The organism is Streptomyces sp. NPDC002125 (assembly GCF_053593715.1).
Genome location: NZ_JBSFDD010000040.1, coordinates 1 through 54,965, shown reverse-complemented (window position 1 = coordinate 54,965; position 54,965 = coordinate 1). Strand labels below are relative to the sequence as shown.

The following is a 54,965-nucleotide window of genomic DNA, read 5'->3' as shown; positions in this document are numbered from 1 at the left end:
CACCCACGGCACCACACCCGGCACCACCGGATCCGACACCACAGGCACCACAACCTCCGGCGCCTGCTCCACAATCACATGCGCGTTCGTACCACCCATACCGAACGACGAGACACCGGCCAGAAGTCGAGAACTCTCGTCGGGCCAGGGTTCCAGCGCATTCTGCACGCGCAGCTTGAGTGAATGCAGCGGAATGTCGGCAGGTGCTTCATTGAAATTCAGACTGGCAGGAATGCGCCTGTTCCTGATCGAGAGAACAGTTTTGATCAGACCGGCGATGCCTGCCGCACCTTCAAGGTGACCCAGATTTGTCTTTACCGACCCGACCCGGAGAGCATCGCGCTCCTCACGGCCCGCGCCCAACGCCGCGCCCAACGCGGTCGCCTCGACCCGGTCGCCCAGCCGAGTCCCAGTTCCGTGGAGTTCGACATACTGAACTTCGGCGGGGTTCACGCCGGCGCGACGGCACGCCAGTGAAATAACTTCTTCCTGCGCCTCGCGACTCGGGGCAGTGAGCCCCTCTCCCCCACCGTCATTGTTCACGGCACTGCCGCGAATTACACAGAGGACACGATCGCCGTCCGCGAGAGCCTGCGACAACTTTTTGAGCACGACGAGACCGCCGCCCTCGCCCCGCACATACCCGTTGGCTCGCGCGTCGAAGGTCCGACATTCCCCGTCGGGAGAGAGACCACCGAATTTCTCGGAGCGCGCGGAGCTCTCCGGGGCGAGCACCAGATTCACTCCGCCGGCCAGCGCCAGAGAGCACTCGCCTGCTCTCAGCGCCTGGGCTGCCTGATGCACAGCGACCAACGAGGACGACTGCCCAGTGTCCACGGTCAAGCTGGGTCCGCGCAGGCCCAGCACATACGAGACCCTGTTGGAGATGACGCTCCGAGCGAGCCCGGTCATGGCGTGCTGACCGAGCGCCGACGGTCCCCTGCGGTGGGCCAGCGCTGCGTAGTCGTCCCACATCGCGCCGACGAACACGCCCGCGGGATGGCCGTCCAGCCCAGAAGGGGAAATCCCTGAATTTTCCAGTGCTTCCCAGGCCAGTTCGAGCACGAGGCGCTGCTGCGGGTCCATGGCGGCAGCCTCGCGCGGTGAAATATTGAACAGGCCGGGGTCAAACTCGTCAACATCACTCAGGAAAGATCCCCTGAGACTTTTCCAACGTTGTCCAGAAGCATCGGCACGAGTCAATTCCGCATTCTCACGCCGTTCAGGCACGCTCGATACCGAGCTATCTCCATCACTGAGGAGCTGCCATAAGGTGGCGAGGTCGGACGCGCCCGAAAAACGACAGGACATTCCAATAATGGCGATGTAATCATCCTGCAAGTCAGGCTCGCTCGACAACACGCAGAAAACCCCCCGCTCGACACACAAACTAGACATTTGCGCCCATCACATCTTCTCCATCAGAAAAGATGTCGGCGTCGCAGCATCCGTCAAACAACCCCCTCGCAAGGTCCCGTCACTGTAACCCTGGCCCTCGACCCAACGTCAAGGTCTTTCTTGCCGCCCTGACACCCCGTCGGCCTTGCCGGAGTGACGCCCCTCACAGTGGGTCGGGAAGTTTCCTGTGGCATCCACTTCGAATGAGAGCGCCCGACTCCATCAGCCATGGATGCCCTACCAACTCCCCACAGTGCGTGCTACGTTACGAATGGATCAAGGAGATCCCCGGGGGCACGCGTGGCAATGTGTCACTGTCGACGTGCCGCCAAACCTTGAGTCGCCATATCGCCATCTGTCCAGCTGAAACGCGCAGATATACCCCACATGGGCACTCGTTGCGCGAGCGTGGACATATGGCCGGCAGGCCCTTGGCCTTCGACCCGCGTCCGCCGTCGCGGTCGACCGTGCATAACAGATCTGAACAGGCCAAACACCTGATGTGAACCAGCCAGCGGCGAATCGGCACGAACGATCCGTTCGGGGGACCAGCGCGCCCCCAGCCTTCAGCGTGGGCCGAGTCGGCCCAATCAGAGCGAGGGAGTGTGTGCGGCAACGTGAACCAGCCGACCGGCCATCAAGTGGCCATCGTGGGCGCGGGGGTGATGGGCTCCGGCATCGCCACCCTGATGCTGGGACACGGGATCCCCGTTGTCCTTGTCGACGTCGACGAGCCAACGCTCGACGAGGCTCGTGGCAGGATTCTTCAGCAGCTTCGGCACGCCCAGCTGATGGGAGCAGTGCCGGCGGATCGGGAGCCCGGACGACTGGTGACCACCGTCTCCCTGTCCCAGGTCGCAGGCTCCACGGCGGTCATCGAAGCGATCACCGAATCACCCGCAGCGAAAGCCAAGGTGATCGGTGAGGTGTCGGCAGCTGTCCGGCCCGGCACTCCGCTGATCTCCAACACCTCGGGTATCCCCATCGGCGAACTGGCCAACTGGGCCGCCCGACCTTCCGAGTTGCTCGGTACCCACTTCATGAACCCGTCGTACCTGATCAAGATGGTCGAGGTCAGCAAGGGCCCGCAGACGGGTGACGCGACGGTTGAAGCCGTGGTCGCCCTCCTGAGTGCCGTGTCACGCCGGGCGGTCCTCGTGCGGGACGCGCCGGGCTTCGTGACCAGCAGGCTGCTCCATCCCATGATCAACACGGCTGCGCTGATCGTCAGTCAAGGTACCGCAACGGTCGAAGCCGTCGACGAGTTGATGGAGGGGTGCCTGGGGCACCCGACCGGTCCGCTGCGCACCGCCGACCTGATCGGGCTCGACAATCTGGCCGACTCCCTGGCCGAGCTCTACGAACGTACGGGCGACGAGGCATGCAAACCCTGCGACCTGCTGCTGGACAAGGTTCGCCGGGGCGAACTCGGCCGCAAGACGGGCCATGGCTTCTATTCATACGGAAAGGCCACGACGTGACGATCAATCAGGCAGCCGATGCAGCCTCGGTAAGCGCCGACTCCATCAGGGAAGCGCTGCTCAGCTTCCTCGAGGCGAAGACCAAGACCTCGATATCCCCGACCCAGGACCTCTTCGGCTCCGGGCTGTTGTCCTCCATGTTCGCCATGGAACTGGTGGTCCATCTTGAGCAGAGCTACCAGATCGCCATCGTCGGAGCAGATCTCAGGCTGGACAACTTCCGTACGGTACAGAGCATGACGGACCTGGTGCTCCGACTCCGGGACGATTCATCGGCCGGCGATGCTTGAGCGCCTGGACGACGCATTCACCTTCATGGACGGACTCGTCGACGGTCAGGCCGGCAGATGGGATCTGGCGGGGCAGATTCCGGTCGAATTGCTGCGCACGGCGGGCGCTCGAGGGCTGCTCTGCGCCGAAGTGGCCGACTCACACGGAGGTCTCGGCCTCAGCAGCCGAGACAACGGCGAACTGACAGCGCATGTAGGCAGTCGATGCAGCTCCCTGCGGAGCGTGATGACCTCCCAGGGCATGGCGGCCTGGAGCATACAGCGGCTGGCGAACGCGGATCAGTCCGCCACCCTGCTACCGCAACTGGTCAATGGCCAACTGGCGGCGGTGGGTTTCAGCGAGTCGGTAGCCGGGTCTGACTTGTCCGGAATGTCAACCCAGATCAAACTGGACGGCGACTCCGTCGTTCTGGACGGCAGCAAAGTGTGGGTCACCGGTGCCCGCTACGCCGACCTGCTCGTCGTGTTCGGGCAGTGCGACGGTGGTGCGGCAGCTGTGGTGGTGCCCACCTCAGCTCCGGGAGTAAGCGTGGAGCCCGTCGCCGATCCGATGGGCTGCCGCGCGGCCGGGCATGCCAACATCAAGTTCGACTCGGTGCAGCTGCCGGCGTCGAGCATACTGGGAAGCCCGGGCTTGCCATTGCCGTTGCTGGTCACCACGGCCCTCGCATACGGACGGATCTCGGTGGCCTGGGGATGCGTCGGCATCCTGCGGGCGTGCCGCAATGCCGCGGCCCTTCACGCCAGGTCCCGGACGCAATTCGGCAAGCCCCTCAGCGAGCACCAGCTCGTGGGACGCCACCTTGCCGAGCTGTTCATTGCCGAGCAGGTAGCGACTCGATCTTGCGAGCACGCAAGTTCCTGCTGGGACGCCGGTTCTCCCGACATGGTCGTTGCCACCGTCCTCGCCAAACATGTCAGCGCCGGCCATGCCGCCACGGGAGCGGCTGCCGCGGTGCAGGTGATGGCTTCGGCGGCGGCACAGGATGGCCATGTGGTGGCTCGCGCGTACCGGGACGCCAAGTTGATGGAAATCATTGAAGGAACCAGCGAAATCTGCCAGTTGATTCTGGCGCAGCACGCAGTCGCAACGGCGGAATGACCAACTCCGGGGAGGGCCCGTGTCTGAAAGGCCGACCATGGTGAAGTGCCTGGTCTGGGATCTGGACAACACCCTCTGGCAGGGAACCCTGCTGGAGGGCGATGACGTGCGGGTGTCCGACGAGGTGCGGGAGTTGATCGCCACTCTCGACTCCCGTGGCATTCTGCAGGCGGTCGCCAGCAAGAACGACCATGACCTCGCCTGGGCGAAGCTGGAAGCAATGGGTCTCGCCGAGTTCTTCGTGGTGCCCAGGATCGGGTGGGGGCCCAAATCGGACTCCGTGCGCCTGATCGCCGAGCGGCTCAAGTTCGCTGAAGGCGCCATCGCGTTCATCGACGACCAGCCCGCCGAGAGGGCCGAGGTGGCCTTTCACCTGCCACTCGTCCGGTGTTACGCCACTGAGCAACTGCCTTCGTTGGCGGATCTGCCGGAGTTCAGTCCTGACCACATCACGATCGATTCCCGGCGCCGCCGCCAGATGTACCGGGCCGGCTTCCAGCGGGAAGCGGAGCAGGCTGCCTTCGAGGGACCGGACCAGGAGTTCCTCCGGTCGCTCGAGCTGACTCTGCGTATCGACCGGGCGACCGAGGAACAGCTGACCCGAGTCGAAGAACTCACACTGCGCACCAGTCAGATGAACGCGACCGGGGTCCACTACTCCGATGCGGCGCTGCGCGGCCTGCTGGCGGATCCCGGACATGAGGTCCTGGTGGCAACCATGGCCGACCGCTTCGGGCCGCATGGCGCCATCGGCGTGATGCTGTTGTCCACGCATCCGGGTGTATGGCATCTCAAACTGCTGGCCACGTCATGCCGAGTCGTCTCGTTCGGCGCGGGTGCGGCACTCCTCAACTGGCTGATCGACCAGGCCGCCCAGGCGGGTGCGCACCTGGCTGCCGATTTCCTGCCCACGGAACGCAACCGCATGATGGAGATCGCCTACAGGTTCGCCGGTTTCACCGAAGCATCCGAAGAGCCGTGCGGGTGCCTGGCCGCTCTGCCCGAGGTGAACACCGGGGATCTCCAGCGACTGCACCTGGTCTCCGGTGCGCGTGAGGAGCATCCCACCATCGAGATCAGCGCGCCGGACCTGGCCGGGTTCCACGGGGTGGCCGCGGGCGAACCGGCGCGCTGACTCTTCAGTCTGTCTTCTTTCGCACCAAGGTGATTCCGTCGGCCATCGGAAGGAGCGACACCTCGACCCGCTCGTCATTACGCAGGAAAAGGTTCAGTGCGCGGATAGCAATCGAATCTTCATCTTGGGCGGACGGGTCGATCACCCTTCCGAAGAACAGAGTGTTGTCAATCACGATGAGTCCGCCTGGGCGCACCAATTCGAGCGCCAACTCGTAGTAGCTTCGGTAATTCTTTTTGTCCGCGTCTATGAATGCGAAGTCAATGGTGCCTTTCGCGCCCGCGGCAGACAAGTCAGCCAGGATCTCGAGGGCATTGCCGATCCGGGCGTCGATGCGATCGTTGACGCCTGCCCGGGCCCAGAACTCGCGTCCAATATCAGGCCATTTAGAACTGATGTCGCAAGTGATCAGCTGTCCGTTCGACGGGAGAGCGCGTGCCATGCACAGCGTGCTGTAGCCGGTGAACGTCCCGACCTCCAGTACGGATCGGGCCCCGACCAGTTTAACGAGGAGAGCCAGGAATTGACCCTCCTCGGCCATTACCTGCATCGCCTGCCCCATGGGCAGTTCACTGGTGAGATCCCGGAGATCGCTCAAAATTTCATCATCACGCAACGAGACATCGCGCACGTATGACAGCAATTCTTCCGAGACTTCCAATTGATTTGCCATGCGCCCAAAATAATACCGGACCGTACGGCAGCGCAAGCCTGGAAAGAATGCCAGGAAATCGCCAGGTGGCGGCAAGACCAACGAGATCCCCGTCTTCCAGACCCCGCTGGAGCGTATGTCGGGATGGAGCGAGGCAGGCCGGACCTTTGGCGGGTCCGCAGCGACCGCCAGATCTAGACCATCGAGCAGTAGCCGAGATCGCGTCCCACCCAGCCGATGATGTGCGCGCCAACGGACGCTGCGGCTGTGAGGACGTTCCCCCGCTGACGCTCAGGGGACGACGTCGCCAGCTTCACGCGCGAGAGGCGTCGCACTCCGAGCAGGCATTTACCGCATCCGTCATAGGGACGTTCGGTCGCATGTGGGTTCGTACCGTGCAAGATTCTCTGCGTTCGCGCACGCATGGCACGGAGAATCGTCGGCACGGCCCCTGGGGGCGTTCTTGGTCAGCCCAGGAAGCTCAACCGAACCTGACGGTTGTCATTGGAAATGTTCGTATCCACCAGGCAGACCGACTGCCACGTCCCCAGCTCCAGTCGCCCCCCGATCACCGGCAACGTCGCATGCGGCGGTACCAGCGCGGGCAGTACGTGGTCGCGGCCGTGGCCCGGGGTGCCGTGGCGGTGGCGCCAGCGGTCGTCGGCGGGGAGCAGGGTCTGCAGGGCGGTGAGGAGGTCGTCGTCGCTGCCGGCGCCGGTCTCCAGGATCGCGATCCCGGCCGTCGCGTGGGGCACGAAGATGTTGAGCAGGCCGTCTCTGCCGTGGGCGGTGCGGGCGAGGAACTGCGCGCAGTCCTCCGTCAGATCCATGACCGTCTCGGTCCGTCCCGTGGTGACGTTCAGCAGGTGCGTGGCGAAGGATTCGGGCATGCGCCCATTGTGACGCGCGGCGGGGAAGTCGCGCTCCGGGAAGATCCCGGAGCGCCTCGGAGTTGGTAGAAACGTGAACAACTTCGGGACGCGCGAGCTGGACGTGGTCGTCATCGGCGCCGGGCAGGCGGGGCTGTCCGCCGCCTACCACCTGCGGCGCTCCGGCCTTGAGCCCGACCGGGACTTCGTCGTGCTGGATCACGCGCCCGGGCCCGGTGGCGCCTGGCAGTTCCGGTGGCCCTCGCTGACGTACGGCAAGGTGCACGGCATGCACTCCCTGCCCGGCATGGAGCTGACCGGAGCCGACGGGAGCAGGCCCTCGTCCGAGGTGATCGGCGCCTACTTCGAGGCGTACGAGCGCCGCTTCGACCTGCGGGTCCACCGGCCGGTGGAGGTTCAGGCCGTGCGAGACGCCGAAGGCGGGGGCGTGAGCGATGCCGCGCTCGCGGCCGGAAGCGATAGCGCGGTCGTGGCCGGAAGCAAAGGCGGAAGCGATACCGGACCCGAGGCCGGAAGCAGAGCCGGACGACTGCTCGTCGAGTCCTCCGAGGGTACGTACGCCACACGTGCGCTGATCAATGCCACCGGCACCTGGGACCGGCCGTTCTGGCCCCGCTACCCGGGCCAGGAGACCTTCCGGGGACGGCAACTGCACACCGCCGGCTATCCGGGACCCGCGGAGTTCGCCGGACTGAGAGTGGTCGTGGTCGGCGGCGGCGCTTCGGGCACCCAGCATCTGATGGAGATCGCCGAGGTGGCGGCCGCGACGTACTGGGTGACGCGTCGGCCTCCCGTGTTCCGGGAAGGGCCGTTCGGCGAGGACCAGGGGCGGGCCGCCGTGGCCCTGGTGGAGGAGCGCGTACGCCAGGGACTCCCGCCGCAGAGCGTCGTGAGCGTGACCGGGCTGCCGCTCAACGACGCCGTACGGCGCGCACGCGAGGAAGGGGTCCTCGACCGGCTCCCCATGTTCGAGCGGATCACGCCGGACGGGGTGGAGTGGGCCGACGGCCGGACCGTCGAGGCCGACGTGATCCTGTGGGCGACCGGCTTCCGTGCCGCCATCGATCATCTGGCACCGCTGAAGCTCCGCGAGCCGGGTGGCGGCATCCGCGTCGAGGACACCCGGGCCGTGCGGGACGAGCGTGTCCATCTCGTCGGATACGGCCCGTCCGCCAGCACGATCGGCGCCAACCGGGCCGGGCGGGCGGCCGTCCGTTCGGTCGGCCGGCTGCTCAGCAGGGTACCCGCCTGAACCGGCGGCCCCTCAACGGATCGGCGCAGCACCAGAACACACGAACACGGGATCGGGTGTTCGCTCGAACGCGTGGTCGTTCCAGGATTGGTTGCTCAACTCCCGTGCGAGGGCTGATGATTACTGAGCGCACACGGCGGGCTGCAGACCGCTACAGCGTATGTCCCACAGATGCACCACGTACGAGGAGAAACACAGATGAACTTCCTGACCAACCTGCTTGCCGGCGTCGTCCACTTCGTGGGTTGGCTCGTCTGACCGTCTCTGCACAAAGGCGCCGCCGCTCCCCGTCCCAGGGGGCGGCGGCGCTGCCGTGTGACCGGCTCCGTCAGGCTCCGGCGGCCGGTCCGGTGAACGGAGGCAGGGCCGCGAAACCCGGGTCCGCGGTGACCGCTTCCGCGAGCGCGTCGAGCGTCCGGCGCACCCGGGTGAGCGGATGGGCGGGGAACTCCGCGTCCCACTGGGCGTGGTCGGCCGTGTGGAAGGGAAGGCCGCCCTGCACGTCGGGGGCGTAGGGATGCGGCCGGAAGTACGAGTCGGGGCCGACCTTCGCCATGACGACGGCCTCTCGCATCCCCGTCATCCCACGCTCGGGGGACTGGATCTTGACCACCGTGCTGCATCCTCGGCGCGGCACCGTGAAGCTGCCGATGAACACCTGCCCGCTGGGCTGCTGGGGCAGTGGCAGCTTGAGTATCTGCCGCAGTGCGGGCAGTCCGCCCAGCCGCTTCACCGAGGCCTCGATCAGTCCGCCGCCGGCCTGCGCCGTCCAGTGGGTGAGGGCGCCTCGCAGAGTGGGGCCGTCGTCCAGACCTGCCGGAAGGTCGGGTGGCAGTGCGAAGTAGTGCAGCGAGAGGACATCGCCCTCGTCGTTCACCCAGGCGTCGCCGTGCTCGCCGCCGTCATGGTCCAGCGGCCGGTATCCGGGGAGTTCCACCCCGTGCAGTGCTCTCATGGGCCGCGATCATGCCGCATCGCGGGCCGGCCATCTGGGCGGGCCGGCCTTTCGGACGTCCATGCCCTCCCATGCAACGCCGTGGCCGGCGCCGTTCCGCTCATGTGGCCGTCGGGGTCAGATGACCGTCGCGGCGGATCAGGGCGGCATAGCGCCCGTCCATCGCGAGCAGTTCCTCGTGCGTACCTCGCTCGGCGATCCGGCCCTCGTCCAGAACGACGATCTGGTCCGCGTCCCGGACCGTGGAGAGCCGGTGCGCGATGGTGAGCGTGGTGCGGCCCTTCGACAGGTGGTCGATGGCCTGCTGCACCGCGTGTTCCGTACGGGTGTCGAGGGCGCTGGTCGCCTCGTCGAGGATCAGCACGGGCGGGTCGCGGAGAATCGTGCGGGCGATCGCGAGCCGTTGCTTCTCGCCACCGGAGAAGCGGTACCCCCGCTCCCCCACCAGTGTGTCGTAGCCGTCGGGGAGGGTGGCGATGTGGTCGTGGATCTGGGCGGTGCGCGCCGCGGCCTCGATCTCCTCGTCGGTGGCGTCCGGCTTGGCGAAGCGGAGGTTCTCGGCGACCGAGGCGTGGAAGAGGTAGGTCTCCTGAGAGACCACGCCGACGGCACGGGCGAGCGTGTCGAAGTCCAGGTCCCGCACATCGACCCCGTCGAGGGTGACGCGGCCACCGGTGACGTCGTACAGCCGCGGGACCAGATAGCTGAGGGTGGATTTGCCCGACCCGGTGGGGCCGACGACGGCCAGGCTGCTCCCGGCGGGCACGGTCACATCGATGCCGTTCAGCGTCGGGCCGCTCTTCTCGTCGTAGCCGAAGGTGACGTCCTCGAAGGCGATCTCACCCCGGACGCTCTCCAGCCGGACGGGCTTCTCGGGCTCGGTGATGTCCACCTCGAGGTCGAGATACTCGAAGATCCGCGCGAACAGGGCCAGGGAGGTCTGCATCTGCACCCCGGTGGACAGCAGGCTCACGGCCGGCCGGAACAGCCCCTGCTGGAGCGAGACGAAGGCGACCAGGGTGCCGACGGAGACGGCGGTGACGCCCGACTGGAGGGTGAGGCCCGCGGCCCAGTAGATGACGGCGGGCATCGCGGCCATCACGATGCCGATGGTCGACATCCGCCAGCGTCCGGCCATGTTCGAGCGCACTTCGAGGTCGACCAGACGCTCCGACTCCTCGGTGAACGCCTTGGTGAGGGAGTCCGAGCGCCCCATGGTCCGGCCGAGGAGAATGCCGCTGACCGACAGCGATTCGGTGACCGTGGCCGCCATCGCCGCCATCTGGCGCTGCCGCTGAGTGGTGATCTTCTTGCGCTCCCGGCCGACACGGCGGCTGATCCAGACGAAGACGGGCAGTAGGAGCAGCGAGACGACGGTGAGCCGCCAGTCCAGCGCGAGCATGGCGACCACGGTGGCGACGACCGAGGTGAAATTGGAGACCAGGGAGGTGGCCGTGGAGGTCACCGTCGCCTGCATCCCACCGATGTCGTTGGCGATGCGGGACTGGACCTCGCCCGTGCGGGTCCGGGTGAAGAAGGCGAGCGGCATCCGCTGGAGCTGGGTGTAGACGGCGGTGCGCAGGTCGTGCATGACGCGCTGGCCGACCGTCGTGGAGATCAACGTCTGCAGGACCCCGAAGACGCTGGTCATCACGGCGGTGAGGATCATGCCGAGCGCGAGCAGTGTGAGCAGCCCCGTGCGCCCCTGTGGGATCGCGGTGTCCAGGATCTCGCGGAGCAGGAAGGGCGAGGCGACCGTGACCAGCGAGGCGGCGCCGACCAGCAGTCCGACCACGGCGAGCCGTCCGCGGTAGGGACGGAAGAGCCGGAAGATGCGGCGCAGCTCGGCGGGCGGCTGCCCGGCCTCCGCGGCCGGGGGCGTCCAGGTGGGTTCGTCGGGTTTCATGAGCTCCTTCGAGAGCGTGCGGGGAAAGGGGCGAAGCGTGCGAGGTCCGGCGCGGGGGGCTGCGGGCGCAGGCGCGCGGGGCCGATTTTGAGAGCCTAGCTCATTGTTACCTCTATTCACAATGAACGTGGTCCTGATATTGTTCCCTCATGGACTCCCCCGACTCCGACGGCATGCTCGCCGAACAGCTGCTGCGGCTCACCCGCCGTCTCCAGCGCATCCAGAGCCGTCAGCTGGAGCCGATCGGCATCACACCGGCCCAGTTCCGCCTGCTGCGCACGACCGCGCACTACGACGGCGCCCCCCGGATGGCCGATCTCGCCGAGCGGCTGGACGTCGTCCCCCGCGCGGTGACCACCCTCGTGGACGGGCTGGAGGCCGCGGGCCGGGTGCGCCGCGCCCCTGATCCGACCAACCGCAGGGTGGTCCGGATCGAGATCACCGAGGAGGGCCGGGCCGTGCTCCGTTCGATGCGTGACGCGCGCAAGGCCGCCGCGGAGGAGATCCTGGCTCCATTGACCGCCGATCAGCGCGAGGTGCTCGGCGGCCTGCTGAACGCTCTGGTCGCCGGAATGCCGGAGCGCCGCCGCTGCTGAGGCATGCGGTGCGGCCACCGCACCGTGCCGTCGAGGGGACCTGGACATGCCGCTGCTGGAGCCGAAGCCCGAAGCCCTGCGTCCCCGCACGGACCGGTCACCGTCCCCCGATCGGGTGCCCGGCTGGAAGGCGTCCGGGACCCCGGCGGAGCTGCGGGCCGGTCTGACCGCCCTGCTCGGCCCGGAGAAGGTGCTCTGGAAGGTCTCCGACCTCGTGCGGTACGCCTCCGACGCCAGCCCCTACCGCTTCCTGCCGCAGGTCGTGCTGGTTCCCGAGGATCTCGACGACATCTCGGCGATCCTCTCCTACGCCCATGGGAACGGCCGCGGCGTCGTCTTCCGGGCCGCCGGGACCAGCCTCAACGGCCAGGCGCAGGGGGAGGACATCCTCGTCGACGTACGCCACCACTGGACGGGGATCGAGGTCCTGGACGGGGGCGCGCGGGCCCGGATCCGTCCGGGGACCACCGTCATGCGGGCCAATGCCACCCTCGCCCGCCACGGCCGGATCCTGGGTCCCGATCCCGCCAGCGCCATCGCCTGCACCATCGGCGGCGTCGTCGCGAACAACGCCTCCGGGATGACCGCGGGCACCACCCGGAATTCGTACCGCACGGTTGCCTCGCTGACCTTCGTCCTGCCGAGCGGCACGGTGGTCGACACGGGCGAACCGGACGCCGACGAACTGCTGCGCCACGCGGAACCACGCCTCTGCGACGAACTGCTGGCCATCAAGGCCGACATCGAGGCGGACGAGGGTCTCACCGCCCGTATCCGCGCCAAGTACGAGATCAAGAACACCAACGGCTACCGCCTGGACGCGTTCCTCGACGGGTCGACGCCCGTGGAGATCCTGCGCGGCCTCATGGTCGGCTCCGAGGGCACCTTCGGCTTCATCTCCGAGGTCGTCCTCGACACCCTGCCCCTGGAGCGCCTCGTCTCCTCCGCCCTGCTGTTCTTCCCCTCGCTCACGGCGGCCGCGGCGGCGGTACCCCGGTTCAACGAGGCGGGTGCGATCGCCGTGGAGCTGATGGACGGCAACACGCTGCGCGCCTCGGTCAGCGTCGAGGGGGTCCCCTCGGACTGGGCGACGCTCCCGGACGGCACGACGGCGCTGCTGGTGGAGTTCCGCGCCCCCGACGAAGACACTCTGGCGGCCCGTGAGCGGGAGGCGGCCGCGGTCGTCGCGGATCTCTCCCTGGTGGCGCCCGCCCTCTCCGTGACCAACGAGTTCACCCGGGACGCCGCCACGGTCTCCGGGTACTGGAAGGCCCGCAAGGCGTTCGTCACCGCCGTCGGCGGCACCCGACCCTCGGGCACGACGCTGATCACGGAGGACTTCGCCGTCCCTCCCTCGCGCCTCTCCGAGGCGTGCGAGGCGTTGCTCGCGCTCCAGGCCGTACACGGCTTCGATGCCGCTGTCGCGGGTCACGCGGCCCACGGAAACCTGCACTTCCTCCTCGCCTTCGACGCCGCCGAGCCCGCCGACGTGGACCGGTACGCCGCGTTCATGGACGACTTCTGCACGCTCGTGGTCGACCGTTTCGACGGATCGCTGAAGGCGGAGCACGCGACGGGCCGTAACATCGCGCCGTTCCTGGAGCGAGAGTGGGGCCCCGTCGCCACCGAGTTCATGTGGCGTACGAAGCGTGCCCTGGACCCCGACGGGGTACTGGGGCCCCGGATCGTCCTCGACCGGGATCCGCGGGCGCATCTGCGCGGGCTCAAGACGATCCCCAAGGTCGAGCCGGTGGCCGACCCGTGCATCGAGTGCGGGTTCTGCGAGCCGACCTGTCCCAGCGAGGACCTCACCACCACGCCGCGTCAGCGGATCGTGCTGCGGCGGGAGATGATGCGCCAGCCGGACGGCTCCCCCGTGGAGGCCGGGCTGCTCGACGCCTACGGCTACGACGCCGTGGACACCTGCGCGGGCGACTCCACGTGCAAGCTCGCGTGTCCGGTCGGCATCGACACCGGGGCGATGATGAAGGGCTTCCGGCGTCTGCGTCACTCCCCGCGCGAGGAACGCGTCGCGGCACTGGCCGCGCGGCACTTCAAGGCCGTCGAGGCCTCGGCCAGGATCGCGCTCGGCGTGGCCGGCCTCATCACCCGCCACCCGGCGGGTGACCGGCTGCTGGGTTCCGTGACCCGGCTCGCCCGCAGGGCCGTACGCCCCGATCTGATGCCGGAATGGCTGCCCGAGATCCCCGGGGCCGCGTCCCGTACCCTCCCGCCCACCTCCAGGGCGGGCGCGAGCGCCGTCTACTACCCCGCCTGTGTGAACCGCATCTTCGCCGGTCCCGCCGACGCCGGGGCAGTGTCACTGGCCGAGGCCGTCGTCTCCCTGTCCGCGCGTGCGGCCAGGCCGGTCTGGATCCCCGAGGACGTCTCCGGGACCTGCTGCGCGACGATCTGGCACTCCAAGGGTTACGACGCGGGCAACGCGGTCATGGCCAACCGCGTCGTGGAGGCCGCCTGGGGCTGGACGGCCGGCGGCACACTGCCGCTGGTGGTCGACGCCTCCTCGTGCACGCTCGGCCTGGCGCGCGAGGTGGTTCCGTATCTCACCGAGGACAACATGGCGCTGCACCGCGAGATGACCTTCGTCGACTCGCTCGTCTGGGCCGCCGATGAGCTCCTCCCCCACCTCACGGTGTTCCGCAGGACGGGCTCCGCCGTCCTGCACCCCACCTGCTCCATGGAGCATCTGGGCGATGTCGCACACCTGCGTACGATGGCCGAGGCCTGCGCCGACGAGGTCGTCGTCCCGGACGACGCGGGCTGCTGCGGATTCGCCGGCGACCGCGGCATGCTGCACAAGGAGCTCCCGGACAGCGCGACCGCCAAGGAGGCGGCGGAGGTCAACAGCCGCGAGTACGACGCCTATCTGTCGGCGAACAGGACGTGCGAGATCGGGATGGACCGGGCGACGGGCCACCGCTATCACTCGGCGCTCATCGAGCTGGAGCGGGCGACCAGGCCCGTCGTCTGAGCCCTGGCGCCCGGCGGAAATAATGGGTTGCCCCCGAGGGGGGCGGGAAGCGAACCTTGCACGGTTTGGTTCCCCACTGTTCCACGAGGTCCCTCCTGGGCCTCCGCCATACGATCCTTGGGACGTCATGCAGATTCGCGATCTTCCGTATTCGGATCCCGGCGACCCCGATGTCCGTTCAGGACCACGTTTTCTGTTCTGGCTCGGCCGCAGTCAGCTCACCGGTCAGCTCAAGTCCCTCGGCTGGGGGCTGCTCCACCACTGTGCGATCGCCGGCCTTCCGCTCGCGGTCGGGCTCGCGATCCAGGCCGTCGTCGACCGTTCCGGCCGGGACCTCGTGCTGGCCGGCGGCCTGCTCGTCGCCCTCGGCGTCCTCATCTCCGTGGGCGACACCATGCTCCACCGCACCGCGGTCACCAACTGGATCACCGCGGCGGCGCGGGTGCAGCAGCTGCTCGCCCGCAGGACCGCCGAGCTGGGCTCGGCACTGACCCGCCGGGTCGCCGCCGGCGAAGTGGTCGCCGTGTCGACGGGCGACGTCGAGAAGATCGGCTGGTTCGTCGAGGCGCTGTCACGCTTCGCCGCCGCCGCGACCGCGCTCGTACTGATCTGCGTCGGGCTGGTGTTCTATCTGCCTTCGCTCGGCGTGCTCGTCGCCGTCGCCACCCCCGTCCTGGCTCTGGCCGTGCTTCCGCTGCTCCCCCGTGCCACCCGCCGGGCCGACCTCCAGCGTGAGAAGGCGGGCCGCGCCACCGAGCTGGCGTCCGACACCGTCGCCGGGCTCCGGGTGCTGCGCGGCATCGGCGGCGAGGAGCTGTTCCTCGGCCGCTACCGCCGCGCCTCCCAGGAGGTCCGCAAGGCCGCCGTCCGCAGTGCGCGGATGTGGGCCCTCATCTCGGCGATCCAGGTGCTGCTGCCCGGAGTTCTGCTGATCTCGCTGGTCTGGTACGGGTCGACGCTCGCCCGGGACGGCCGGATCGAGATCGGCCAGCTGGTCACCGTGTACAGCGCGGCGACACTGATGCTCTTCCCCTTGCGCAACGTGGAGGAGATCGCCATGGCGTACTCCTTCTCCCGCCCGTCCGCGCAGCGCGCGGTCCGGGTGCTGTCCCTGCGGCGCACCGTCCGCCCCTCGACGCTCGAAGCGGTCACGCCCCGGGGCGACCTGTACGACCCGGTGACGGGTCTGATGGCGCCGCAGGGCCGGTTCACCGCCGTGGTCTGCGGCGACCCCGACGAGGCCGGGCGGCTGGCGGAGCGGCTCGGCGGCCACGCGGAGCCCGACGAGGCGTCGGAGCCGGTCCCCTCGGTGCTGCTGGGCGGTGTGCCGCTGGACGAGCTGCCGCTCGACACCGCGCGGACCGCGGTCCTGGTGCAGGACAAGGACCCGGTGCTGCTCTCCGGCACGCTCCGGGAACTGCTGGACATGCCCTCCTCGGGCCATGTCACGGCCGAGGAGGCGCTGACCGCGGCGCAGTGCGGTGATGTGCTGGCCGCGCTGGCCCAGGCTTCCGTGGACGCCGACGGCGATCCCATGAACACGCGGATCACCGAGCGCGGCAGGTCCCTGTCCGGCGGGCAGCGGCAACGGCTCGCGCTGGCCCGTTCGCTGATCACCGATCCGGAGGTGCTGGTGCTCGACGAGCCGACGTCCGCCGTCGACTCCCACACGGAGGCCAGGGTCGCCGCCGGCATCCAGGGACTGCGCGGCGGCCGTACGACGGTGGCGTTCGCCTCGTCGCCACTGCTGCTGGACCTCGCCGACCGGGTCGTGCTCGTGCACGGCGGCACGGTCGTGGCGGCCGGCACGCACCGCGAACTGCTCCGGGACGAACCGCGCTACCGGGCGGTCGTCACCCGTGAGACCGATGACGAGACCGCGGCACGCGAGGAGTTCGCCGTGGTCGACGGCCTGCCGCCTGCCCGGGCGATCGAGGAAATCGAGGAGAGAGCATGATCGGCCTGGCACCACCGGCGTTCGACCCGGCAGCCCCCGAGTCGGCGACGACCCTGCCGGTCGGTGCGCCGACGACCGTGCGGACCTACGTGCGCGCCCTGTTGCGTCGTCACCGGAGGCCGTTCGCCGTCCTCATCGCGGTCAACGCGATCGCGGTGATCGCGTCCATCACCGGCCCGTACCTCCTGGGCGGGCTGGTCGAGGACCTCTCCAACGGCGTCACCGATCTCCATCTGGAGCGCACCGCCGCCGTGTTCGCCCTGGCCCTGGTCGTGCAGACCGTGTTCACACGGACCATGCGGCTGCGCGGGGCCATGCTCGGCGAGGAGATGCTCGCCGATCTGCGTGAGGACTTCCTCGTACGGTCGGTCGGGCTGCCGCCCGGCGTCCTGGAGCGGGCCGGCACCGGGGACCTGCTGTCCAGGATCACGACGGACATCGACCGGCTGGCCAACGCGATGCGTGAGGCCGTGCCCCAGCTGGCGATCGGCGTGGTCTGGGTGGGGCTGCTCCTCGGCGCGCTCACCGTCACCGCCCCGCCCCTGGCGCTCGCCGCTCTGATCGCGGTTCCGGTGCTGCTCGTCGGCTGCCGCTGGTACTTCAGGCGGGCGCCCTCCGCGTACCGCTCGGAGGCGGCCGGCTATGCGGCGGTGGCCGCGGTGCTCGCCGAGACCGTGGACGCGGGGCGGACCGTGGAGGCCCACCGCCTGGGGGACCGCAGGGTCGCGCTGTCGGACCGGCGGGTGGAGCAGTGGACCGCCTGGGAGCGGTACACCCTGTTCCTGCGCTCCGTGCTCTTCCCCGTCATCAACACCACGTATGTGACGATCCTCGGCGCGGTGCTGCTCCTGGGCGGCTGGTTCGTGATGGAGGACTGGATCACGGTCGGCCAGCTGACGACGGGCGCGCTGCTGGCCCAGATGATGGTGGACCCCATCGGTCTGATCCTGCGCTGGTACGACGAACTCCAGGTAGCCCAGGTGTCGCTGGCCAGGCTCGTCGGCGTACGGGAGATCGAGCCGCACGCGGGCGACCAGGGCGTCGGACCCGAGGGCCGCGAGGTCCGGGCCGACGAGGTCCGCTTCGGCTACCGCGAGGGCGTCGACGTCCTGCACCAGGTGTCACTGGACGTCGCCCCGGGGACTCGGCTGGCGCTGGTCGGTCCTTCGGGTGCGGGCAAGTCGACCCTGGGACGGCTGCTGGCCGGGATCTACGCTCCCCGGGCCGGTTCGGTGACTCTGGGAGGCGCGGAGCTGTCCCGGATGACGGCGGAGCGGGTGCGGACCCATGTGGCCCTCGTCAACCAGGAGCACCACGTGTTCGTGGGCTCGCTCCGGGACAACCTCCTGCTCGCCCGTACGGACGCCGAGGACGCCGAGTTGTGGGCCTCGCTCGCCGCGGTGGACGCGGACGGCTGGGCGCAGGCGCTGGAGGAGGGTCTGGACACCGAGGTCGGTTCGGGCGGTCTGGCCCTCACCCCGGCGCAGGCGCAGCAGATCGCCCTGGCACGGCTGGTCCTGGCGGACCCGCACACGCTGGTGCTGGACGAGGCGACCTCGCTGCTCGATCCCCGGGCGGCCCGCCATCTGGAGCGTTCGCTGGCCAAGGTGCTGGACGGCCGTACGGTCGTGGCGATCGCCCACCGGTTGCACACCGCGCACGACGCGGATGTCATCGCGGTCGTCGAGGACGGCCGGATCGCCGAACTGGGCAGCCATGACGAACTGGTGGCGGCGGACGGCGCCTACGCGGCTCTGTGGCGCTCCTGGCACGGGTGAGCCGCGGCCGTACGTCGCACGCGCCGTGACTGCCGCACAAGAGGCGAAGTCGGTCCCCTCCGGTAAGGATATGGAGTGACTGGCCCCGGATACGGGGCAGGCGAGCGATGACCGCGTAGGACCGAGAAGGGACGCACACCGTGGCACGACCCAAAATTCTCGTCGTCGGCGCCGGCTTCGCCGGGGTCGAGTGCGTGCGCCGTCTGGAGCGCACCCTCGTCCCCGGGGAGGCGGAGATCGCGCTCGTCACCCCGTTCTCCTACCAGCTCTACCTGCCACTGCTGCCCCAGGTCGCCTCCGGGGTGCTGACCCCCCAGTCGGTCGCCGTCTCGCTGCGCCGCAGTCGGCGCCACCGCACCCGGATCGTGCCAGGCGGGGCCATCGGAGTGGACACGAAGGCGAAGGTCTGCGTGGTCCGAAAGATCACGGACGAGATCGTGAACGAGCCGTACGACTACCTCGTACTGGCTGCGGGAAGCGTCACCCGGACCTTCGACATCCCGGGGTTGCTCGACAACGCCCGGGGCATGAAGACGCTGGCCGAGGCGGCCTACATCCGGGACCACGTCATCTCCCAGCTCGACCTCGCCGACGCGAGCCACGACGAGGAGGAGCGGGCGTCCAGGCTGCAGTTCGTGGTGGTGGGCGGCGGTTACGCCGGTACGGAGACGGCCGCGTGCCTGCAGCTGCTCACCACCAACGCCGTGAAGCACTACCCCCGGCTGGATCCCAGGCTGATCAAGTGGCATCTGATCGACATCGCGCCCAAGCTCATGCCGGAGCTCGGCGACAAGCTGGGCACCAGCGCCCTGGAGATCCTGCGCAAGCGCGGCATCGAGGTCTCGCTCGGCGTCTCGGTGGCCGAGGCCGGACCGGACAAGGTGACCTTCACGGACGGCCGGGTGCTGCCCTGCCGGACGCTGATCTGGACCGCCGGGGTCGCGGCGAGCCCCCTCGTCGCGACGCTGGAGGCCGAGACCGTGCGGGGCCGGCTGGCGGTGACCCCGGAGATGTCGCTTCCCGGCGTGGACGGGGTGTTCGCCCTCGGCGACGCGGCGGCCGTGCCCGATCTGGCCAAGGGGGACGGTGCGATCTGCCCGCCCACCGCGCAGCACGCGATGCGTCAGGGCCGCGCGCTCGCGGACAACATCATCGCGCAGCTGCGCGGGCGCCCGCTCCAGCCGTACGTCCACAAGGACCTCGGTCTCGTCGTGGACCTGGGCGGCCGGGACGCGGTGTCCAAGCCGCTGGGCATCGAGCTCAAGGGCTTGCCCGCCCAGGCCGCCGCGCGCGGCTACCACTGGGCGGCGCTGCGGACCAATGTCGCCAAGACCCGGGTCATGACGAACTGGCTGCTCAACGCGATCGCCGGTGACGACTTCGTGCGCACGGGGTTCCAGGCCCGCAAGCCGGCGACCCTGCGCGACTTCGAGTACACCGACGCCTATCTGACGCCGGAGGAGATCCGCGCCCACACCGCCGGGGCGGACCACCGAGGCTGATCCGGCCGCCCGGCTCCCTGGCCTCCGCCTCACGGCGGGGGCCGGTGTCATGTCCGGCCGGCCGGCACCGTCCCGACCGCCGGGGTCATGTGCGGCGGGAGAGCACCGTCCCGACCGTGTCCGCCTCGTCGGCCCGCTTGTCCTCCCGGTAGCGCAGGACGCGAGCGAAGCGCAGGGTGACCCCCGCCGGGTAGCGGGTGGAGGTCTGCAGCCCGTCGTAGGCGATCTCGACCACGAGTTCCGGGCGGACGGTGACCACGTGCCCGTCGTCGCCGGTGGACAGCTCCCGCAGGCGCTCGGTCTGCCAGCTGAGCATGGTGTCCGTGAGTCCCTTGAAGGTCTTGCCGAGCATCGCGAACGTCCCGTCCTCCCTGCGTGCCCCCAGGTGCAGGTTGGAGAGTTTCCCGGTGCGTCGGCCGTGGCCCCATTCGGCGGCCAGGACCACGAGGTCCAGGGTGTGCACGGGCTTCACCTTCAGCCAGGAGGCACCCCGCCGGCCCGCGTTGTACGCCGCCTCCGCGCCCTTGACCACCACGCCCTCGTGGCCGCGGGCCAGTGTGGCCTCGGCGAATTCCAGCGCGGCCGCGCGCTGTGCGTCGTTCCCGGAGTTCTCCACGGTGACCCGCCGTACGCGCATCGGTTCGGGCACCAGCCCGGCCAGTTCCCGGTGCCGCTCGGTGAGGGGAAGGTCGAGGAGTTCGCGTCCGTCGACGGACAGCACGTCGAAGAAGACGGGGACCACGGGTACCGCGTCCGCCGCGGTGACGACGTCACGCCGTGAGCCGACCCGGCCCGCGGTCTCCTGGAAGGGCCGGGGCCTCCCGTCGGGGCCGAGGGCGATCGCCTCGCCGTCGAGGATGAAGCGGTGGGCGGGAAAGCCGGTCACCGCGGCGGCGAGCTCGGGAAGCCGGTCGCTGATGTCGTCGAGCGTGCGGGTGTAGACGCGCACGTGCGGCCCGTCCCGGTGCACCTGTACGCGGATGCCGTCCAGCTTCTCCTCGACGGCGCAGGGTCCCAGCCGGTCGATCGCCTCGGCCACCGAGCGGGCGGTGTGCGCCAGCATGGGCTGGACGGGCCGTCCGACGGTGAGCCGGAAGGACGCGAGGGCCCCGGGGCCCTCGGCGAGCACGGCACGCGCGACGGGAGCGAGGGATCCGGCGAGCATGACCGCACGCCGCACCTCGGGACGCGCCGCTCCCGCGGCATCGGCCAGGGCGTCGACCGCGACGGCGTCCAGCGCTCCCTGGCGCACCTCCCCGGTGAGCAGCCCGCGCAGGAAGTACTGCTCGTCCGCGGTGGCGGCGCCGAGCAGCCCGGCGAGGCGCTCCTTGCGGGCGGACTGCGAGCCGGGGCCGGTCAGGGCCCCGATCGCGGTCAGCTCCGTGTGTGTCCCCACCACGGTCAGCGTGGGCTCCTGCGCGGGTGTCACCGGAACGCGCAGGGTGCTCCAGCCGATCCCGAGCCGTCCCTGCGGGAGGCGGCCGGCGAGGTACGGGATGACGACGGGGACGTCGTCGGGGCCGGCCTCCCGGAAGAGCTCGGCCAGCAGGGCGGTCTTCCGGGTGCGGGCCGAGGTCGCGGCGACCTCCAGGGACACATGGGCGAGCCTGGCGAGCAGCATGACGCCATGGTCCTACGGCTGCGGGCCCGCCGCTCCCGGAGAGGTGCGGGGCGTCATATGACGTTGAGTGCCGCCGCCGCGCCGACTCCCCCGAGGATCATGAACAGGGGCATCAGCACCTTGAGCTCGACCCAGCTGCCGGCCCGGAAGCGCATGGCCTTCGGCGGTCCCAGCGGGTACCAGCGCTTGCGGCCCAGCGGGATGGGCCACAGGATCGGGCAGCCCGAGACCGTCAGCGCGTCGCCGATGTCGTGGACGAGGGCGCCGAGCACGATCGGCAGACCGAGCCAGAGGTACTCCTGACCCGGCGCTTCGAACAGCCAGCTCGAACCGTTGCCCGGCTGGTCCAGCACACCGGCCAGGATCCAGGCGCTGGTCGCGCCGAGCAGCCATACGAGGACGTCGCTGGACACCCTCGCCGCCCGCCAGAGGAGCCCCTCGACCGCGAGGACGAGGTGGACGAAGAGGATCGCCAGTACCGCCCAGCGGCCACCGGTGATCGCGGCGACGGAGGCGGCTCCGCCGGTCAGCACGGCCCAGAGCCAGGTGTGCGTGAGGGTGCGGTGGCCGCCGGTCCTGCGGGGGTCGCCGGGCCCCTTGGTCGCCTTGTACACGGCGTAGGAGAGTTTGTCGACGATCTCGCAGACGCCCTTGGAGACGGGCCCGAAGGCACGCGAGATGGTCGCCGACTTGTGGTCGAGGTCCGGGGCGAGTGCCGCGCCGGCGGTGATCAGCGCCCCGACGACGAGGACGGGCCAGGGCATCGTGTGACCCGCGGCCGCGGCCGCGGCACCCACCCCCAGCCAGGCCGCCGCCCCCGACAGAGAGTGTGCCGGTCCCATCATGGCTTTTCCCGCCCCCATCGTGATTCGGCCGTGTGCTGCGGCCGGGCCGCCATTGTCTGTGCGAGGCAGCCGAGTTGAGTGGGCAGCGTATCGTCCGTGATCTTCACCCGGTCCTCCGGTTCCCTCATCCGGGCGGGAGGCAGGCAAGATGGGGGCGTGACCCTTATCGATCAGCTCCCCCCGACCGCCGACCCGGACGCCCTCTTCGAGTCCTTCTCCTCATGGACCGAATCGCAGGGCATCACCCTCTATCCGGCTCAGGAGGAGGCGCTGATCGAGGTGGTCTCCGGGGCGAACGTGATCCTCTCCACCCCCACGGGCTCCGGGAAGAGCCTGGTCGCGGCGGGTGCGCACTTCACCGCGCTGGCCCAGGACAAGGTCACGTTCTACACCGCCCCGATCAAGGCGCTGGTCTCGGAGAAGTTCTTCGACCTGTGCAAGCTCTTCGGCACGGAGAACGTCGGCATGCTGACCGGCGACGCCTCGGTCAACGCCGACGCCCCGGTCATCTGCTGCACCGCGGAGGTGCTGGCCTCGATCGCGCTGCGCGACGGCAAGTACGCCGACATCGGCCAGGTCGTGATGGACGAGTTCCACTTCTACGCGGAGCCCGACCGCGGCTGGGCCTGGCAGATCCCGTTGCTGGAGCTCCCGCAGGCGCAGTTCGTGCTGATGTCCGCCACGCTCGGCGACGTCAAGATGTTCGAGGAGGACCTGACCCGCCGCACCGGCCGTCCGACCTCGGTGGTCCGTTCCGCGACCCGGCCCGTCCCGCTGAGTTACGAGTACCGCCTGACGCCGATCACCGAGACGCTCACCGAACTCCTGGACACCAGGCAGTCGCCCGTCTACATCGTGCACTTCACCCAGGCCGCCGCCGTCGAGCGGGCGCAGTCGCTGATGAGCATCAACATGTGCACGAAGGAGGAGAAGGAGAAGATCGCCGACCTGATCGGCAGCTTCCGCTTCACCACCAAGTTCGGCCAGAACCTCTCCCGCTACGTACGGCACGGGATCGGGGTGCACCACGCGGGCATGCTCCCGAAGTACCGCCGCCTCGTCGAGAAGCTCGCACAGGCGGGCCTGCTGAAGGTGATCTGCGGTACGGACACGCTGGGCGTCGGCGTCAACGTGCCCATCCGCACGGTGCTGTTCACCGCTCTCACCAAGTACGACGGCACCCGGGTGCGCACGCTGCGCGCCCGTGAGTTCCACCAGATCGCGGGGCGCGCGGGCCGGGCCGGGTTCGACACGGCGGGCTTCGTCGTCGCGCAGGCCCCCGAGCACGTCATCGAGAACGAGAAGGCCGTCAAGAAGGCCGGCGATGATCCCAAGAAGAAGCGCAAGGTGGTCCGCAAGAAGGCCCCCGAGGGCTTCGTCGCCTGGTCGGAGACCACCTTCGACAAGCTGATCCAGTCCGAGCCCGAGCCGCTGACCTCCCGCTTCCGGGTGACCCACACGATGCTGCTCTCGGTGATCGCCCGCCCGGGGAACGCCTTCGAGGCGATGCGGCATCTACTGGAGGACAACCACGAGCCGCGCAGGGCGCAACTGCGGCACATCCGGCGGGCCATCGCGATCTACCGCTCGCTGTTGGACGGCGGTGTGGTGGAGCAGCTCGACACGCCCGACGCGGAAGGCAGGATCGTACGGCTCACCGTCGACCTCCAGCAGGACTTCGCGCTCAACCAGCCGCTGTCCACGTTCGCGCTGGCGGCCTTCGACCTGCTGGACGCCGAGTCTCCCTCGTACGCCCTGGACATGGTCTCCGTCGTCGAGTCGACGCTCGACGACCCCCGGCAGATCCTGGCCGCGCAGCAGAACAAGGCGCGCGGCGAGGCCGTCGGGCAGATGAAGGCCGACGGTGTCGAGTACGAGGAGCGGATGGAGCGGCTCCAGGAGGTCACGTATCCGAAGCCGCTGAGCGAGCTGCTCTGGCATGCGTACGACGTGTACCGCACGAGCCACCCGTGGGTCGGTGACCATCCGGTGTCGCCGAAGTCGGTGATCCGCGACATGTACGAACGGGCCATGACCTTCACGGAGTTCACCTCGAACTACGAGCTGGCCCGCACCGAGGGCATCGTGCTGCGCTATCTGGCGAGCGCGTACAAGGCCCTTGAGCACACCATCCCCGACGACCTGAAGTCCGAGGACCTGGAGGACCTGATCTCCTGGCTGGGCGAGATGGTCCGTCAGGTGGACTCCAGCCTGCTGGACGAGTGGGAGCAGCTGGCCAATCCGGAGGTGGAGACGGCGGAGCAGGCACAGGAGAAGGCCGACGAGGTCAAGCCGGTCACGGCCAACGCCCGCGCCTTCCGGGTCCTGGTGCGCAACGCGATGTTCCGCCGGGTGGAACTGGCGGCCCTGGACCGCGTCCGTGACCTGGGCGAGCTGGACGCCGACGCGGGCTGGGACGAGGACGCGTGGGGCGAGGCCATGGACGACTACTGGGACGCGCACGAGGACCTGGGCACGGGTCCGGACGCGCGCGGCCCCAAGCTGCTGAAGATCGACGAGGACCCCGAGCACGGGCTGTGGCGGGTGTGGCAGGCCTTCGCCGACCCCGCTGGGGACCATGACTGGGGAATTCGTGCGGAGGTCGATCTCGCGGCCTCCGACGAGGAGGGCCGGGCCGTCGTCCGGGTCACGGCCGTGGGCCGGCTGTGACGGCGCACCGGCCAGGAGAGTGGAGAAGAACCGCATGACGAACCCCGCCGACAGCCTGGTCGACCTGCTCGACCTGGAGCGGATCGAGGTCAACATCTTCCGTGGCCGCAGCCCCGAGGAGTCCCTGCAACGGGTCTTCGGCGGGCAGGTCGCCGGCCAGGCCCTGGTCGCGGCCGGCCGCACCACCGACGGGGACCGTCCCGTCCATTCGCTGCACGCCTATTTCCTCCGTCCGGGACGGCCGGGCGTGCCGATCGTGTACGACGTGGAGCGGGTGAGGGACGGCCGTTCGTTCACCACGCGCCGGGTCACGGCCGTGCAGCAGGGCCGGACGATCTTCAATCTCACGGCGTCCTTCCACCGCCCCGAAGAGGCCGGCTTCGAGCACCAGCTGCCCCCTGCCCGTGTCGTCCCCGACCCGGAGGAGCTTCCGACGGTCGCCGACGAGGTGCGCGAGCACCTCGGTGGCCTGCCCGAGGCGCTGGAGCGGATGGCCAGGCGCCAGCCCTTCGACATCCGTTACGTCGACCGGCTGCGCTGGACCCAGGACGAGGTCAAGGACGCCGACCCGCGCAGCGCCGTGTGGATGCGCGCGGTGGGCCCGCTGGGCGACGACCCGCTGGTGCACACCTGCGCGCTGACGTACGCGAGCGACATGACGCTGCTGGACGCGGTCCGCATCCCCGTGGAGCCGCTGTGGGGGCCGCGCGGCTTCGACATGGCCTCGCTCGACCACGCCATGTGGTTCCACCGGCCGTTCCGGGCGGACGAATGGTTCCTGTACGACCAGGAGTCGCCCATCGCCACGGGTGGCCGGGGACTGGCCAGGGGGAGGATCTACGACCGCCAGGGGCAGTTGCTGGTGTCCGTGGTGCAGGAGGGGCTGTTCCGCCGGCTCGACGGCGCGTGACAGCCCCCGGGGCGGGTCAGATGCCCGGGAGCGGGTCCTGGTCCACCTCGTGACGGCGGGTCCGGATGCCGGGCCCGCCCGGATGCAGTTTGGCATCGCAGGCGGGGCCGAGTCCGGCGCGGCGTGAGTCCGTGCCGGTGAGCGGGCGCCCGCACAGGGCACAGCGCACCGGACGGCGGCCCGGGGGCGGAACCGGCTCGGCCGGCGGCCCGGGGACATCGGGAAAGGGCTCGGGGGACTCCACGGGGGAATCCTCTCAAGCCGGTACGACAATGACGAAGGAGACCGGCGGTTGAGCGGCGTGCTGAGAATGGAGCCCGTTCCGCGGGACCGTGGAACGGCGGCCGGGGGTGCGGGCCCCCTTCCGGTGACCCACCTGGTGCGGTGCGACGACGGCCGGGGAGCCGGCAGCGTGCTGGCGTACGTGGAACGCGACCTCCCTCCGGGCGGGATATCCGCCTACCGGGCGGCGCGGGGCAGCGGGGCGCGCTCCTTCGCGCTGTGGGCGGACGAGCGCCGCGAGAAGCGGCTGGCCTCCCTGGTGACCGTGTCGGCCGGCAGCGGGGTGGCGGTGTACCAGGTGCTGGGAGCGCACGGCGAACTCCTCGGCACCCTCGTGCGCGAGAAGGCGCTCAGGGGCAGGGGCCTGCGCACCCGCTGGACGGTGACTCCGGCGGGCGGCCCGGAGGCGGTGGGTTTCAAGGGCCGGATCGTCTGGTGGTTCGTGTGGTGGCTGCTCTCCCCCGTGCAGATCCTGATCATCCTGCTGAGCCTGCTGAGCGGTGACGGTGACGCGGCACGCGGGCCCCGGCGCATCGTGTGGCGTGCGGGCAGGGACGTCCCGCTGGAGTTCAGGTCGAAGGGTGATGCCCTGCACGTGCACGCGCCCGGTCACGACCCGCGCCTGGGTGCGGCGCTCGTGGCCGTGATGCGTACGTTCGACAGCTGGCTGCTCGGCAGGGAGTGGGACGACGGGAAGGAGTGAGGGCCGGTCCCGTCACCGGCCGGGCGCCTCCGAAACCGGCGGTCCGGCCTGCCCGTCGCCCGCCGGACCGGTGTGCCGCTGTGGGAGGGTATCGGTCCATGACCGCCCGATCTACGGCATATGCGCCCGGACGCCACTGCCCTGCGTACGCCTCCTCCCGACCCCGGGGAGACGCCGCGTGGACATGATCCATATCCGCGCGGTCAGCCCGCCGGACCTCACCGAGCGCGTCGAGCAGTTTCTCTCCGGCACCCCGTACGTCCTGAACCTGATCGTGCAGCGGGGTGCCGCGCGGCGTCCCGACGGCGACTCCATCGGGTGCGACGTGCTGGCGGGTGCCGCGAACGAGGTCCTGCGCGGACTGCGGCTGCTCCAGGTCGACGTGCGCGGATCCGTCGTCGTCGAACCGGTCGACATGGCGCTCCCGGGGCGGGCGTCGGAGGCCGCGGCGCGCAGGCTCGGGGCACTCACCGGCGCACCGGTCTGGGAGCAGGTGGAGGCCCGCATCCGGTCCGAGGGGAGGTATGCGCCGAGTTTCTACCTCTACCTGGTCGTGGCGGGGCTGATCGGCTCGGTCGGCATCGTCACCAACTCCCAGATCCTGATCGTCGGAGCGATGGTCGTCGGCCCCGAGTACGGGGCGATCGTCGCCGTGGCCCTGGGCATCGACCAGGGGAACCGGGCGATGGTCCGCACGGGACTGACCGCGCTGTGCGCGGGCCTTCTGCTGACGATCGTGGTCACCTTCCTCTTCAGCCTGCTCATCCGCGGCTTCGGGCTTCAGTCCGAGGCGTTCGACCGGGGACTGCGGCCGGTCTCCGACCTGATCAACACCCCGAACTTCTTCTCCTTCGCCGTCGCCGGCCTGGCCGGTGTCGTCGGCATCGTGTCGCTGACCGAGGCGCGCACGAGTGCCCTGCTCGGGGTGTTCATCTCCGTCACGACCATTCCTGCGGCGGCGGCGATCAGCGTCTCCACGGCCTTCGCCAGCTGGTCCGAGGCGTGGGGCTCCCTCGTCCAGCTCCTGGTCAACATCGTGGTGCTCATCGTCGTGGGCGCGGGGGCGCTCCGCTTCCAGCGGGCGATCTGGCGGTGGGTGGGCCGGAAGCAGGCACGGGACGGCGGGCGCGCCTGAGAGCACGCGGTCCCGTACCACCGGGGGCCGGACCCACCTGTGTCGGCGCCGACCGGGAACCGCGCCCGCAGGGCCGCGCGCCGCCCGGAAACCGCGCCGAGCGGCCGGAATCAGCCGGGCCCGCGATGATGGGAGGCAGGCCGCTCGCACCGCCCCGCCCGCAGCCAGGAGGGCCCTCATGCCGAAGGAACGCACCTCACCGCTCCGCGCCGTACCGGGCGCGACGCCGCAGGAACGGGCCGCGCTCGGCAGGGCGGCGCGCAAACGGGCCCCCCGGTCCAGCCATCGCGCGTACGAGCCGCCGGCGGACCGGCCCGATCCGCTGGCCCTCCTGGAGGCGCAGTCCGCGGCCAGGGTGCCGGAGCTCGTACCGATCCGGTACGGGCGGATGACGGAGTCACCGTTCCGCTTCTACCGGGGCGCCGCGGCGATCATGGCGTCCGACCTGGCCGGTACACCTCGGTCCGGGCTGAGGGCCCAGTTGTGCGGTGACGCCCATCTGCTGAACTTCAGGCTGCTCGCCTCCCCCGAGCGCAACCTGCTGTTCGACATCAACGACTTCGACGAGACCCTGCCGGGGCCCTGGGAGTGGGACGTCAAGCGGCTGTCCGCCAGCCTCGCCATCGCCGGGCGCGCCAACGGCTTCACGGACAAGGAACGGGCCCGCATCGTGCGGGCGACCGTGCGGTCGTACCGGGAGTCGATGTTCCGGTTCGCGGAGATGCGCAACCTCGATGTCTGGTACACGAAGACGGATGCGGACCGCCTCAGGACCGTGGCCGGCGACAGGCTCGCCGCCCGGGGCCGCAAGCGTGTGGCGAGCGCGGTGTCCAAGGCCCGCTCCCGGGACAGCCTCCAGGCGTTCGCCAAGCTCACCGAGGAGTCGGGCGGACGGTTCCGGATCGCCGCCGACCCGCCGCTGATCGTGCCGCTCGCCGATCTGCTGAGCGGCAGGGAACTCCACGCGACCCAGGACCGCCTCCACGAGCTGATCCGGCGCTACGGCCGCAGCCTTCCCACGGACCGCAGGGCTCTGCTCGCCGACTACCGCCCGGTGGACATGGCCCGCAAGGTCGTGGGCGTGGGCAGCGTCGGGACGCGCTGCTGGATCATTCTCCTGCTGGGCAGGGACGGCGGGGACCCGCTCTTCCTCCAGGCCAAGGAGGCGGACACCTCGGTACTGGCGCCGCACACGGGGGCGAGCGCGTACCGGAACCAGGGCCGGCGGGTGGTGGCCGGCCAGCGCCTGATGCAGGCGGCCGGCGACATCTTCCTGGGCTGGGAGCGGGTGGACGGCCTGGACGGCAGGCAGAGGGACTTCTACGTACGCCAGTTGCGCGACTGGAAGGGCATCGCCGAACCGGAGCTGATGGTGCCGCGCGGCATGGCCGCCTTCGGGGAGCTGTGCGGGTCGACGCTGGCCCGCGCGCACGCCCGGTCCGGTGACCGCATCGCCATCGCGGCGTATCTGGGCCGGAGTGATGTCTTCGACCGGGCGCTGGAGACGTTCGCGGAGCGGTACGCCGACCAGAACGAGAGGGATCACCAGGCCCTGGTCGACGCGGTCACGGCGGGCCGCCTTCCGTCGGTTGAGGAGGCGGGGAAGTAGCGGGGCCGGATTCACCGGGCCTCAACAGCGGGTGCATCACGGACATAAATGGACATCGTGGTATCACCGTGTGGACCCCGGGCGGGCGTTACGCCCCGCGCGGGACCCGACACCGAGGAGACCATGACCATGGCCGAACCGGCCGGAACGCCCGGCACGGACTCGCCTGATCCGCTCACGGTGATCCGCAGCCGGAGTTACGCGGTGCTGCTGATCATGGTGGCGGCGCTCGGAGTCCCCATCTCCGCCGCGGCGTTCGGCTTCCTGGCGCTCATCCATGAGGTCGAGTCCCTGACCTACGAGGACCTCCCCCGCGCACTGGGCTTCGACGGCACGCCGTCCTGGTGGCCGGTGCCGCTGCTGGCGGTGTCGGGGCTGCTGACCGCGCTGGCCATCCGTCACCTCCCCGGGACGGGCGGGCACAAGCCGGCCGAGGGCTTCGTGAACTCGGGGGCCCCGACGGCCGCGGAACTTCCGGGGGTCGCGCTCGCCGCCCTGGCGTCCCTCGCACTCGGAGCGGTCCTCGGCCCCGAGGCCCCCCTCATCGCCCTCGGCGGCGGACTGGCCGTCTACGCCGTGCGCCTGCTCAAGCCGGGCATCGAGCCGGGTGCGAGTGCCATGGTGGCGGCGGCTGGGAGCTTCGCCGCCGTCAGCACCCTGCTGGGATCGCCGCTCCTCGGCGCGTTCCTGCTGATGGAGGCGTCGGGTCTCGCCGGGATGACGCTCGGCCTCGTACTCGTGCCGGGACTGCTCGCCTCGGGCATCGGCTCGCTCATCTTCATCGGCCTGGGCTCGTGGACGGGCCTGGGGACGTACTCCCTGACGCTTCCCCATGTGCCGCACACGCCCGATCCGACCGTGGCGGAATTCGGCTGGGCCATCGCCCTCGGGGTGGCTGCGGCTTTCGTGGGCACCGGCATCAAGCGGCTCTCCCTGGCCCTTCAGGAGCGGGTCGAGCAGCGCCGGGTGATCACGACGGTGGTGATGGGCCTGACGGTCGGCGTGCTCGCGCTCCTCTACGCCGAGAGCACGGGGCGGAACGCGTCCGAGGTGCTGTATTCGGGCCAGGACGCCCTGGGCGGGCTGCTCGCCGAGGACGCGACGTACGCGGTCGGGACACTGCTCGTGCTGATCGTCTGCAAGGCCCTCGCGTACTCGGCGTCCCTGAGTGCCTTCAGGGGCGGCCCGATCTTCCCCTCGATGCTCCTGGGGGCGGCGGGCGGGCTGGCGCTCTCGCACCTGCCCGGCCTCAATGCCACCTCTGGTTTCGCGATGGGAATCGGTGCGATGTGTGTGGCGATGCTCCGGCTGCCGATGACGTCGGTGCTGCTGGCCACGCTGCTGCTGGGCTCCGAGGGCATCACCGTGATGCCGCTCGTGATCGTCTCCGTGGTGGTCTCCTACGTTCTCGTGCTCAGGCTCGAACGTCCTTCTGCGGCGAGCACAGCGCCCAGATGACGAAGACGTTGATCGCGATGAGGACGATCGACCAGAACGGGTAGTACGGGAGCCAGAGGAAGTTGGCCAGCGCGAGGAGCCCGGCGAGCAGAACGCCGACGAAGCGCGCCCAGAGGGCCCCGCTGAACAGGGCGAAGCCGGCGACCACGACGACGATGCCCAGAATGAGGTGCACCCAGCCCCAGCCGGTCAGGCTGAACTGGAACACGTAGTTGCGCGTCGAGACGAACAGGTCGTCCTCTGCGATGGCGGCGATCCCCTCGAAGATCGCCATGGCCCCACCGAAGATCATCATCACTCCGGCGAAGACGGTCCAGCCGGACGGAGCCGCTTTGCGACCTCCGGCGGAGTCATGGCCCGTTCGCGTGCCACTCACACTTCCAGCCATGTCGGCCTCCTCGTGTTTCCAGTCACTTCGCAACACAAGCCGCATAACGGCTTATGTGCTCTTTATCAGACTTACACGTCGTCACTCGATCGGCACCACAGATCATCAGGTCCCCTATGTCTCAGAAGAGAGATACAGTCCCGGATATGAGAGACGAAGGCAGCGTCGACGACCGCCTCGCGGCTCGGCTGGGCATGCTCCGCACCGAACGCGGCTGGTCGCTGGACGAGCTGGCCGGACGGTCGGGGGTGAGCCGCTCGACGCTGTCCCGGCTGGAGCGCGGCGAGCTGAGCCCGACCACCACCGTGCTCGGCCAGCTCTGCACGGTGTACGGGCGGACGATGTCCCGGCTGCTGATGGAGGTGGAGGCGGAGCCGCCGCAGCTCGTTCCGGCCGGACTCCAGCAGGTCTGGCGGGACGAGCGGACCGGTTTCGTACGCCGCTCGGTCTCGCCGCCGCACGCCGGGCTGCGCGCCGAACTCATCGAAGGCACGCTCGACGCCGGTGCCGTCGTCTCGTACGAGAACGCGCCCGTCCCCGGGGTGGAGCAGCATATCTGGGTACTCGAAGGCACCGTCGAGATCACCGTCGACGGCACGGTGCACACCGTGCGCCGGGGCGACTGCCTGCGCTTCCGGCTGCGCGGCCCCTCGAACTTCCATTGCCCGGGCCCGGAGAGGGTCCGCTACGCACTGATCATCGTCCTGCCGTGAATGTGAAAGGACCCATACCCATGACCGAGATCGCCCTGGTGTCCGGCCCCGAGCTGGTCACCTACGCCGATGAACTCGCCGCCGTACTGATCGAGTCCGTGGAGGGCGGGGCCTCGGTGGGCTTCCTCGCGCCGGTGGACCGCGCGGACGCCGCCGTCTGGTGGCGGGAGCGGGCCGCCGCGGTCGAGGCGGGGAGTCACCGGGTCTGGATCGCCCGCGACGACGAAGGGGTGGTGGGCACGATCGGCCTGGTCAAGGCCCTCCTGCCCAACGCCCGCCATCGCGCGGAGGTCGCCAAGCTCATCGTCAGGCCCTCTGCACGGGGCCGGGGAGTCGGCCGCGCCCTGCTCGGTGCCGTCGAGGAGTGGGCAGCCGAGGAGGGTCTGACGCTGCTCGTCCTGGACACCGAGACGGACAGCGTCGCGGAGCGGCTGTACCGCTCGGCGGGGTGGATCCGGTGCGGCTCCATCCCCTGGTACGCGGCGGACCCCTCCGGGACGCTCAAGGGCACGACGCTCTACTACAAGGCGCTCGGCCGCCTCTCCGCCTCCGGCGAGGGCGCGTCACAATGAGAGCGACGCCACGCAACCGAGGAGTTCCCGCATGACACTGCATGACATCCCGCTCCGCACCCTCAGCGGTGAGCCGACGACGCTGGGGGCCTACGAGGGCTCGGCGGTCCTGCTGGTGAACGTCGCGTCCAAGTGCGGCCTCACTCCGCAGTACGCGGGCCTGGAGCGGCTCCAGAAGGAGTACGGGGACCGCGGGTTCACCGTTCTCGGAGTCCCCTGCAACCAGTTCGCGGGCCAGGAGCCGGGCAGCGCGGAGGAGATCCAGACCTTCTGCTCGACGACCTACGGCATCAGCTTCCCCCTCCTGGAGAAGATCGACGTCAACGGCGACAACCGCCACCCGCTGTACGCGGAGCTGACCAAGGTCAGCGACTCCGAGGGCGCCGCCGGTGACGTCCAGTGGAACTTCGAGAAGTTCCTCATCTCCCCCGCCGGCGAGCCCGTCGCCCGGATCCGCCCCCGGACCGAGCCGGAGGCCCCGGAGGTCGTGGCCGCCATCGAGGCTCAGCTGCCGCGGTAGCAGCGGACGGCGGGACACACGGACGGGGCCGGACCGGGTGACGGTCCGGCCCCGCTCGCGCACCCTCAAAGGACGCCTCAGCGAATCGGCATCCCCGACAGGGTGCGGGCGATCACCAGGCGCTGGATTTCGCTCGTGCCCTCGAAGATGGTGTAGATCGCGGCGTCCCGGTGCATGCGCTCGACCGGGTACTCACGGGTGAAGCCGTTGCCGCCGAGGATCTGCACGGCCTGGGCGGTCACCGACTTCGCCGTCTCGCTCGCGTAGAGCTTCGACATCGAGCCCTCGGCCGCGGTGAACGGCTTGCCCGCGCTCGCCATCCAGGAGGCGCGCCATACCAGGAGCCGCGCCGCGTCGATCTGCGTGCGCATGTCGGCCAGCTGGAAGGCGACGCCCTGGTTGTCGATGATCGGGCGGCCGAACTGGCTGCGGGTCTTCGCGTAGTCGAGGGCGACCTCGTAGGCGGCGCGTGCGGTGCCGACCGCCATGGCACCCACCGCGGGGCGGGATGCCTCGAAGGTGGCCATCGCCGCGTTCTTCACGCGCTCCCCGCCGGACTTGGCGCGCTCGCGGGCCCGGGCGAGGCGCTCGTCGAGCTTCTCCTTGCCGCCGAGCAGGCAGTGGCCGGGGATACGGACGTCCTCCAGGACGACCTCGGCCGTGTGGGAGGCGCGGATGCCGTGCTTCTTGAACTTCTGCCCCTGCGAGAGCCCCGGGGTGGCCGGCGGGACGATGAAGGAGGCGTGGCCCTTCGAGCCCAGCTGCGGGTCGACGACGGCGACGACGACGTGGACGTTGGCGATGCCGCCGTTGGTCGCCCAGGTCTTGGTGCCGTTGAGCACCCATTCGTCCTTGGCCTCGTCGTACACCGCGCGGGTGCGCATCGACGCCACGTCCGAGCCGGCGTCCGGCTCGGAGGAGCAGAAGGCGGCGACCTTCACGTCGGAGGCGTCGCCGTACATCCGGGGGATCCAGGTACCGATCTGCTCCTCGGTGCCGTTGGCGAGGACGCCGACGGCCGCCAGGCCCGTGCCGACGATCGACAGGGCGATACCCGCGTCACCCCAGAAGAGCTCCTCCATCGCCATCGGGATGCCCAGGCCCGTAGGGTCGAAGAACTGCTGGGCGTAGAAGTCGAGGGAGTAGATGCCGACCTTGGCCGCCTCCTGGATGACGGGCCAGGGCGTTTCCTCACGCTCGTCCCACTCCGAAGCGGCCGGCCGGATCACATCGGCGGCGAATCCGTGCAGCCAGTCACGGACCTGCTTCTGGTCGTCGTTGAGCTCGAGCGTGAACTCGGCCATTTTCCCTCCACGTACGTATGGATAAACCCGTTACTAGCGGTAACAACAGTCTGTTACCAGCAAGTAGCTTCTGTCAACCGGTCAGCGGGGGGGATCCGCGCCCGGTGGAGCAGGGTGTTACGTTGCCCGGGGGCGAGACGAAATCGCAGGACAGCCGGGTGGGGCGGGAGAAACGACATGGAGACCGCACGAGGGGCCGAGCGGCAGCGGACGGCGGCCGAGCGGCGCCGCCGGGAGCTGCTCGAAGCCGCGGACCGAGTGGTGCTCAGGGACGGCCCGAAGGCCTCGATGAACGCGATCGCCGCGGAGGCGGGCATCACCAAGCCCATCCTCTACCGGCACTTCGGCGACAAGGGCGGGCTGTACCGCGCGCTCGCCAAGCGTCACACCGATGCCCTCCTCAGCGCCCTGCGGGCCGCACTCGACGCGCCTTCCGAGCGGCGCGCGCGGGTCGAGGCGACCCTGGACACCTATCTCGCGGCGATCGAGGCACGCCCCCAGGTCTACCGCTTCCTGATGCACCCGTCCGACGACGCGGCGCCCCCGCCCGAGCAGGGCTTCGACGTCGGCCGCCACTCCGCCCCGCTGCTGCGGCGGCTCGGCGAGGAGCTCGGCAAGGTGATCGTGGAACGGGTCGACCTCGGCCCGGACAGCGAGCAGATGGCGCGCATCTGGGGTCACGGCATCGTCGGCATGATGCACGCGGCCGGCGACTGGTGGCTCGGTGACCGGCCGTGTTCGCGGGAGCAGTTGGTACGCAGCCTCGCCGACCTGCTCTGGGGCCGGCTGGCCGACGCCGGCGACCTCCCGGGCGGTCCGGGGTTCTGAGAGCACCTCTCCGGCCCTGACCGGGCCCCGCGCGGCTCAGGTGGCGGACGTGCGGCCCCAGGGTGCCCGCCGGGCCGCACGCAGCGCCCTGGTGCGGCGCAGCCCCGTCAGCCGGTCGGTGTAGATCAGGCCGTCGAGGTGGTCGCACTCGTGCTGCAGGCAGCGGGCGAACCAGCCGGTGCCGGTGACCCGCACCGGCTCCCCCGTCATGGTCCGCCCCTCGACCACGGCGTGGTCGAAGCGCGGCGTGCCCGCCTCCAGACCCGGAAGTGAAAGACAGCCCTCCGGTCCGCGTACGGTGATCCCGTCGGCCTCGACGAGTACGGGATTGACGAGGTGGCCCAGGTGACGGACGTCGTCGTCGTCCGGGCAGTCGTAGACGAACACCTTGAGCGGCACACCGATCTGGTTCGCGGCGAGCCCTACACCGTTCGCGGCGTACATGGTGGCGAACATGTCCTCGACAAGCCGGGCGAGCGAAGGGCCGAAGTCGGTGACGTCGTCGCAGGGGCCGTGCAGCACCGGGGCACCGAACAGGCTCATGGCACGAACGCGTCCGGAACTGCCGGGGATCGGGCGGTTTCGCATGGGGAGAAGCGTACGTTCCACGTGACCTCCACGTTCGCCGTGGTGCCGACGTGCGGTCGCGGCACCGGACATCGATAGGCTGGGTGCGGACTTACGCAAGGAGGATCTAGGACGATGGCAGGCAACACGGAACCGTTGTCGCCGCGGGCCAAGCTCGCCGTGACGGCGGGCAAGGCCGCGGCGGCGGTGTCGCGCGCTGCGGGGCGCGGCAGCGGATCGGTGATCGGCGGCCGGGTGGCGCTCAAGCTCGACCCCGACCTGCTGGGGCGGCTGGCGCAGCACCTGGACGTGATCCTCGTGTCCGCGACGAACGGCAAGACGACCACCACCCGGCTGATCGCCGAGGCGCTGCGGGCCGCGGGGCCCGTCGTGTCCAACGCACTCGGAGCCAACATGCCCGCGGGGATCACCTCCGCGCTGGCGGGCGGCTCGGACGCGAAGTACGGCGTGATCGAGGTGGACGAGAAGTACCTCGCCGGTGTGGCACGTGACACGACGCCCAAGGTGATCGCGCTGCTCAACCTCTCCCGCGACCAGCTGGACCGCGCGGCGGAGACCCGGATGCTGGCCGAGAAGTGGCGTGAGGGACTGTCCGGCTCCAAGGCCGTGATCGTGGCCAACGCCGACGACCCGCTGATCGTGTGGGCCGCGTCCTCCTCCCCCAATGTGGTGTGGGTCGCGGCGGGGCAGGCGTGGAAGGACGACGCCTGGTCCTGCCCGTCCTGCGGCGGTGTGATGCAGCGCCCGGGCGACGACTGGTTCTGCGGCGAGTGCGGTTTCCGCCGCCCCGCCCCCAGCTGGGCGCTGAACGGCGACTACGTCCTGGACCCGCACGGTTCCGCGTGGCCGATCCACCTCCAGCTGCCGGGCCGCGCCAACAAGGCGAACGCCACGAGCTCGGCCGCCGTGGCCGCTGTGTTCGGGGTACCGCCGCAGGTCGCCCTGGAGCGCATGTACCAGGTGCAGGCCGTGGCGGGCCGCTACGACGTCGTCTCCTTCCTCGGCCGTGAGCTCCGGCTCCTGCTGGCGAAGAACCCGGCGGGCTGGCTCGAAACGTTCTCCCTGATCGACCCGCCGCCCACTCCGGTGATCCTCTCCGTGAACGCGCGCGGCGCGGACGGCACGGACACCTCCTGGCTGTGGGACGTGGACTACACCCAGCTCTACGGCCACCCGATCTTCGTGCTCGGCGACCGGAAGCTGGACCTCGCGGTCCGGCTCGAGGTGGCCGGACTGGACTTCCGCGTCTGCGAGACCCTGGACGAGGCCGTCCAGATGGCTCCTCCCGGCCGCATCGAGGTCATCGCCAACTACACCGCCTTCCAGGATCTGCGCCGTCGTGTCGGCAACTGACCCCCGCGCGGGCTCCCCCCGGAGAGGACGAAGCATGAGCAACAACAGCCTGCGGCTGGTGTGGGTCTACCCCGACCTCCTCAGCACCTACGGCGACCAGGGCAACGCCCTGGTGGTGGAGCGCCGGGCGCGCCAGCGTGGTCTGGACGTGGCGCGCGTCGACGTCCGCAGCGACCAGCCCATCCCGACGTCGGGCGACATCTATCTGATCGGCGGCGGTGAGGACCGGCCGCAGCGGCTCGCCGCGGAGCGGCTGCGCCGTGACGGCGGGCTGAGCAGGGCCGCGTCCAACGGCGCGATCATCTTCTCGGTCTGCGCGGGCTATCAGATCCTCGGCCACGAGTTCATCAACGACCTCGGCGAGCGGGAGCCCGGCCTCGGGCTGCTCGACGTGGTCTCCACCCGTGGCGAGGGCGCCCGGTGCGTCGGCGACGTGCTCGGCGACATCGACCCGAACCTGGGCCTGCCGCCGCTGACCGGCTTCGAGAACCACCAGGGCGTCACCCATCTCGGCCCTTCGGCACGCCCGTTCGCCCGGGTGCGGCTCGGACGGGGCAACGGCACGGGTGACGGCACGGAGGGCGCGTACAACGACACCGTCTTCGGTACGTACATGCACGGGCCCGTGCTCGCGCGCAACCCGCTCATCGCGGACCTGCTGCTCAAGCTGGCCCTCGATGTGAACGCGCTGCCGCCGAGCGACGACCGGTGGTACGAGGCGCTGCGCGCCGAGCGGATCGCCGCGGCGACCCAGCCGGCCTGACGGTTTCCCTGCGGGCCGGCCCCTTCCCCGGGCCGGTCCGCACGTGTGCGCGCGGGGTGGACGCCGGGTGGACGTCCAGCAGTCGGACAGTGGGTTCGGTCCCGTCACCTCGCGCCGGTAGGGTGGCGGGGATCCAACCGGACGACGTGGTCCGGCGTCGGCCCACGTTGCAAAGGTTTCCCGGGCAATGCGAATTGGTGTGCTCACCTCCGGCGGCGACTGCCCCGGCCTCAACGCCGTCATCCGTTCCGTCGTGCACCGCGCTGTTGTCGACCACGGCGACGAGGTCATCGGCTTCCACGACGGGTGGAAGGGCCTCCTCGAGTGCGACTACCGCAAGCTCGACCTCGACGCGGTCGGCGGCATCCTCGCTCGCGGCGGCACCATCCTCGGTTCCTCCCGTGTCCAGCCCGCGCACCTTCGTGACGGCGTGGAGCGGGCCAAGGGCCATGTCGCCGATCTCGGACTGGACGCGATCATTCCGATCGGCGGCGAGGGCACGCTCAAGGCGGCCAACCTGCTCTCCGAGGCGGGGCTGCCCATCGTCGGGGTCCCCAAGACCATCGACAACGACATCGCCTCCACCGATGTGACGTTCGGCTTCGACACCGCCGTCGGCGTCGCGACCGAGGCGCTGGACCGGCTGAAGACCACGGCCGAGTCCCACCAGCGGGTGCTGATCGTCGAGGTCATGGGCCGCCACACCGGCTGGATCGCGCTGCACTCGGGTATGGCGGCCGGTGCGCACGCCATCGTCGTACCGGAGCGCCCCTTCGACATCGACGAGCTGACCGAGCTGGTCGGCCGGCGGTTCTCGGACGGCAAGAAGTTCGCGATCGTCGTCGTCGCGGAGGGCGCCAAGCCCCGCGAGGGCTCCATGGCGTTCAACCAGGGCACCAAGGACATCTACGGCCACGAGCGCTTCGCCGGTGTGGCGACGCAGCTCTCCGGCGAGCTGGAGCAGCGCCTCGGCAAGGAGGCCCGCCCGGTGATCCTCGGCCATGTCCAGCGCGGCGGCACCCCGACCGCGTACGACCGCGTCCTGGCCACCCGCTTCGGCTGGCACGCGGTGGAGGCGGCGCACCGCGGCGAGTTCGGCATGATGACGGCGCTGCGCGGCACGGACATCACGATGGTTCCGCTGGCCGCCGCAGTGGAGACCCTCAAGACGGTGCCCGCCGAGCGTTACGCCGAGGCACAGGTCGTTCTCTGACCGCCACGACGTCCCACGAACCGCCCCCGGCCGCACTCGCGGCCGGGGGCGGTTCTACTCTGGTCCGGACAACCGGCACGAATCGGGGACGTCCCCAGCGGGAGTGAACAGATGGATCACAGCGGGCACGGCATGAACATGGATCTGCCGCCGTTCACGCTGGGACGTGGGCTCGAATTCTCCGCGGACCCGTTCTTCCTCGTCAGCTGCGTCGTCGCGCTGGTCCTGTACGCGTACGGGGTGCTGCGGCTCCGGGGGCGGGGCGACGGCTGGCCGGTGAACCGGGTCATCTTCTTCGTCCTCGGTGTGCTGTCCATCGCCCTGGTGATGTGCACCGGCCTGAACGACTACGGCATGGTCATGTTCAGCGTGCACATGGTGCAGCACATGGTCATCAGCATGGTGTCGCCGATCCTGCTCCTGCTGGGTGCCCCGATCACGCTCGCGCTGCGGGCGCTGCCGGTGACGGGGCGCGACCGTACGGGTCCGCGCGAGCTGCTGCTGAAGCTCCTCCACAGCCGCTACATGAAGATCATCACGCACCCGGCGTTCACGATCCCGCTGTTCATCGCGAGTCTGTACGCGCTCTACTTCACCCCGTTGTTCGACTTCCTGATGGAGTCGAAGACCGGCCACATCGCGATGATGGTGCACTTCCTGGCGGTCGGCCTGGTGTTCTTCTGGCCGATCATGGGCGTCGACCCGGGCCCGCACCGCCCCGGCTACGTCATGCGGATGCTGGAGCTCTTCGCGGGCATGCCCTTCCACGCGTTCTTCGGGATCGCGCTGATGATGGCGAGCCAGCCGATGGTGAAGGCGTACGAGAATCCGCCCGCCTCGCTCGGCATCGACGCGCTGAGCGACCAGTCGGTGGCGGGCGGTATCGCGTGGGCGTTCAGCGAGATCCCGTCCGTACTGGTACTGATCGCGCTGGTCTTCCAGTGGTACCGCTCCGAGCAGCGGACGGCGAAGCGTTCCGACCGTGCGGCCGACCGCGACGGGGACCAGGAGCTGAAGGCGTACAACGCCTATCTCGCCTCATTGCAGGCACGCGGGCAGTAGCGGTGAGCCCGCCCCAGGGGTGACCATGGCTCCAACGGCCGTGCGGCCGGGTGAGGAGCGTGCGCTCATGCCTGGATCCACGAAGACCATGGGGGTGCTCACCGTCGGCGCGCTGGTCGCGGTGACGGCATACACGGTGGCACTGGGGAGCAACGGCTGGCTGTGGTTCGGCTGGGTGGTGCTGGGGCTGGCCACTCTGGGGATGCTCGCCACCCGCGACACCTGAGGCGGCCCGGCGCCGTCCCGGGGGTCAGGAGGGCTCCGCCCAGTAGTTCACCGGCGCGAGCCCGACGCTGCGGCCGCGCCGGTCCAGGATGCGCCCGACGTGCTTCACGGTCCGCAGCACGATCGCACGCTCGGTGATGCGCAGCTGGTGATCCGCGAGCCGGCTCTCCAGGTGGGCCTCCATGCTGTGGACGTCGGACAGGTCGCGCTGCCACAGGTCGAGGATCAGGTTGTCGCGGCCGGTGGTCACGCTGCACATGCGCAGCTCGGGCAGCGTACGGAGCGAGGCGACGGTGTCCTCCAGGTGACGGGCCGGGACGGACGCGAAGTACACCACCGAGACCGGAAAGCCGGTGAGCGGCCGGGCGAGCGTGCAGCGCAGCGAGAGCCGCCGGTTTCCCGTGAGCACCCGCAGCCGGCGGCGGACGGTGGCCGTGCTCGTGCCGGCGGCCGCCGCGAGGTCGCGGACCGGCATCCGGCCGTCGTGGCCGAGCGCGAGGGCCAGCTCCCGGTCGACCGGCCGCAGGGGCTCGTCGGGCACCTCGTCCCGGGGCACCGTGAGCGCCTTCTGCTGTGCCTTGCTGAGGCTGCGCAGCCGCCACTGATCGCCTTCGAACGGCACGGCGGTGATCACGTGCACCCGGGTGGTCCGGATGCCGGGCAGTGGGGCGATGCGCTCGCCGACGAGGCGTGAGAGGTCGTCGAGGTCCGCGGCGCCCGCGATGGCGAGGAGGTCCCGGCTGCCGGTCGTCTGCTTGAGGCTGAGGATGCGGCTGTCCCTCGACAGGCTGTCCAGCGTGGATTCGGCGGGCAGACCGCCCAGGTCGATCTCGACCTGGGCATACACCCCGTCGTCGCGGCCGGGCGAGAGATAGCCGTCCACCCAGGCCGTCCCCGTCCGCTCCAGCCGGGCCCACCGCCGGGCGGCGGTCACCGGGTCGATGCCCAGGACGTCGCCGAGCAGCGTCCACGGCACCCTCGGCTGCATCTGCAGGGCGTGGATGATCGCGAGATCCAGTTCGTCGGGGTGCGCCATATTCTGCGTCTGCATGGGGTGACCGAATCCTGCGTACGGGGAGAGATCTTGTCCTGATCCGGCGATTTTACGGGCGCGTAATTCCGGTTCTGGAAGGTAGCTCGCCATGAGCACTCCGCCCTTCCTCTCCCCCGCGCCCACCGCCCCCGTACTGCCCGCCTCGGCCTCGCTGCGTCTGACCGGCGCCCGGCTGATCGACGGCACCGGCTGCGAGCCGGTGGCCGACGCCGTGGTCGACGTGGACGACCGCGGTGTGATCGTCCACGCCGGGCCCGCCGTCACCGCTCCCCCGGCGCGGGACGGCGTACGCACCCTCGATGTCGGGGGCCGCACCGTGCTCCCCGGTTTCGTCGACGCCCATGTGCACCTCGGTGTCGAGTCGGCGCGCCACATGGTGCGCCGTTTCGCCGAGGACCCCGCCATGGAGGTCTTCCGCGCGGCCGGCCGGCTGCGGCTCACCCTGGACGCCGGTGTCACCACCGCCCGCGACCTGGGCGGGCTGTCCGCCGGGTTCCGGGACGCCGTCGCCCAGGGCCTGACCGCGGGCCCGCGCCTGCACACGGCCGTGCGGATCCTCAGCCACACCGGCGGCCACGCCGACTTCCACACCGACTGCGGCTTCGACACCAGCGACGGCATGGGCGAGGTCGCGGACACGCCCGACGAGGTGCGCCTCGCGGTGCGCAGGCTGCTGCGCTCCGGCGCCGATGTGATCAAGATATGCGCCACCGGCGGCATGTCGAGCCCGTACGACCAGCCCGACGACGAGGGCCTCACCGTCGAGGAGATCCGCGCCGTCGTGGAGGAGACCGGCCGGCACGGCGGCCGTCCCGTCGCCGCGCACGCCCAGGGCACGGCCGGCATCCTCAACGCGATCCGGGGCGGTGTCACCAGCGTCGAGCACGGGTACGGCATGACCGCGCAGGCCAGGGAGCTCGCCGGGGAGCACGGAGTGTTCCTCGTGCCGACACTCTCCACGGTGTTCGACGGTATCGACAAAGCGACCATGGAACCCTTCCACTACGAGAAGAAGCTCCGCTGGTCGGACATCACGCGCACCAACATCGCCGCCGCCATCGCCGACGGGGTGAAGATCGCCATGGGGACCGACGCGGCGATGGTTCCGCACGGCCGCAATCTGCGCGAGCTCCTCCACCTGACGTCGCTCGGCATGACCCCGCTCCAGGCGATCACCGCGGGCACGCTCACTTCGGCCCAGCTCCTCGGCCTCGACGACCGGATCGGCACGCTGGAGGCCGGCAAGGAGGCCGACCTGGTGGTGTGCGACGGTGATCCGCTGAGCGACATCTCCGTACTCACCGACCCCTCGCGCGTCGTCCTCGTCGCGCAGCGCGGGGCCGTGCGGAAGGACCTGCTCACGCGATCCGCGGGCGAGAGCCCCGACACGGTGGAGGAGGGCCGGTGACGTCACGGACACAGACCCCCGCGACGACGGGCGGCAACGCTCTGCTCGACAAGGTGCTCGGCGGCATCGAGCGCGCGGGCAACAAGCTCCCGCACCCCGTCGTGCTGTTCCTCTGCATCTTCGCCCTCCTCGGCGTCATCTCCACCGCGCTGGCCGCCGGGGGAGCAACGGTGACGGTGCCGGGCGACGACGAGGTGCTCGAGGTGAAGGGCCTCTTCACCGGCGAGGGGATCACCTGGCTGCTGGAGAACTTCATCCCCAACTTCACCGGCTTCCCGTCGCTGGGCACTGTGCTGCTCATGATGGCCGCCGTGGGGGTCGCGGAACGTACGGGAATGCTGGAGACGGCGGTCCGCGTCTCCATCGGCCGCGCGCCCAAGGCGGTGCTGCCCTATCTGGTGGCGTTCGTCGCCGCGCAGGGCCACCTGATGAGCGACGTGGCGATCCTGATCATCCCGCCGCTGGCAGCGCTCGTCTTCAAGGGCGCCGGGCGGAACCCGATCGCCGGTCTGATCGGCGGGTTCGCCTGTGTCTGCGCCGGTTACGCGGCGGGCTTCTCCATCGGCGCGCTGGACGCCCTGTACACGGGCATCACCCAGCAGGCCGCCGCCGTCCTGCCCGGCGGGGAGGACGCGCCCACCCACATCCTCGTCAACTACTTCTTCACCGCGACGGCGAGCGTCTTCCTGGCCCTCATCGGCGGCTTCCTCATCGACCGCGTCCTCGAACCGCGGCTGCCCGCCGCGGTGGAGGCCGCGGCTCCGGGTGACGACGGCACGACGGCCGACGACGGCGGCTACCGGCCCACCCTGGAGGTCACCGCCGCCGAGCGCCGCGGGCTCCGCCTCGCCGGGCTGACGGTCCTGGTGTACGCGGCCGTGGTCATCGTCTGCTGGCTGCTGCCCGGCTCGGCGCTGCGCGGTGAGGGTGGCGCGCTGGTGCCCTCACCGGTGCTGACCGGCATCGTGCCGCTGCTGTTCGTCGCGTTCCTGCTCGCCGGCATCGTCTACGGCAAGGTCACCGGAAAGGTGCGCAAGGCGGGCGACGTCCCGGAGCTCATGGCCGACTCGATCACCGGCATGTCCGCGTACATCGTCCTGATCCTGGTGATCGCCCAGGTCATCGGCGTCTTCGACTGGTCGAACGTCGGCACACTGCTGGCTGTGAAGGGCGCCGCGCTCCTGGAGTCCGCCGGGCTCACCGGCTTCACGGGGCTGGTCCTCTTCGTCCTGCTGGTCTGTCTGCTGAACCTGTTCGTGACCTCGGGCTCGGCGCTGTGGTCCCTGGTCGCCCCGGTCTTCGTACCGGCGTTCATGCTCATCGGCCTGTCGCCGGCGGTCACCCAGGCGGCGTTCCGCATCGGCGACTCGGCCACCCAGATGATCACACCGCTGAACCCGTACGTCTTCCTGATGCTGATCATCCTGCGCCGCTACGAACCCGACGCGAAGCTGGGCACGATCCTCTCCCGCCTGTTCGTCTTCGTCGTCCCCTTCCTGGTGGCCTGGCTGATCGCCCTGGCGGTCTTCTACGGCTTCGACCTGCCGCTCGGCCCGGGGGCCGGCATCCACCAGGGCTGACGGTTCCTCCGGCGACGGAAGGGGCCCTGGCGCGGGCCCCTTCCGTGGTCTCGCACCCGCTCATCAACCGGGATCGGAGCTACGATCGATCACCCGGGAGAGGGACGGACTTCGAACGGTCTGCCGACTGATGACTCGTCAGACGAGTCGGTGAAGAGCAACACTGTCATGTGCGACCCGGCAGAATGCGGCAGCCGGCCCGGTCCGGAAGGCTAGGAGAGAAGCTGTGTTCTATTACGTCCTGAAGTACGTCGTGCTGGGCCCCCTGCTCCGGCTGGTGTTCCGCCCCCGTATCGAGGGGCTGGAGCACATTCCCGACGACGGTGCCGCCATCGTCGCGGGCAATCACCTCTCGTTCTCGGACCACTTCCTGATGCCCGCGATCCTCAGGCGCCGCATCACCTTCCTCGCGAAGGCGGAGTACTTCACCGGCCCCGGCATCAAGGGCAAGCTGACCGCAGCCTTCTTCCACAGCATCGGGCAGATCCCGGTGGACCGGTCGGGCAAGGAGGCGGGACAGGCCGCCATCCGCGAGGGCCTCGGGGTGCTGGGCAAGGGTGAACTGCTGGGCATCTACCCTGAGGGCACGCGCTCGCACGACGGCCGGCTGTACAAGGGCAAGGTCGGGGTCGCCGTGATGGCGATCAAGGCGGGCGTCCCGGTCATCCCCTGCGCGATGGTCGGCACCTTCGAGATCCAGCCGCCCGGCCAGAAGGTGCCCAGCATCAAGCGGGTCACGATCCGCTTCGGGGAACCGCTGGACTTCTCCCGCTACGCCGGCCTGGAGGACCAGAAGGCGGCGATCCGGGCGGTCACGGACGAGATCATGTACGCCATCCTCGGCCTCTCCGGGCAGGAGTACGTCGATGAGTACGCCGTCAAGGCCAAGGCCGCCCAGGCCGAGCAGTCCAAGAAGTCCCCGCGCCGGCCACGCTGAGCGTGAAATCTGCTGCCGGCAGATTTCCCTGGTCCCGGAGCTGAGGCGGCCGTAGCGTCCCTTGCATGAGCGGAGGACGAGCGTTCGTGCTGGGCGCCACGGGACAGATCGGCCGGGCAGCGGTGCGGGCCCTGGCCGAGGACGGCTGGGAGGTGACCGCCGCCTCACGCGGAGGCGGCCGGGACGCAACCTGGGACGACGGCGTCCGCGCCGTCGCGGTGGACAGGGAGGAGAAGGGGGCGCTGGCGGCGGCGCTGGGCGACGGCTGCGACGTACTGGTCGACATGGTCGCCTTCGGCCGGGATCACGCCGTCCAGCTGGCGGGACTCGGCGACCGGGCCGGTTCCGCGGTCGTCATCTCCAGCGGCGCGGTCTACGCGGACGGCCGCGGCCGGAGTTTCGACACCCAGGGCGAACCCGACGGTTTCCCGGAGTATCCGGTGCCGATCCCGGAGTCGCAGCCCACGGTGGCTCCCGGGGACGCGACGTACGGGACGCGGAAGGTCGCCCTGGAGGAGGAACTGCTCGCGGCGGGCGACGCGTTGCCGGTGACGCTGCTGCGGGCGGGTGCGGTGCACGGCGAGCACTGCCGCACACCGCGCGAGCTGTACTTCGTCAAGCGCCTGCTGGACGGCCGCAGGAGGCGGGTCCTCGCCCACCGCGGGACGAGCCGTTTCCACCCGGTCCATGTGTCCAACCTCGCCGAGCTGATACGGCTCGCGGCCGGGAACCCCCGGTCCCGGGTGCTCAACGCGGGAGACCCCCGGGTCCCTACGGTCGCCGAGATCGGCGCCGCCGTCGACGACGTGCTCGGCCTCACCACCGAGACGGTGCTGATGCCGGGAGCCCCCGAGAGCGGTGTCGGGGACACGCCGTGGTCCGGCGCGCATCCCGTGGTCTACGACATGTCGCTCGCGGAACGGGAGCTCGGCTATCGCGCGGTGACGGACTACACGGATTCGCTGCCGGGGACCGTCGAGTGGCTCACCGCACAACTGGCGGGACGGGACTGGAAGCAGGCCTTCCCGAAGATGGTGGCGACCTACGGAGAGGGCCTCTTCGACTACGCGGCGGAGGACGTCTGGCTGGCGCGGCACGGCCGGGAGGCGTGAGGGCGGGCGGCCGCGGAGAACACCGGCCGCCCGCCCTCGTCTCAGATGGTGCTCACGGCTTCGGTGTGGCGTGCGGCGTGCACGTCACATCGCGCCGGTCGGTCGTCCCGGTGAGCAGGTAGGTGTCCACCCGCTCGTTGACGCAGGGGTTGACCAGACCGGTGACACCGTGCGATCCGGCGCCCTCCTCCGTGATGAGGCGGGAGCCCTTGAACCGCTTGTGCAACTCGACGGCCCCCTCGTACGGGGTGGCCGCGTCACGCGTGGACTGCACGATCAGCACCGGGGGCAGTCCCTTGCCGGTCCGCACGTCCAGCGGCGTCTGCTGCTTGGACGGCCAGGTCGCACAGGGGAGGTTCATCCAGGCGTTGGCCCAGGTCATGAACGGGTAGTCCTTGTGCAGCCTGGTGTTGTCGCGGTCCCACTTCTGCCAGCTGGTGGGCCACTTGGCGTCGGCGCACTCGACCGCCGTGTAGACGGCGTTGCCGTTCTCCGAGCTGATGTTGCCCGCGGTGTCCGACAGGTCGGGTGCCGCGGCGTCGATCAGCGCCTGGGTGTCGCCGCCCAGGTAGTCGCTCCAGATCTGGGCGGTGGGCGCCCAGGCGGAGTCGTAGTACGGCGCACTCTGGAAGAATCCGATGAGCTCGGCAGGGCCGACGACGCCACCGATCGGGTTCTTCTTGGCCGCCGCGCGCAGGGTCAGCCAAGCCTGCTCGACCTTCTCCGGCGTGTCGCCGATGTGGTAGGCGGCGTCGTTCTTCGCCACCCAGGCCTTCCAGTCGTCCCAGCGTGTCTGGAAGGCGATGTCCTGGTTGAGGTTGGCCTCGTACCAGATGTTGTCCTTCGCGGGGTTGACCACGCTGTCGACGACCATGCGGCGTACGTGCGACGGGAAGAGCGTGCCGTAGACCGCGCCGAGGTAGGTGCCGTAGGAGACACCCAGGAAGTTCAGCTTCTTCTCACCGAGCGCGGCACGGATGACGTCCAGGTCGCGGGCGGTGTTCGGCGTGGTCATGTGCGGCAGCATGTCGCCGCTGCGCTCGGCGCAGCCGTCGGCGTACTCGGCGGCGAGCTTGCGCTGTGCGCGTTTGTCGGCCTCGCTGTCGGGCACCGGGTCCGCCTTCGGGGCCTTCACGAACTCCTGCGGGTCGATGCAGGAGATCGGCGCCGAGTGGCCGACCCCGCGAGGGTCGAAGCCGACGAAGTCGTATGCCTTCGCGACCTTCGTCCAGAGCGGGTTCTTGTTGATGATGCGCTTCGGGAAGGCCATCCCGGAGCCGCCGGGGCCTCCGGGGTTGTAGACGAGGGCGCCCTGGCGCTCGTCCTTCGTGCCCGTGCTGACATGCCGGTCGACCGCGAGCTTGATCTGCTTGCCGTTCGGCTTGCTGTAGTCGAGCGGCACGGTCACCCAGCCGCACTGGATGGGTGCGGCGATGGCCCAGTCGGCCGGACAGTCGGTCCAGTCGATCCCGGCTCGCGCGGCCCTGGCCGCGGCCGTCTGCACGCCGCGCGCCTCCTGGTCGCCGTGATGGCGGCTGTCGGCACCTGCCGCCGGTGCGGCTATCGCTCCGGCTATGAGCGTGCCCGCGATCAGTGTGCCGGCCGAACCGAGCACCGCTGTGCGTCTCAAGTGGAACCTCCCCCTGTGTGTTGCGCCACGCGTGGCGTCGCGGCTTTTTCCGCGTCCCGGGGATCCTTTCGTCTGTGAGCCTGCTGAGAACAGGGCGTACACGTGTTTCTTTACCGAACCAATAACCGGTGTCCGCTGTCCCGCTGAGCGAACTCAACTCGTCCGGAGGGACCTTGTCGCCTTCAGCAGCTCCTCCAGAGCCTCGTCCAGCACCGCCCGCAGCAGCCGTGCGTCCGCGGCGAGCGCCGTCACCAGGACGGCGGGTCCCGCCAGCGGAGTCAGTGCGGCGGTGGGGCCCAGCGCCCGGGCTGCGGGAAGCCCGTCGTCGAACGACGGGTCTACCACCAGGAGTTGCCCGACGGCCCGGTGGCCGCCCAGGACGGCGGGTCCGTCCCAGCCGCCGGGCGCCCCGGGGCCGTACGCCAGCTGCTGGTCGAGCAGCGGGCGGCCGGCCCTCCGGACGGTCAGGCGGGTGGTGAGCCGGCCCGTGGGTTCGCCGTGCCGGCCCAGGACCTGTTCCTCGCGGAGTACCAGGCGTGCGGTGGCGGCGAGTTCGGCCCGGGTGGTCATCCTCAGATCGCTGCCGTGGGCGGAGACGAGCTGTTCGGGGAGCCAGCGGAGTTCCGCCTCCTCCCCCACGCTCAGCCGCACGTCGTACGTGGCCGGTCCCGCGTCCGGGCCGGCGCCCGGCAGCGCGACGGTCGCCGCGGCGGAGTCCACGCTCAGCCGCGCGCCCTCCTCGGCCCGCACCTCGACGGCGAGCCGGTCACCGCCCAGGGGCGCGCTCATCGCTCCGACCACGGTGACACGCGTGTACGCCGTGTCCGGGGACCTCGTGCGGCGCAGGGCCAGCGGCCCCTCGCTCTTCAGCACCGGCAGCGCCGTGGCACCCCGTCCGTCGGCGACGGCGGCGATCCGGGCGGTGGCTGCGACGCTCATGCGGCCCAGGCCGCGAGCTGCGCCCGCACCCAGTCGGCGACGGGTGCCACACCCTCGGCGCCCCGCAGCGAGGTGAACACCACGGGGAGTTCGCCGCGCTGCTCGGCGGCGTCGCGGGCCATCCGCTCCAGATCGGAGCCGACGTACGGGGCGAGATCCGTCTTGTTGATGACGAGCAGGTCGGCAGTGGTGACACCGGGACCGCCCTTGCGCGGGATGTCGTCGCCGCCCGCCACGTCGATGACGAAGACCTGGGCGTCGACGAGCCCCTTGGAGAAGGTGGCGGTCAGGTTGTCGCCGCCCGATTCGACGAGGATCAGGTCGAGCGGCCCCACGGAGTCCTCGAGGTCCTCGACCGCTTCGAGGTTGGCGGAGATGTCGTCGCGGATGGCAGTGTGCGGGCAGGCTCCGGTCTCGACAGCCTGGATGCGCTCGGGCGGCAGCACGGCGTTGCGGAGCAGGAAGGCGGCGTCCTCGCGGGTGTAGATGTCGTTGGTGACGACCGCGATGGAGATCCGGTCGCGCAGCGCGCGGCAGAGGGCGGCGACGGTCGCGGTCTTGCCGGAACCCACCGGCCCGCCGAGGCCGATGCGCAGGGCGCGGCGGGTGCCGTCGGGGCGTGCGGCGTCGGCGCTGACGGCCGCGGGCGCGTTGTGGGCGTGATCGAGGTGCATGGGATGCGGCTCCTGGTGAAGGTGGTGCGGCGGGGGTCGGTGTCAGGACGCGAACAGGCGGACCGGCCAGGCCGCGTGGGCCTCGGCCGCGATGTCGAGCAGCGGCGCCGACGCGGCGGGAAGCGCGTCGATGCCGTCGCGCGCGGCCTGTGCGGCCTGTTCCGCGACCAGGTCGAGTGCGGGTGCGAGCCGGGCGAGGACGGCGGTGGCCTCGAAGGGGTCGAGGGACAGCAGCCGGACCACGGCGGTGGCCGGGCCGCTGACCGTCTCGTAGGCGACGCAGTGCGCGGCGTCGGCCGGCCCCAGACCCGCGGCCCGGGCCGTGAGGCCGAGGACGACGGGCTGGTGGGCACCGCGCGGCCGGGCTTCGGCGAGCGCGGTCAGCTCGGGGCTGGGCCAGGTGGCCCGTGCGGCCCGCATCATCTGGCGTCCGAGCTTGCGCGCGACGTTCCTGAGCGCCGGTGAGGGCGTCCGGGCGTCGGCGGCCTCGTCGAGCGCGAGCGGGTCGAGGCCCTGCGCCGCGGCTGCGGCGAGTGCGGCGGAGGTGAGACCGGTGGTGTGGAGCCTGCCCAGGCAGAAGTCCTCCAGGTCCTGGGCGTTGCGGATGTGTCCTGCCTTGACGGCCGGTTCGGCGCCACCGGAGTGGGCGTGGCCACCGGCGGGGAACCGGCCGTCGGCGAGGACGAGCAGGGCTGAGCGCGTCGTCATGGAGTGCTGTCCTGCCCTCAGAAGAGGAAGTAGCGCTGGGCCATGGGAAGTTCGGCGGCCGGTGCGGGTTCGACCGGATCGCCGTCGATGGTGACGGCGAAGCTGTCGGGGTCGACCTCGACCCGGGGCAGGGCGTCGTTCTCCCGCATGTCCGCCTTGGTGACGCCCCGGGTACTGGTGATCGGCACGAACCGCTTGCCGAGTCCCAGACGCTCCGGCAGCCCGTCCTGGACGGCGGCCGAGGAGACGAAGTTGAAGGAGTTGGACGCGGGTGCCCGGCCCACGGCCCCGAACATCGGGCGCGGCATGACCGGTTGCGGGGTGGGGATCGAGGCGTTGGCGTCGCCCATCTGCGCGTACGCGATCTGGCCGCCCTTGATCACGGTCTGCGGCTTGACGCCGAAGAAGGCCGGGTCCCAGATCACCAGGTCGGCGAGCTTGCCCGTCTCGACGGACCCGATCTCCCGGTCCAGGCCCTGGGCGACGGCCGGGTTGATCGTGTATTTGGCGACATAGCGACGTGCCCGGTGGTTGTCGGCCCGGCCGTCGCCCGGCAGGGCACCGCGCCGCCGCTTCATCACGTGGGCGGTCTGCCAGGTCCGCAGGATCACCTCGCCGATGCGGCCCATCGCCTGGGAGTCCGAGGAGATGATCGAGATGGCTCCGAGGTCGTGGAGGATGTCCTCCGCGGCGATGGTCGAGGGCCTGATCCGGGACTCCGCGAAGGCGAGGTCCTCCGGCACCGTGGGATTGAGGTGGTGGCAGACCATCAGCATGTCGAGGTGTTCCTCGATGGTGTTGACGGTGTGCGGCCGCGTCGGGTTGGTGGAGCTGGGCAGGACGTACGGTTCCGAGACCACGCTGATGATGTCGGGCGCGTGCCCGCCGCCCGCGCCTTCGGTGTGGTACGCATGGATGGAGCGCCCCGCGATGGCGGCCAGCGTGTCGGCGACGAACCCGGCCTCGTTGAGCGTGTCGGTGTGGATGGCGAGCTGGGCGCCGGTCTCCTCGCAGACGCTCAGGCAGGCGTCGATGACCGCGGGGGTGGCGCCCCAGTCCTCGTGGATCTTGAATCCCAGGGCGCCTGCGCGAAGCTGGGAGTGCATCGCCTCGCGGGACATGGTGTTGCCCTTGCCGAGCAGACCGATGTTGACGGGATAGCCGTCGAGCGCCTCGAACATCCGGGCAAGGTGCCAGGGGCCGGGGGTGATCGTCGTCGCCTTGGTGCCTTCGGCCGGCCCGGTGCCGCCTCCGACCAGCGTGGTGATCCCGGAGGAGAGCGCCTGGTCGACGAGGGTCGGCGAGATGAAGTGGACGTGCGCGTCGATGGCCCCCGCCGTGACGAACTTGCCGTTCCCGGCGATGATCTCGGTCTCGGGGCCGATGACCAGATCGGGGTGGACGCCGTCCATCGTGTCCGGGTTCCCGGCCTTGCCGATGCCGGTGATGCGGCCGTCACGGATGCCGATGTCGGCCTTGACGATGCCCCAGTGGTCGATGATGACGGCGCCGGTGATCACCGTGTCGGGCGCACCTTCGGCACGGGTGGTGCGCGCCTGGCCCATCGACTCACGGATCACCTTGCCGCCGCCGAACACGGCCTCGTCACCGGACCGTCCGGGACCGCCGGACCTGTCCTCCTCGATCTCCACGACGAGATCGGTGTCGGCGAGGCGGATGCGGTCGCCCGTGGTGGGGCCGAACAGATCGGCGTACACGGGGCGGCTGAGCTCAGGCATCGAGGGGACCTCCGGTGTCGCCGCGCAGTCCGGGGACGATGCGCAGGCCTGCGAGCGGGACGAGTTCGACGTCGACGGGGATGCCGGGCTCGAAGCGCACGGCGGTTCCGGCGGCGATGTTCAGCCGCAGCCCGTGGGCGGCGGCGCGGTCGAAGTCCAGGCCCGTGTTCGCCTCGGCGAAGTGGTAGTGGGAACCGACCTGGACGGGCCGGTCCGCCGCGTTGAGGACGGTGAGGCGGGTGACGGGGCGCCCCTCGTTGAGCGGCACCGGGGCCTTCGCGTACAGGATCTCTCCGGGAATCATCTGCTGCTCCCCCGTCAGACGATCGGGTCGTGGACGGTGACGAGCTTGGTGCCGTCCGGGAAGGTGGCCTCGACCTGGACGTCGTGGATCATCTCGGGGATGCCTTCCATGACGTCGTCGCGGGTGAGCACCTTCCGTCCGGAGGCCATGAGTTCGGCCACGGTCCGGCCGTCGCGCGCGCCTTCCAGAAGGTGGGAGGTGATCAGCGCGATCGCCTCGGGGTGGTTCAGCCGCAGTCCGCGCGCCCTGCGCTTCTCTGCGACATCGGCCGCCACATGGATGAGCAGGCGTTCCTGTTCGTGCGGAGTCAGTTGCACGCTTCCACCCTCTTCGTCTTCCGCCCGGTACCTGCCCCGGGCGCAGCGGGACCCTATCCCGCCTTCAACACTCTGTTGAACGATGAAGAGGATTCCGCGGCCAGGTATTGCACGTTAGGGCGAAAGTTTTTCCGGCGCGTTAACTGATCTTTTGCGGATCCATGGACATCAGCCCGCGCAGCCCGTTCTCCAGGACCTCGGGCTCCACCCCGCCGAAGAGCGCTTCCTGAGTCACGAAGCCCTGAGCCACGGCGATCATCGTGCGGGCGACATCATCGGCAGGCACGTCGGAGTGCAGGATGCCGGCCGCCCGGTACGCCTCGACCAGCTTCGCCCAGGCCACACGCATGCCGGTGTAACCGTCATCGAGCACCTGTGCCAGCCGCTCGTCGCGCAGGGTCTCGGCCCACACCTGGACGATGAGGGCGGCACAGGCGCGGCGCTCCAGGCCATACATCCGCCCGGACAGGATCCCGCGCATCACCCTGCCGAGGAGCACGTCCGGGGTGGGCGGCGGGGTGATGTCCGCGGCCTCCTCGAACGCCTGGCGGATGCTCGCGAAGGCCTCGCCCGCGATGGCCGTGATCAGCTCCTCCTTGCCCGCGAAATAGCGGTAGACGGCCCCCGCGGACAGCCCGATCTCCTTCAGTACGTCCTGCATCGATGTGCCGTGGAAGCCATTGACGGCGAAGCAGCGGGCGGCCCCCTGGAGGATCTGCCGGCGGCGGGCGTCGAGGTGCTCCTGAGATACGCGTGCCATGCGGCCAACCTAAAACGAACATTCATTCTTGACAAGCTTCCCACGCGGCACGACAGTGGACCCATAACAAAACGAACGATCCTTCTCTTTGAATCGAGGCACGCCTCATGCCTGCTGCCCCCAGCCGCCGCGCGGTGGCGGTCATCCTGCTCGTCCCCCTGATCGTGACACTCGCACTCTGGGCCTTCTCCTGGCCCGCGGCACGGATGGCACCCCGGGACCTGCCCGTGGGCATCGCCGGCGCGTCACCGGCGGCCGACCGGCTGGCCGAGCGGTTCGAGGGACGCGAGGGCGCCTTCGAGATCCACCGTTACGCCGACGAGTCCGCGGCCCGCGCCGCGATCGAGGACCGGGCCGTATACGGCGCGGTCGTGGTCACGGCGAAGGGCCCCCAGCTACTCACCGCGTCCGCGGCGAGCCCGGTCGTGGCCCAGCTGCTGACCGAGGCCGTCACGGCGGCGGCGCCGGACGGAACCACCGTCCCGGTGACCGATGTCGTCGCGGCGCCCTCCACCGACCCGCGTGGCAGCGCGCTCGGCGCGAGCGTCCTCCCGCTCACGCTCGCCGGCGTGGCGGCCGGGGCCCTGGTGACCCTGATGAAGGTGCGCGGCGGATGGGCGGTCGCGGCCCTGACCGGTGCGGCGGCACTGGCCGGGATGGCCGCCACCTCCATGGCCCACAGCTGGCTCGGCGTTCTCACGGGCGACTGGTGGGCAGAGGCGGGTGCCATCGGGCTGACCGCGCTGGCGGCGGGCGCGACGGTCGGAGGGCTCGGCGCCCTGATCGGCACGCGGGGCATCGGCCTCGGGGCGCTGCTGGTCGTACTGCTGGGCAATCCCTCCTCCGGCGTCACCAGCGCCCCTGAACTGCTCCCCGAGCCGCTCGGCATGATCGGCCAGTGGCTGCCGCCGGGCGCGGGCGGTTCCCTGCTGCGCTCGGTCGCCTTCTTCGACGGGAGCGCATCCGGCGGCCCCGCCCTGACGCTGGCGCTCTGGGCGCTGCTGGGCCTGGCCGCCGTACTGATCGGAGGCCGCAGGCGCCCGGAGCCCGCTGCGGAACCCGTCGGCGGGTCTCAAGGAAAGCCACCCGCACGACATCCAGATGACGGTCGAAGCACCGAACTACAGCAGGAAGTAAGCCCGGCCTGCACACGCA

Annotated in this window: 49 protein-coding genes and 1 pseudogene; 30 read left to right on the top strand and 20 right to left on the bottom strand. The window is 70.2% G+C overall.

Annotated features, from left to right (window positions below):
- On the bottom strand, window positions 1-1,311 hold a 1,311-nt coding region (locus tag ACWCQM_RS38495; RefSeq protein ID WP_450919731.1), incomplete at its 3' end, for a beta-ketoacyl [acyl carrier protein] synthase domain-containing protein.
- A gap of 704 nt (window positions 1,312-2,015) precedes the next feature.
- Here ACWCQM_RS38495 and ACWCQM_RS38490 point away from each other — a divergent pair.
- The 4 genes from ACWCQM_RS38490 to ACWCQM_RS38475 are packed head-to-tail and all read left to right on the top strand — an operon-like array spanning window position 2,016 to window position 5,406.
- Complete coding sequence (locus tag ACWCQM_RS38490) at window positions 2,016-2,879, top strand: 3-hydroxyacyl-CoA dehydrogenase family protein (protein ID WP_450919729.1); 864 nt, start codon at window positions 2,016-2,018, stop codon at window positions 2,877-2,879.
- Window positions 2,876-3,169 carry an acyl carrier protein gene (locus tag ACWCQM_RS38485; RefSeq protein ID WP_450919728.1) on the top strand — a complete coding sequence of 98 codons (294 nt, stop codon included), beginning with the start codon at window positions 2,876-2,878 and terminating at the stop codon, window positions 3,167-3,169. The genes ACWCQM_RS38490 and ACWCQM_RS38485 overlap by 4 nt, the downstream gene beginning before the upstream one ends.
- Window positions 3,162-4,271: an acyl-CoA dehydrogenase family protein gene (locus tag ACWCQM_RS38480; protein ID WP_450919727.1), complete on the top strand. Its 1,110-nt coding sequence runs from the start codon at window positions 3,162-3,164 to the stop codon at window positions 4,269-4,271. Before ACWCQM_RS38485 ends, ACWCQM_RS38480 begins: the two co-directional genes overlap by 8 nt.
- 37 nt (window positions 4,272-4,308) lie before the next feature.
- Window positions 4,309-5,406 carry an HAD-IIIC family phosphatase gene (locus tag ACWCQM_RS38475; protein ID WP_450919726.1) on the top strand — a complete coding sequence of 366 codons (1,098 nt, stop codon included), beginning with the start codon at window positions 4,309-4,311 and terminating at the stop codon, window positions 5,404-5,406.
- 4 nt (window positions 5,407-5,410) lie between these two features.
- Here ACWCQM_RS38475 and ACWCQM_RS38470 read toward each other — a convergent pair whose 3' ends face one another.
- Both ACWCQM_RS38470 and ACWCQM_RS38465 read right to left on the bottom strand, forming a co-directional pair.
- Window positions 5,411-6,079 carry an O-methyltransferase gene (locus ACWCQM_RS38470; RefSeq protein WP_450919725.1) on the bottom strand — a complete coding sequence of 223 codons (669 nt, stop codon included), beginning with the start codon at window positions 6,077-6,079 and terminating at the stop codon, window positions 5,411-5,413.
- A 446-nt stretch (window positions 6,080-6,525) separates the two neighbouring features.
- The gene (locus ACWCQM_RS38465) at window positions 6,526-6,948 is read right to left on the bottom strand and encodes a secondary thiamine-phosphate synthase enzyme YjbQ (RefSeq protein ID WP_450919724.1); all 423 of its coding nucleotides are present in this window, start codon (window positions 6,946-6,948) and stop codon (window positions 6,526-6,528) included.
- 73 nt (window positions 6,949-7,021) lie between these two features.
- Here ACWCQM_RS38465 and ACWCQM_RS38460 point away from each other — a divergent pair, with 73 nt between their 5' ends.
- The gene (locus ACWCQM_RS38460) at window positions 7,022-8,200 is read left to right on the top strand and encodes an FAD-dependent oxidoreductase (RefSeq protein WP_450919723.1); all 1,179 of its coding nucleotides are present in this window, start codon (window positions 7,022-7,024) and stop codon (window positions 8,198-8,200) included.
- Window positions 8,201-8,528: 328 nt separating this feature from the next.
- Here ACWCQM_RS38460 and ACWCQM_RS38455 read toward each other — a convergent pair whose 3' ends face one another.
- Window positions 8,529-9,155, bottom strand: coding sequence for a hypothetical protein (locus tag ACWCQM_RS38455; protein WP_450919722.1), 627 nt, complete (start codon window positions 9,153-9,155; stop codon window positions 8,529-8,531).
- Between the two features lie 100 nt (window positions 9,156-9,255).
- Window positions 9,256-11,061, bottom strand: a complete 1,806-nt coding sequence (locus ACWCQM_RS38450) for an ABC transporter ATP-binding protein (protein ID WP_450919721.1) — start codon at window positions 11,059-11,061, stop codon at window positions 9,256-9,258.
- A gap of 149 nt (window positions 11,062-11,210) precedes the next feature.
- On the opposite strand from ACWCQM_RS38450, the gene ACWCQM_RS38445 reads away from it, so the two are divergent.
- The 5 genes from ACWCQM_RS38445 to ACWCQM_RS38425 all read left to right on the top strand — a co-directional run bounded on the left by ACWCQM_RS38445 (window position 11,211) and on the right by ACWCQM_RS38425 (window position 19,886).
- Window positions 11,211-11,657, top strand: coding sequence for a MarR family winged helix-turn-helix transcriptional regulator (locus ACWCQM_RS38445; protein ID WP_267077112.1), 447 nt, complete (start codon window positions 11,211-11,213; stop codon window positions 11,655-11,657).
- A 46-nt stretch (window positions 11,658-11,703) separates the two neighbouring features.
- Complete coding sequence (locus ACWCQM_RS38440) at window positions 11,704-14,649, top strand: FAD-binding and (Fe-S)-binding domain-containing protein (protein WP_450919720.1); 2,946 nt, start codon at window positions 11,704-11,706, stop codon at window positions 14,647-14,649.
- Between the two features lie 127 nt (window positions 14,650-14,776).
- Window positions 14,777-16,606: an ABC transporter transmembrane domain-containing protein gene (locus tag ACWCQM_RS38435; RefSeq protein WP_450919719.1), complete on the top strand. Its 1,830-nt coding sequence runs from the start codon at window positions 14,777-14,779 to the stop codon at window positions 16,604-16,606.
- On the top strand, window positions 16,603-18,384 hold the full coding sequence (locus tag ACWCQM_RS38430; protein WP_450919718.1) for an ABC transporter ATP-binding protein: 1,782 nt from the start codon (window positions 16,603-16,605) through the stop codon (window positions 18,382-18,384). The genes ACWCQM_RS38435 and ACWCQM_RS38430 overlap by 4 nt, the downstream gene beginning before the upstream one ends.
- Before the next feature lie 140 nt (window positions 18,385-18,524).
- The gene (locus ACWCQM_RS38425) at window positions 18,525-19,886 is read left to right on the top strand and encodes an NAD(P)/FAD-dependent oxidoreductase (RefSeq protein WP_450919717.1); all 1,362 of its coding nucleotides are present in this window, start codon (window positions 18,525-18,527) and stop codon (window positions 19,884-19,886) included.
- 85 nt (window positions 19,887-19,971) lie between these two features.
- Here the strand turns inward: ACWCQM_RS38425 and ACWCQM_RS38420 are convergent, their stop codons facing one another.
- Window positions 19,972-21,507 carry an ATP-dependent DNA ligase gene (locus tag ACWCQM_RS38420; protein ID WP_450919716.1) on the bottom strand — a complete coding sequence of 512 codons (1,536 nt, stop codon included), beginning with the start codon at window positions 21,505-21,507 and terminating at the stop codon, window positions 19,972-19,974.
- Window positions 21,508-21,560: 53 nt separating this feature from the next.
- Entirely contained in the window at window positions 21,561-22,352 is a 792-nt protein-coding gene (locus ACWCQM_RS38415; RefSeq protein ID WP_450919715.1) for a metal-dependent hydrolase, read from the bottom strand.
- 156 nt (window positions 22,353-22,508) lie between these two features.
- Here ACWCQM_RS38415 and ACWCQM_RS38410 point away from each other — a divergent pair, with 156 nt between their 5' ends.
- Window positions 22,509-25,022, top strand: a complete 2,514-nt coding sequence (locus tag ACWCQM_RS38410; RefSeq protein ID WP_073750003.1) for a DEAD/DEAH box helicase — start codon at window positions 22,509-22,511, stop codon at window positions 25,020-25,022.
- A 34-nt stretch (window positions 25,023-25,056) separates the two neighbouring features.
- On the top strand, window positions 25,057-25,932 hold the full coding sequence (locus ACWCQM_RS38405; protein WP_450919714.1) for an acyl-CoA thioesterase: 876 nt from the start codon (window positions 25,057-25,059) through the stop codon (window positions 25,930-25,932).
- Between the two features lie 16 nt (window positions 25,933-25,948).
- Here ACWCQM_RS38405 and ACWCQM_RS38400 read toward each other — a convergent pair whose 3' ends face one another.
- Window positions 25,949-26,176 (bottom strand): DUF6011 domain-containing protein, encoded by a 228-nt coding sequence (locus tag ACWCQM_RS38400; RefSeq protein WP_450919713.1) that lies wholly within the window; start codon window positions 26,174-26,176, stop codon window positions 25,949-25,951.
- Window positions 26,177-26,299: 123 nt separating this feature from the next.
- On the opposite strand from ACWCQM_RS38400, the gene ACWCQM_RS38395 reads away from it, so the two are divergent.
- The 4 genes from ACWCQM_RS38395 (at window position 26,300) to ACWCQM_RS38380 (ending at window position 31,119) form a co-directional block, all read left to right on the top strand.
- Window positions 26,300-26,917, top strand: a complete 618-nt coding sequence (locus ACWCQM_RS38395; protein ID WP_450919712.1) for a hypothetical protein — start codon at window positions 26,300-26,302, stop codon at window positions 26,915-26,917.
- Between the two features lie 178 nt (window positions 26,918-27,095).
- The gene (locus ACWCQM_RS38390; protein WP_450919711.1) at window positions 27,096-28,052 is read left to right on the top strand and encodes a DUF389 domain-containing protein; all 957 of its coding nucleotides are present in this window, start codon (window positions 27,096-27,098) and stop codon (window positions 28,050-28,052) included.
- 178 nt (window positions 28,053-28,230) lie between these two features.
- Window positions 28,231-29,661: a DUF2252 domain-containing protein gene (locus ACWCQM_RS38385; protein ID WP_450919710.1), complete on the top strand. Its 1,431-nt coding sequence runs from the start codon at window positions 28,231-28,233 to the stop codon at window positions 29,659-29,661.
- Window positions 29,662-29,784: 123 nt separating this feature from the next.
- Window positions 29,785-31,119, top strand: coding sequence for a chloride channel protein (locus ACWCQM_RS38380; RefSeq protein ID WP_450919709.1), 1,335 nt, complete (start codon window positions 29,785-29,787; stop codon window positions 31,117-31,119).
- Here the strand turns inward: ACWCQM_RS38380 and ACWCQM_RS38375 are convergent.
- Entirely contained in the window at window positions 31,076-31,507 is a 432-nt protein-coding gene (locus ACWCQM_RS38375) for a DUF7144 family membrane protein (protein WP_450919708.1), read from the bottom strand. The two genes, ACWCQM_RS38380 and ACWCQM_RS38375, sit on opposite strands and share 44 nt — an antisense overlap.
- Before the next feature lie 146 nt (window positions 31,508-31,653).
- Between ACWCQM_RS38375 and ACWCQM_RS38370 the strand changes: the two genes are divergently transcribed.
- From ACWCQM_RS38370 to ACWCQM_RS38360, 3 genes are read left to right on the top strand one after another with little or no spacing between them, the layout of a single operon-like run.
- Complete coding sequence (locus tag ACWCQM_RS38370; RefSeq protein WP_450919707.1) at window positions 31,654-32,220, top strand: helix-turn-helix domain-containing protein; 567 nt, start codon at window positions 31,654-31,656, stop codon at window positions 32,218-32,220.
- A gap of 20 nt (window positions 32,221-32,240) precedes the next feature.
- Window positions 32,241-32,792 (top strand): GNAT family N-acetyltransferase, encoded by a 552-nt coding sequence (locus ACWCQM_RS38365; RefSeq protein ID WP_450919706.1) that lies wholly within the window; start codon window positions 32,241-32,243, stop codon window positions 32,790-32,792.
- 31 nt (window positions 32,793-32,823) lie between these two features.
- A complete protein-coding gene (locus tag ACWCQM_RS38360; RefSeq protein WP_450919705.1) occupies window positions 32,824-33,312 on the top strand; it encodes a glutathione peroxidase in 489 nt (162 codons plus the stop codon).
- A 77-nt stretch (window positions 33,313-33,389) separates the two neighbouring features.
- On the opposite strand, the gene ACWCQM_RS38355 is transcribed toward ACWCQM_RS38360, so the two are convergent.
- Window positions 33,390-34,616, bottom strand: coding sequence for an acyl-CoA dehydrogenase family protein (locus ACWCQM_RS38355; protein ID WP_450919704.1), 1,227 nt, complete (start codon window positions 34,614-34,616; stop codon window positions 33,390-33,392).
- Between the two features lie 177 nt (window positions 34,617-34,793).
- Between ACWCQM_RS38355 and ACWCQM_RS38350 the strand changes: the two genes are divergently transcribed.
- Window positions 34,794-35,444, top strand: coding sequence for a TetR family transcriptional regulator (locus ACWCQM_RS38350; RefSeq protein WP_450919703.1), 651 nt, complete (start codon window positions 34,794-34,796; stop codon window positions 35,442-35,444).
- Between the two features lie 36 nt (window positions 35,445-35,480).
- Here ACWCQM_RS38350 and def read toward each other — a convergent pair whose 3' ends face one another.
- Entirely contained in the window at window positions 35,481-36,032 is a 552-nt protein-coding gene (gene def, locus ACWCQM_RS38345; protein WP_450919702.1) for a peptide deformylase, read from the bottom strand.
- A gap of 114 nt (window positions 36,033-36,146) precedes the next feature.
- On the opposite strand from def, the gene ACWCQM_RS38340 reads away from it, so the two are divergent.
- The 5 genes from ACWCQM_RS38340 (at window position 36,147) to ACWCQM_RS38320 (ending at window position 40,649) form a co-directional block, all read left to right on the top strand.
- The gene (locus ACWCQM_RS38340; protein WP_073750015.1) at window positions 36,147-37,385 is read left to right on the top strand and encodes a Mur ligase family protein; all 1,239 of its coding nucleotides are present in this window, start codon (window positions 36,147-36,149) and stop codon (window positions 37,383-37,385) included.
- A 34-nt stretch (window positions 37,386-37,419) separates the two neighbouring features.
- Window positions 37,420-38,148 (top strand): type 1 glutamine amidotransferase, encoded by a 729-nt coding sequence (locus ACWCQM_RS38335; RefSeq protein WP_450919701.1) that lies wholly within the window; start codon window positions 37,420-37,422, stop codon window positions 38,146-38,148.
- A gap of 187 nt (window positions 38,149-38,335) precedes the next feature.
- Window positions 38,336-39,361: a 6-phosphofructokinase gene (locus tag ACWCQM_RS38330; RefSeq protein WP_450919700.1), complete on the top strand. Its 1,026-nt coding sequence runs from the start codon at window positions 38,336-38,338 to the stop codon at window positions 39,359-39,361.
- Window positions 39,362-39,472: 111 nt separating this feature from the next.
- Window positions 39,473-40,423: a cytochrome c oxidase assembly protein gene (locus tag ACWCQM_RS38325; protein WP_450919699.1), complete on the top strand. Its 951-nt coding sequence runs from the start codon at window positions 39,473-39,475 to the stop codon at window positions 40,421-40,423.
- Between the two features lie 67 nt (window positions 40,424-40,490).
- Window positions 40,491-40,649, top strand: coding sequence for a hypothetical protein (locus tag ACWCQM_RS38320; protein WP_107103313.1), 159 nt, complete (start codon window positions 40,491-40,493; stop codon window positions 40,647-40,649).
- A gap of 24 nt (window positions 40,650-40,673) precedes the next feature.
- Here the strand turns inward: ACWCQM_RS38320 and ACWCQM_RS38315 are convergent, their stop codons facing one another.
- Window positions 40,674-41,699, bottom strand: coding sequence for an AsnC family transcriptional regulator (locus tag ACWCQM_RS38315; RefSeq protein WP_450919698.1), 1,026 nt, complete (start codon window positions 41,697-41,699; stop codon window positions 40,674-40,676).
- A 91-nt stretch (window positions 41,700-41,790) separates the two neighbouring features.
- Here ACWCQM_RS38315 and ACWCQM_RS38310 point away from each other — a divergent pair, with 91 nt between their 5' ends.
- The 4 genes from ACWCQM_RS38310 to ACWCQM_RS38295 all read left to right on the top strand — a co-directional run bounded on the left by ACWCQM_RS38310 (window position 41,791) and on the right by ACWCQM_RS38295 (window position 46,739).
- Window positions 41,791-43,110: an amidohydrolase family protein gene (locus ACWCQM_RS38310; protein WP_450919697.1), complete on the top strand. Its 1,320-nt coding sequence runs from the start codon at window positions 41,791-41,793 to the stop codon at window positions 43,108-43,110.
- The gene (locus ACWCQM_RS38305; RefSeq protein ID WP_450919696.1) at window positions 43,107-44,690 is read left to right on the top strand and encodes an AbgT family transporter; all 1,584 of its coding nucleotides are present in this window, start codon (window positions 43,107-43,109) and stop codon (window positions 44,688-44,690) included. Before ACWCQM_RS38310 ends, ACWCQM_RS38305 begins: the two co-directional genes overlap by 4 nt.
- Before the next feature lie 226 nt (window positions 44,691-44,916).
- Window positions 44,917-45,627 (top strand): lysophospholipid acyltransferase family protein, encoded by a 711-nt coding sequence (locus tag ACWCQM_RS38300; RefSeq protein ID WP_450919695.1) that lies wholly within the window; start codon window positions 44,917-44,919, stop codon window positions 45,625-45,627.
- A gap of 86 nt (window positions 45,628-45,713) precedes the next feature.
- A complete protein-coding gene (locus tag ACWCQM_RS38295) occupies window positions 45,714-46,739 on the top strand; it encodes an NAD-dependent epimerase/dehydratase family protein (RefSeq protein ID WP_450919730.1) in 1,026 nt (341 codons plus the stop codon).
- Window positions 46,740-46,791: 52 nt separating this feature from the next.
- Here ACWCQM_RS38295 and ACWCQM_RS38290 read toward each other — a convergent pair whose 3' ends face one another.
- The 8 genes from ACWCQM_RS38290 to ACWCQM_RS38255 all read right to left on the bottom strand — a co-directional run bounded on the left by ACWCQM_RS38290 (window position 46,792) and on the right by ACWCQM_RS38255 (window position 53,810).
- Complete coding sequence (locus ACWCQM_RS38290) at window positions 46,792-48,369, bottom strand: alpha/beta hydrolase (RefSeq protein ID WP_450919694.1); 1,578 nt, start codon at window positions 48,367-48,369, stop codon at window positions 46,792-46,794.
- Between the two features lie 153 nt (window positions 48,370-48,522).
- Entirely contained in the window at window positions 48,523-49,308 is a 786-nt protein-coding gene (locus tag ACWCQM_RS38285; RefSeq protein WP_450919693.1) for an urease accessory protein UreD, read from the bottom strand.
- Window positions 49,305-49,982, bottom strand: a complete 678-nt coding sequence (ureG, locus tag ACWCQM_RS38280) for an urease accessory protein UreG (protein WP_450919692.1) — start codon at window positions 49,980-49,982, stop codon at window positions 49,305-49,307. Before ureG ends, ACWCQM_RS38285 begins: the two co-directional genes overlap by 4 nt.
- 42 nt (window positions 49,983-50,024) lie before the next feature.
- The gene (locus tag ACWCQM_RS38275; protein ID WP_450919691.1) at window positions 50,025-50,690 is read right to left on the bottom strand and encodes an urease accessory protein UreF; all 666 of its coding nucleotides are present in this window, start codon (window positions 50,688-50,690) and stop codon (window positions 50,025-50,027) included.
- Between the two features lie 17 nt (window positions 50,691-50,707).
- Window positions 50,708-52,429: an urease subunit alpha gene (locus ACWCQM_RS38270; RefSeq protein WP_450919690.1), complete on the bottom strand. Its 1,722-nt coding sequence runs from the start codon at window positions 52,427-52,429 to the stop codon at window positions 50,708-50,710.
- Window positions 52,422-52,733: an urease subunit beta gene (locus ACWCQM_RS38265; protein WP_450919689.1), complete on the bottom strand. Its 312-nt coding sequence runs from the start codon at window positions 52,731-52,733 to the stop codon at window positions 52,422-52,424. The genes ACWCQM_RS38270 and ACWCQM_RS38265 overlap by 8 nt, the downstream gene beginning before the upstream one ends.
- A 14-nt stretch (window positions 52,734-52,747) precedes the next feature.
- Window positions 52,748-53,050, bottom strand: coding sequence for an urease subunit gamma (locus tag ACWCQM_RS38260; RefSeq protein WP_267077082.1), 303 nt, complete (start codon window positions 53,048-53,050; stop codon window positions 52,748-52,750).
- Window positions 53,051-53,189: 139 nt separating this feature from the next.
- Window positions 53,190-53,810, bottom strand: coding sequence for a TetR/AcrR family transcriptional regulator (locus ACWCQM_RS38255; RefSeq protein WP_450919688.1), 621 nt, complete (start codon window positions 53,808-53,810; stop codon window positions 53,190-53,192).
- Between the two features lie 107 nt (window positions 53,811-53,917).
- Here ACWCQM_RS38255 and ACWCQM_RS38250 point away from each other — a divergent pair.
- A pseudogene (locus ACWCQM_RS38250) lies at window positions 53,918-54,901 on the top strand (ABC transporter permease); the annotation flags it as partial.
- Between the last annotated feature and the right edge of the window lie 64 nt (window positions 54,902-54,965).

Coding starts and splice junctions, on each gene's coding strand:
- ACWCQM_RS38480 (WP_450919727.1), top strand. CDS start 3,162: ATGCTTGAGCGCCTGGACGACGCATTCACCTTCATGGACGGACTCGTC.
- ACWCQM_RS38475 (WP_450919726.1), top strand. CDS start 4,309: ATGGTGAAGTGCCTGGTCTGGGATCTGGACAACACCCTCTGGCAGGGA.
- ACWCQM_RS38470 (WP_450919725.1), bottom strand. CDS start 6,079: ATGGCAAATCAATTGGAAGTCTCGGAAGAATTGCTGTCATACGTGCGC.
- ACWCQM_RS38465 (WP_450919724.1), bottom strand. CDS start 6,948: ATGCCCGAATCCTTCGCCACGCACCTGCTGAACGTCACCACGGGACGG.
- ACWCQM_RS38455 (WP_450919722.1), bottom strand. CDS start 9,155: ATGAGAGCACTGCACGGGGTGGAACTCCCCGGATACCGGCCGCTGGAC.
- ACWCQM_RS38450 (WP_450919721.1), bottom strand. CDS start 11,061: ATGAAACCCGACGAACCCACCTGGACGCCCCCGGCCGCGGAGGCCGGG.
- ACWCQM_RS38445 (WP_267077112.1), top strand. CDS start 11,211: ATGGACTCCCCCGACTCCGACGGCATGCTCGCCGAACAGCTGCTGCGG.
- ACWCQM_RS38440 (WP_450919720.1), top strand. CDS start 11,704: ATGCCGCTGCTGGAGCCGAAGCCCGAAGCCCTGCGTCCCCGCACGGAC.
- ACWCQM_RS38435 (WP_450919719.1), top strand. CDS start 14,777: ATGCAGATTCGCGATCTTCCGTATTCGGATCCCGGCGACCCCGATGTC.
- ACWCQM_RS38430 (WP_450919718.1), top strand. CDS start 16,603: ATGATCGGCCTGGCACCACCGGCGTTCGACCCGGCAGCCCCCGAGTCG.
- ACWCQM_RS38420 (WP_450919716.1), bottom strand. CDS start 21,507: ATGCTGCTCGCCAGGCTCGCCCATGTGTCCCTGGAGGTCGCCGCGACC.
- ACWCQM_RS38415 (WP_450919715.1), bottom strand. CDS start 22,352: ATGATGGGACCGGCACACTCTCTGTCGGGGGCGGCGGCCTGGCTGGGG.
- ACWCQM_RS38405 (WP_450919714.1), top strand. CDS start 25,057: ATGACGAACCCCGCCGACAGCCTGGTCGACCTGCTCGACCTGGAGCGG.
- ACWCQM_RS38385 (WP_450919710.1), top strand. CDS start 28,231: ATGCCGAAGGAACGCACCTCACCGCTCCGCGCCGTACCGGGCGCGACG.
- ACWCQM_RS38380 (WP_450919709.1), top strand. CDS start 29,785: ATGACCATGGCCGAACCGGCCGGAACGCCCGGCACGGACTCGCCTGAT.
- ACWCQM_RS38375 (WP_450919708.1), bottom strand. CDS start 31,507: ATGGCTGGAAGTGTGAGTGGCACGCGAACGGGCCATGACTCCGCCGGA.
- ACWCQM_RS38370 (WP_450919707.1), top strand. CDS start 31,654: ATGAGAGACGAAGGCAGCGTCGACGACCGCCTCGCGGCTCGGCTGGGC.
- ACWCQM_RS38365 (WP_450919706.1), top strand. CDS start 32,241: ATGACCGAGATCGCCCTGGTGTCCGGCCCCGAGCTGGTCACCTACGCC.
- ACWCQM_RS38360 (WP_450919705.1), top strand. CDS start 32,824: ATGACACTGCATGACATCCCGCTCCGCACCCTCAGCGGTGAGCCGACG.
- ACWCQM_RS38355 (WP_450919704.1), bottom strand. CDS start 34,616: ATGGCCGAGTTCACGCTCGAGCTCAACGACGACCAGAAGCAGGTCCGT.
- ACWCQM_RS38350 (WP_450919703.1), top strand. CDS start 34,794: ATGGAGACCGCACGAGGGGCCGAGCGGCAGCGGACGGCGGCCGAGCGG.
- def (WP_450919702.1), bottom strand. CDS start 36,032: ATGCGAAACCGCCCGATCCCCGGCAGTTCCGGACGCGTTCGTGCCATG.
- ACWCQM_RS38340 (WP_073750015.1), top strand. CDS start 36,147: ATGGCAGGCAACACGGAACCGTTGTCGCCGCGGGCCAAGCTCGCCGTG.
- ACWCQM_RS38335 (WP_450919701.1), top strand. CDS start 37,420: ATGAGCAACAACAGCCTGCGGCTGGTGTGGGTCTACCCCGACCTCCTC.
- ACWCQM_RS38330 (WP_450919700.1), top strand. CDS start 38,336: ATGCGAATTGGTGTGCTCACCTCCGGCGGCGACTGCCCCGGCCTCAAC.
- ACWCQM_RS38325 (WP_450919699.1), top strand. CDS start 39,473: ATGGATCACAGCGGGCACGGCATGAACATGGATCTGCCGCCGTTCACG.
- ACWCQM_RS38320 (WP_107103313.1), top strand. CDS start 40,491: ATGCCTGGATCCACGAAGACCATGGGGGTGCTCACCGTCGGCGCGCTG.
- ACWCQM_RS38315 (WP_450919698.1), bottom strand. CDS start 41,699: ATGCAGACGCAGAATATGGCGCACCCCGACGAACTGGATCTCGCGATC.
- ACWCQM_RS38310 (WP_450919697.1), top strand. CDS start 41,791: ATGAGCACTCCGCCCTTCCTCTCCCCCGCGCCCACCGCCCCCGTACTG.
- ACWCQM_RS38285 (WP_450919693.1), bottom strand. CDS start 49,308: ATGAGCGTCGCAGCCACCGCCCGGATCGCCGCCGTCGCCGACGGACGG.
- ureG (WP_450919692.1), bottom strand. CDS start 49,982: ATGCACCTCGATCACGCCCACAACGCGCCCGCGGCCGTCAGCGCCGAC.
- ACWCQM_RS38275 (WP_450919691.1), bottom strand. CDS start 50,690: ATGACGACGCGCTCAGCCCTGCTCGTCCTCGCCGACGGCCGGTTCCCC.
- ACWCQM_RS38270 (WP_450919690.1), bottom strand. CDS start 52,429: ATGCCTGAGCTCAGCCGCCCCGTGTACGCCGATCTGTTCGGCCCCACC.
- ACWCQM_RS38265 (WP_450919689.1), bottom strand. CDS start 52,733: ATGATTCCCGGAGAGATCCTGTACGCGAAGGCCCCGGTGCCGCTCAAC.
- ACWCQM_RS38255 (WP_450919688.1), bottom strand. CDS start 53,810: ATGGCACGCGTATCTCAGGAGCACCTCGACGCCCGCCGCCGGCAGATC.